Raw genomic sequence first — 54,986 nt, 5'->3', positions numbered from 1 at the left:
GAAACCAAACCGATCTCAAAGTCGAAGACCTGGAAGGTTCTCGACACGTTGCAGGCCGGAAAGGGTATTGCCATCGAGGCTAATCTCGACGTAGAGGCCGCCAACTGATTTGAGACGCCCCCGGCTTAACCGCCGGGGGAGCTTTTTTGGAACTGCCGGACTGGTTCCGGCAAGCCGTTGAGAAGGAACCGGATCAATGATCCAGATGCAATCCAATCTCGACGTCGCGGACAACAGCGGCGCGAAGCGCGTCCAGTGCATCAAGGTGCTGGGTGGCTCGAAGCGTCGTTTCGCAGGCGTCGGCGACATCATCGTGGTGTCGGTAAAGGAAGCGCAGCCGCGCGCGCGCGTCAAGAAGGGCGACGTGCACCGTGCTGTCATCGTGCGCACCCGTAAGGACGTTCGTCGTCCCGACGGCAGCGTCATCCGCTTCGACAGCAACGCTGCCGTGCTCATCAACAAGAGCGAGGAGCCGATCGGCACCCGTATCTTCGGCCCCGTGGTTCGCGAGCTTCGCGGCAAGGGCTTCATGAAGATCATCTCGCTTGCTCCGGAGGTGCTGTAATGGCTGCCGCGAAGATCAAGAAGGGTGACCAGGTCGTCGTTCTGTCGGGCAAGGATAAGGGCCGCACTGGCGCTGTTCTCCAGGTCATGCCCAAGGACGGCAAGGTCGTGGTCGAGGGCGTGAATGTCGCCACCCGCCACCGCAAGCCGACCCAGCAGAACCCGCAGGGCGGCATCGAGCGCAATCCCGCTCCGATGGCGATCAGCAAGGTCGCGGTTGCCGTTGACGGCAAGCCGACCCGCGTTCGCTTCGAAGAGAAGGACGGCAAGAAGGTCCGTGTGGCCGTGAAGACCGGGGAGACCATCGATGGCTGATAAGTACACCCCGCGTATGCGTTCGAAGTACGATGCGGAAATCGTCAAGGCGATGACCGAAAAGTTCGGCTACAAGAACGTGATGGAAGTGCCTTCGATCGAGAAGATCACGCTCAACATGGGCGTGGGCGAGGCGAGCCAGGACAAGAAGAAGGTCCAGACCGCCGCGGCCGAAATGGAAAAGATTGCCGGCCAGAAGCCCGTGATCACCAAGGCCCGCAAGTCGATCGCGCAGTTTAAGCTGCGTGAAGGCATGCCCATCGGCTGCAAGGTTACCCTGCGCCGCGAACGCATGTACGAATTCCTCGATCGCCTCATCACCATCGCGATGCCCCGCATCCGCGACTTCCGTGGTCTGAACGCCAAGTCGTTCGACGGCCGCGGAAACTACGCGATGGGCCTGAAGGAGCAGATCATCTTCCCCGAGATCAGCTACGATCAGATCGAGAAGGTGCGTGGCATGGACATCATCGTCACCACCACCGCCAAGACCGACGAAGAAGCACGCGAACTGCTGCGTCTTTTCGGTTTCCCGTTCCCGGTTGAAGAAGCCGCGGAAGAGAAGGAGGCGGCGTGAGCCGCCGCTGAGGAAGAGAGCTTAAGTCCATGGCGAAACTGAGTTCCGTGAACAAGAACGAGCGTCGTAAGAAGCTCGTCAAGAAGTACGCTGGTAAGTACGAACGCCTCAAGGCGATTGCCGATGACACCTCGCTCGACGAAACCGAGCGTCTCATCGCCCGTCTGAAGCTGGCCGAGATCCCGCGCAACGGCAACCCGACCCGGGTTCGCAACCGCTGCGCCACGACCGGTCGTCCGCGTGGTTACTACCGCAAGTTCGGCCTGTGCCGCGTTGAGCTGCGTGATCTTGCCAACAAGGGCATGATCCCCGGCGTGACCAAGTCGAGCTGGTAAGGGATACATAAGCAATGGCTATGACCGATCCCCTGGGTGATATGCTCACCCGCATCCGCAACGGCCAGCAGGCGAAGAAGGACTCCGTCCTTTCCCCCGCCAGCAAGCTGCGTGCGCGCGTGCTCGAAGTTCTCCAGCGTGAGGGCTACATCCGTGGCTACAGCGATGACACCACCGGTGCCCATCCGCAGCTGCGCATCGAGCTGAAGTACTTCGAAGGCGAGCCCGCTATCAAGCACATCGCTCGCGTCTCCAAGCCTGGCCGCCGCGTCTACTCGGGTTCCAAGGAACTCCCGGTTGTGCGCAATGGCCTTGGCATCACCATCGTCTCGACGCCCAAGGGCGTGCTCTCGGATGCCGAAGCACGTGCCGACAACGTCGGTGGCGAAGTGCTGGCGGAGGTGTTCTGATGAGCCGCATTGGTAAGAGGGCGGTTGCTATTCCGGCCGGCGTTACCGCCAAGCTCGAAGGCAACGTGCTGACCGTGAAGGGCCCCAAGGGTACGCTTGAAATGGGCGTTTCCGACCAGGTTACCTACACCGTCGAAGAAGGTTCGGTTGGCGTTTCGCCGATCAACCAGTCGAAGGTGGCTCGCAGCCACTGGGGCATGCAGCGCACGCTCGTCGCCAACCTCGTTGGCGGCGTGACCGAAGGTTACTCGAAGGTCCTTGAACTCAAGGGCGTCGGCTACCGCGCACAGGTCCAGGGCAAGAAGCTCAAGCTTCAGCTCGGCTACTCGCACGATGTCGACATCGACATCCCGGAAGGTATCGAGATCAAGGCGCCGGATAACACCACCGTCGAGATCTCGGGCATCGACAAGCAGAAGGTCGGCCAGATCGCGGCCGAGATTCGTCGCTGGCGCAAGCCCGAACCCTACAAGGGCAAGGGCATCAAGTACCGCGGCGAGTACATCTTCCGCAAGGAAGGGAAGAAGAAGTAATGGCAAAGCTTTCCCTTTTCCAGCGCCGCCGTCAGCGCGTGCGCACCGCCCTTCGCGCGTCGGCTTCGGGCCGTCCGCGTCTTTCGGTGCACCGCACCGGACGTCACATCTACGCCCAGATCATCGACGATGCGCAGGGCCGTACGGTCGCTGCTGCCAACACGCTTGGCGGCAAGGGCGCTGACACCGATGCCGCCATCCGCGTGGGCAAGGAACTCGCCGAGGCCGCCAAGAAGGCGGGCATCACTTCGGTCGTGTTCGATCGCGGCGGCTTCCTCTATCATGGTCGCGTCAAGGCGCTGGCCGATGCCGCCCGCGAAGGCGGGCTGGAGTTCTGAGCATGGCTGACGAAAACACCAACACCACCAGCAGTGAGCAGCCCATCGCGGCTGACAACCCGCAGGGCGGTGCTCCCCAGGAGCAGCGCGAGAGCCGTGATGGCGGTCGTGGTCGTGGCGGCCGTGGCCGTGGCGAGCGCGGTGGCCGTGGCCGTCGTGACGACCGTCGTGGCCGTCGCGACGACGAGGAGCAGGGCGAAGAGCTGATCGAGAAGCTGGTTCACATCAACCGCGTCTCGAAGACCGTCAAGGGCGGTAAGCGCTTCGGTTTTGCCGCACTCGTCGTCGTGGGTGACGGCAAGGGCCGCGTCGGCTTTGGCCATGCCAAGGCTCGCGAGGTTCCTGAGGCAATCACCAAGGCAACCGCTTCGGCCAAGAAGAAGATGATCCGCGTCGCTCTGAAGGAGGGTCGTACCCTTCATCACGACGGCAAGGGCCACTTCGGTGCGGGCCGCGTCAATGTCCGTACGGCTCCGGCCGGTACCGGCATCATCGCCGGCGGTCCGATGCGCGCCGTGTTCGAGAGCCTGGGCGTCGCTGACGTCGTGACCAAGTCGGTCGGCACCTCGAACCCGTACAACATGATCCGCGCCACCTTCGACGCCCTGACCGACCAGTCCTCGCCCAAGGCGGTGGCTCAGCGTCGTGGCAAGAAGGTCTCCGACCTCCTGGGTCGTGGCGGTGCGAGCGAAGCTGAGGCCGAGGCCGCAGCTGAAGCCATCGTGGAGTAAGCGACAATGGCCAAGATCAAGATCAAGCAGATCGGTTCGCCGATCCGTCGCCCCGAGAGCCAGAAGAAGATCCTCATCGGTCTCGGCCTCGGCAAGATGCACCGCGTTGTCGAGCTCGAGGACACCCCCGAGGTTCGTGGCGCGATTGCCAAGCTTCCGCACATGGTGGCCGTGGTCGACTGACCTGGCCGCCGCTCCCTCGGGAGCAGCGAGCTGAAGATTGAAAGGGCTCCGGTGCTTGGCATCGGGGCCCTTTTCGCGTGGGGGAGGCGGGCAGTGGCGCGATGCACCTTTCATTCAGGGGCGCCTGTGCTATGCGCTCTCGCCTTCCACTCGTCCTCCCGGGATGTCTTCCAGATGGTAATGCCTGCATCGATGTTACGTGGCCTGTTTGGTTCGGTGTCTTCGCGCCGGAGCGCGCTGGCAGGTGTGCTGGCGCTTTGCCTGTCCGCCTGTGGCGGAGTTGAGCCGAGCTCTGAGCGTACCCTTGCTCCCGAGGGGGAGGCCGTGGCGGTGTGCAACGATTATCGCGCGGATCCCAAGGTGCTCGCCTCGATGCGGGCGGGCGACATGGCGCTGCGTAAGGCGCTGGCCTCAGGCGTGAAGCCCGATCCTGTCGCGGAAGCGGCCAGCGCTATTGCGCGCGGCGATTTTCGCCTTGCCGCCGCGACGACGCCGCAGGGCGTCTCACTCGATCTCTACAACGCGCAGTGCCGGCTTCTGGGTAGTCCGGCGGCCTGGTCGGTCCGGGCACTGGCGTTCGTGCCGGATCTTGCCGCCGCCGAGGGCAGGGGGGCCGACGTCCCCGCAACGGCCTTCGGTCGACAGTACAACGCGGCCCTGATGGCCGACCCGCACTATCCCTATCGTGATATCTGCCGCCCCGTCTCGGATGTGGGCCCTGAACCGGAAATCCGTCCGGATGAGCCGATTTCGCAACCTTACGGTTTTGCCGATCTGCAGTCGGGAGAGGCAGTGGACACGATGGGCTATGCTGCGCGCCACAATGCTGTCGGCCAGTTGCGCCGGCTTGTCGAGGCGCGCCCGCAGGACATCGACAAGCCCGACATGTTCGGCCTCACGCCGCTGGCCTGGGCCATCGCCTATCAGCGCTGGCGGACAGCGGACGTTCTGATCGAGGCGGGGGCAAGCCCGACAGGGGCAAGTTGCCAGACCGCGATCGATCGCCAGTCGCCCCTTCAGGTCGCGCGCCTCATGCGCTGGACGGACATGATCGGACGGCTGCGTTCGTATGTCAGCGAGGAGGAGTTCGCCAACCTGCGCCAGAACCCGCGCTACGACGATGCGAGCCTGGCCGATTTCAATCGCGCGTTCTTCCAGATCAAGCACCGCTACGACCCGATCCTGCGTCAGCGCCGTTTCTCGCGCTACGAGTTGCAGTTCACGATTGACGAGGGTGGGAACTCGACGAGTTGCGAGCTCGTGCCTGCGTCTAACTCGCCCGAATTCGACGCCGAACTGTGCGAAGTGGCGATGAAGGTCGTGCGCTGGACACCGGCCCGCGATGCGTTCGCGACCACGGTTCCGGGCGATGCCAAGCTGGTCTTCGGCCTCGGCAAATAGTCAGGCTCCGCGCGAATAGGGGGTGACAGGCGGCCCCCTTTCGCCTAAGGGGCCCGCTTCCCATCCAGCGCGATGAAAAGCGAAAGCGAGTGCAGACTATGAATCTCAACGATCTCCGTGACAACGCCGGTGCCCGTCACCGCCGCATGCGTGTCGGCCGTGGTATCGGTTCGGGCAAGGGCAAGACCTCGGCTCGTGGTCAAAAGGGCCAGAAGAGCCGTTCGGGCGTTGCCGTCAAGGGTTTCGAAGGCGGCCAGATGCCGCTTCACATGCGTCTTCCGAAGCGCGGCTTCACCAACGCGAAGTTCACCAAGGACTACGCGGAAGTGAACCTGGGCATGGTCCAGAAGGCGATCGACGCCGGCAAGCTCGACATCTCGGGCACCGTCGATCACGCCGCGCTCAAGGGCGCTGGCCTGGCCCGTGGTGGCAAGGACGGCGTGCGTCTCCTGGGTAAGGGTGAGCTCACCGCCAAGGTCGAATTCAACGTTGCCGGTGCCTCGAAGGGCGCCGTGGAAGCCGTTGAAAAGGCTGGTGGCAAGGTGATCCTGCCTGCCAAGGAAGCCGCTGCGGCCTGATTCGCCACAGTGCGGTAACGCAGTAAAGAGAGGGCGGAGCGCGGTGCGTTTCGCCCTCTCGTGCGTTTCGCCACGGCGGTACTGGCGCGAATCATGTGGGTTTTGCGCGCCGTTGGTGGCACGGAGGGTTTCCGCCCTCCTACGAATGTCTATATGGACGGACTGGAACGCGGGTTCGACAAGGGTGCTCTCAGCAGCTAAGGCCGAATCCGAACACGCTATTCGAGGCTTCTACCACTCATGGCTTCCCGTGCCGACAATATCGCCAGCTCGCTGAGCCTGAGCAATTTCTCCAAGGCTACCGAGCTGAAGAAGCGCATCTGGTTCACGATCGGTGCGCTTATCGTTTTCCGCTTCCTGAGCTTTGTGCCGCTGCCGGGCGTCGATGCCCGCATCCTGAGCGAGCTTTACAGCCAGACGCAGGGCGGCATCCTTGACCTGTTCAACACCTTTTCGGGTGGTTCGCTTTCGCGCATGAGCCTGATTGCGCTGGGCGTCATGCCCTACATCACGGCCTCGATCGTGGTGCAGCTGGCCGCTTCGCTTCATCCCGCGCTCATGGCGCTGAAGAAGGAAGGTGAGGCTGGCCGCAAGAAGCTGAACCAGTACACCCGCTACGGCACGGTCGGCCTCTGCGCCATCCAGGGCTACTTCCTGGCCGTGAGCCTGGAAGCCTATGGCGCCTCGAGCGGTCTCCCCGCCGTGGTCGATCCGGGCATCCTGTTCCGCATTGGTGCCGTCATCAGCCTGGTTGGTGGCACGATGTTCCTGCTGTGGCTGGGTGAGCAGATCACTTCGCGCGGTATTGGCAACGGCGTGTCGCTGATCATCATGGCCGGTATCGTTGCGCAGATGCCGACGTTTGCCTCGAACCTGGGCCAGGCCTACTCGGCCGGGGACACCGGTTCGCTGCTCATCATGTTCCTGATCGCGCTTATCGTTGCGATGATCCTGCTGATCTGTTTCTTCGAGCGCGCCCAGCGTCGCCTGCTGATCCAGTATCCCAAGCGCGCGACACAGCGTGGCATGATGCAGGCGGATCGCAGCCACCTGCCGCTGAAGATCAACACCGCGGGCGTGATCCCTCCGATCTTCGCGAGCTCGCTGCTGCTGCTGCCGCTCACCATCACTCAGTTCGCGGGCAACTCGCTGCAGCCGGACTCGACGATGGGCAAGATCGTGGTGTCGCTGAACCAGTACCTGGGGCACGGCAAGCCGCTCTACATGCTGTTCTATGCCGCCGGCATCATCTTCTTCAGCTTCTTCTACACCGCGGTTGTCTTCAATCCGGAAGAGACGGCGGAGAACCTCAAGAAGAACGGTGGCTTCATTCCCGGCATCCGTCCGGGCAAGAACACCGCGAACTACCTTGATTACGTGCTGACCCGCGTGACGGTGATCGGTGCGGCCTACCTCACGGCGGTGTGTTGCATCCCCGAGTGGTTCCTGGCTCAGACCGGTCTTCCGCTGCTGTTCATGGGCGGCACCAGCCTGCTGATCGTTGTCAACGTGACCGTGGACACCATCACGCAGATCCAATCGCACCTGCTGGCACACCAGTACGGCGATCTCATAAAGAAGGCGAAGCTGAAAGGTCGCATGCGCTAAGCGCAGGCGTTCGCCAAAACGTAGAACTGAGGGGGTTACGCGTGAATATCATTCTTCTTGGGCCGCCGGGGGCGGGCAAGGGAACGCAGGCACAGCGCCTGGTTGAGCGCCACGGCATGCGCCAGCTTTCGACCGGTGACATGCTGCGCGCCGCGGTCAAGGCGGGCACGCCGACGGGGCTTGAAGCCAAGGCGATCATGGAGCGGGGCGAACTCGTCTCGGACGCGATCGTGTCGGCGCTGATCGGTGACGAGCTCGATGCGATGGGCCCGGACACCGGCGCCATTTTCGATGGGTATCCGCGCACGGCGGCGCAGGCTGAAGCTCTCGACGGGATTCTCGCCGAGCGCGGCCGTAGGCTCGACCATGTGATCGAGCTGGGCGTCGACGAGGAAGCGCTGGTCGAGCGCATCACGGGGCGCTTTACCTGTGCGGCGTGTGGCAAGGGCTATCACGACAGCTTCGAGCAGCCCAAGGTCCCGGGCACCTGCGACAAGTGCGGCGGCACCGAATTCAAGCGCCGTCCGGATGACAACGCCGAGACGGTCCGGACGCGTCTGGCTGAGTACCGCGCCAAGACCGCGCCGATCCTGCCGATCTATGAAGAGCGGGGGATTGTCGCGAAGGTCGACGGGATGGCCGACATGGACGATGTGACCGCCTCCATCGAAGGCGTCCTTGCCAAGTAAGTTAAGAAAAAGAAGCCGGGATGAACGTCCCGGCTTTTTTTCTGGCCTTCGTCCGTCTTTGTCGCCAAGACTAAGGGCTGCATGAATATCTCGCGTTTCCATCGCTACACTGTTGTCCTCGCCGGGGCCTTCATTGGCCTTTGCGCACCCCATCTGGCCAAGGCAAAGGTTGCCGAGGCCAATGAGCGCGGCTTCGTCGTACGCCACATGGTCGAGATACCTTCCAGCGTGGACAAGACTTGGCAGACGGTCCTGGACCCGGCTGAGTGGTGGGATTCGGCGCATACCTGGTCCGGGGATGCCGCCAATCTTTCGATAGATCCCAGGGCGGGCGGCTGCTTTTGCGAATTGCTGCCCCACGACACGTCGCCGCGCGCCGCTCCCAAGGGCAGTGTCGAGCACATGCGGGTGGTCTATATTGAGCGTCCGCGCGTGCTGCGCATGACAGGCGCGCTTGGGCCGCTGCAGTCCGAGGCGGTGAACGGGACGCTGACGATCCAGCTCAAGCCTCGGGATGAGGAAGGCGAAGATACGGTCCTGCTCCTCGAGTACGTGGTGGGGGGCTATATGCGCCAGCCCGCCGAGGCGATGGCCGGGTCGGTCGACGCCATGCTCGGCGCCCAGCTTGAGCGCCTGACCTCGGAACTCGGTGGCGCCTTTGCGCAGGCCTTTCCGGGCGGCGACTTAGGGCTCGATCCTGCGCCCGATGCGGATGCCAGGGATAAGGCTGATGCCGAAGAGGCCCCGGATGGCATCGAGCCGCTGGCGCCCGAGCCCCCCGAAGGTGAGGTAATCGAGCGTTGAGCGTGCAAGAAGAACAATCCTTTGCGCGAGGTGCGCTTTGACGCGAGGGGCCTTCCGAGGTATAATCCACCCATCGCTTGACCGGGCTGCGCATATCTTGGCGCAAGGCCCGCAATTCGTGTCGGCTGCATTGACAGGCGGTGCGAATCGTTTTAAGCGCCCCCTTCACTCGACAGAATCGCTGCGTCCGGATGGTCTGGCTTGGAGTAAGTCGCCTGCCGGTCGTTTCGCGTTTGTGGATCGGGTGGTTCGTTTCAGCGTTGAGATAGGGGGGCGGCGACGCACCCCTGTGGAGCAGGAGATTTAAGTGGCTCGTATTGCCGGGGTAAACATCCCCACCAACAAGCGCGTGATCATCGCGCTCACCTACATCCACGGCATTGGTCGTACCAAGGCCGTCGCGATCGCCGACAAGCTCGGCATTGATCACACCCGTCGCATCCAGGATCTTTCGGACGCCGAAGTGCTCCAGATCCGCGAAACCATCGACGCCGATCACCTCGTGGAAGGTGACCTTCGTCGCGAAACCGCGATGAACATCAAGCGTCTGATGGACCTCGCCTGCTACCGTGGCCTGCGTCACCGCAAGGGTCTTCCGGTCCGTGGCCAGCGCACGCACACTAATGCGCGCACCCGCAAGGGCAAGGCCAAGCCGATCGCCGGCAAGAAGAAGTAAGCACGGGAACCTTAAAGGTTTTCGGTTTCCCGCAGCGACTATTCGACAGGATACACGAACATGGCACGCGAACCCCAGCGCATTAAGCGGCGCGAGCGCAAGAACATCACGAGCGGCATTGCCCACGTCAACGCCAGCTTCAACAACACCATGGTGACCATCACCGACGCCCAGGGCAATGCGATCAGCTGGTCCTCGGCCGGCATGATGGGCTTCAAGGGCAGCCGCAAGTCGACCCCGTACGCCGCTCAGGTGGCCGCGGACGACGCCGGCAAGAAGGCCGCCGAGCACGGCGTCCGCACCCTCGAAGTCGAAGTCAAGGGCCCGGGTTCGGGCCGTGAGAGCGCGCTTCGCGCCCTCCAGGCTGTCGGCTTCACCATCACGTCGATCCGCGACGTGACCCCGATCCCGCACAACGGCGTTCGTCCTTCGAAGCGCCGCCGCGTCTGATCGACCTTTTTGCGGGCGGCGAACCGGTCGTCGCCCGTTTTCAGGAGCGTTTCATGGGCTCATTTTCAATGGGCTCCTGGGCGCAACCGCCATCGTAATCCCAGGGGAAGTCCATGACTGTCAACATCAAGAACTGGCAGGAACTCAAGAAGCCGAACAGCCTTGAGATCAAGCCGGGACCCGACCCCAAGCTGAAGGCAACGTTCGTTGCCGAACCTCTCGAGCGCGGTTTTGGTCTTACGCTCGGTAACGCGCTGCGGCGCGTTCTTCTGTCTTCGCTGCAGGGCGCTGCGATCACCTCGATCAAGATCGAGAACGTGCTGCACGAGTTCTCCTCGCTGGCCGGTGTGCGTGAAGACGTCACCGACATCGTCCTGAACGTGAAGCAGATCGCCCTCAAGATGCAGGGTGAAGGCCCCAAGCGTCTCCAGCTCTCGGCCACCGGCCCGGCGCAGGTGAAGGCGGGCGACATCGCCGTTTCGGGCGACATCGAGGTCATGAACAAGGACCTCGTGATCTGCACGCTCGACGAGGGTGCGGTCCTGAACATGGAACTCACCGCGGACACCGGCAAGGGCTATGTACCCGCCGTCGGTAACCGTCCGGTTGACGCGCCGATCGGTCTCATCCCGGTCGACTCGCTCTACTCGCCGGTTCGCCAGGTGAGCTACAAGGTCGAGAACGCCCGCGTTGGCCAGGAGCTCGACTACGACAAGCTCAGCCTGACCGTTGAAACCGACGGCACCGTGGCTCCCGAAGATGCCGTGGCCTACTCGGCCCGCATCCTGCAGGACCAGCTGGCGCTGTTCGTCCACTTCGAGGACATTGCCCCCGTGGGGCAGCCCGCGATGGTCGGCATGGCCGCGGGTGGTACGCAGAGCCAGGAAGAGAGCGACACCAACCAGCTCAACCGTTACCTTCTCAAGAAGGTCGACGAACTGGAACTGTCGGTCCGCTCGGCCAACTGCCTCAAGAACGACAACATCATCTACATCGGCGATCTGGTCCAGAAGACCGAAGCCGAGATGCTGCGCACGCCGAACTTCGGCCGCAAGTCGCTCAACGAGATCAAGGAAGTTCTCTCCTCGATGGGTCTGCGCCTCGGCATGGACATCCCGGGCTGGCCGCCCGAGAACATCGAAGAGATGGCCAAGAAGCTGGAGCAGGAACTGCTCGGCTGATCGGCTTTCCCGATACCGTATTGAAGAGGCCCTGCAGGAGACTGCGGGGCCTTTTTCTTTGGAAGTTTGAAGACAGTCGGCACCGGGCGGGTTGGCCTCCCAATCCCACGGCACGTCGTACTTGTCGGTGGGCACATTCATTGGCGGGGTGAGGTGCGCTCGACAGTCGACAGGGTCAAGGGATGGTAAATCCCTTGGATGCTTCTTTCGCTCTTTGCCCCATTTCATTTTTCATCTAGAACATAAAAAGAACAAGTGGAGAGAGCCATGGCCCGCCTGAACTACGTCGAACTGCCGGTGCGCAATGTGCCTGGCCAGAAGGAATTCTACGAGGCGACTTTCGGGTGGTCCTTCACCGATTTCGGTCCTGATTACGCATCGACGATGACCGGCGATGTCGACATGGGCCTCAACGGCGATGCGGCGCAATGGACGGCGCAGATGCTCCCCGTGATCCAGGTCGAAGACCTGGAGGAGACCCTTGCGCGGGTGCAGGCGGCAGGCGGCGTCGTTACGTTGCCGATTTTCGCCTTCCCAGGCGGCCGCCGCTTCCACTTCCGCGATCCACACGGACATGAACTGGCGGCGATGGTGGCTGATGGGGACCTGGGGTAGGAAATGGCCTCCCGGATTCGCACGAATCCTTGACTCTTGCCCGAAAATCCGCATTAGGGCCGTTCTTCGCGGGTACCCGTGAGAAGGTTTTGGGCGGTGGCCTTGTCCACATCGCCCGGCGGGCAGTACCTAACCGGCTGCCTGACGAACAGGAAGATGACCCATGCGTCACAAGTATTCCGGCCGTAAGCTGCAGCGCAAGTCCGGCCACCGCGCCGCCCTTCTGCGCAACATGGCCGCAGCCCTGATCAAGCACGAGCAGATCCAGACCACCACGCCCAAGGCGAAGGAACTGCGTCCCTACATCGAGAAGCTGATCACGCTTGCCAAGCACGGTGGTCTGTCCAACCGTCGCCTCGCGCACGCCAAGATCATGGACGATGCCCAGGAAAAGAAGCTGTTCGAGGTTCTGGCCGAGCGTTACGCTGGCCGTCCCGGCGGCTACACCCGCATCATCAAGGCGGGCTACCGCGCTTCGGACGCTGCGCCGATCGCGATCATCGAACTCGTCGACCGTGACACCGAGGCCAAGGGCCAGGATTCGGGCCCGGTCATGAACGAGGCCGAAGACTACGCCGAAGCGTAAGGCTTGGGGCAGGGCCTTCCGGTCCTGTTGAAAAGCAAAGATACGTCCGATTTTTCGAAATTGACGGAGGCGGCCGCGAGATGCACTCTCGCGGCCGCCTTTTCTTTTGGGCGCGACGTATCTTCCCGGGAGTTCTTCTTTTTCATGCGCAATATCCTTCGTTGGACGACAGCCCTGTCGGTCCTCGCGGCCTCACCTGTTTTCGCAAACGAGCTGACCGACACGAACTATCCCGAGACCCGGCGCGGCGACGTTGTCGAGACGCTGTTCGGGGAAGAGATTGCCGACCCCTACCGCTGGCTTGAAAACGATGTGCGCGAGGACAAGGAAGTCGCCGACTGGGTGGCCCGTCAGAGCGCCTTCACCGATAGTTATCTGAAGCAATTGCCGCAGCGGGGCTGGTTCGAGGAGAAGGTGCGCGGCCTTCTAGATTTCGAGCGCTTCGGGCTCCCGGAAAAGGCGGGGAAGCGCTATTTCTACACGCGCAACTCAGGACTTCTGAACCAGTCGCAGCTGTTCGTGCGCGATGGGCTGGAGGGCGAGCCGCGCCTGCTGATCGATCCCAACGCCTGGGCGAGCGACGGGGCGACGGCGCTGTCGGGATGGACACCGTCCAAGGAAGGGTCCTACCTTCTCTATAGCGTGCAGGACGGCGGCAGCGACTGGCGTATTCTCCATGTCCTCGACGTGGCGACCGGTAAGGTCCTTGAGGACGAGATCCGCTGGGTCAAGTTCTCGGACCTGGCCTGGGTGGGCGAGAAGGGCTTCCTCTATTCGCGCTATCCCGCGCCGGGTGAGGGCGAGGCCTTCCAGAGCGCCAATTATGACCACACGGTCTATTACCATGAACTGGGAACACCCCAGACGCAGGACGTGGTGGTCTACCGCACGCCCGAGCATCCCGAATACAACCACTCGGTCACCGCGACGCAGGATGGGCACTGGGCGATCGTCACCAGCAGCATTGGCACGGATGCGCGTTTCGAGATCCACGCGATTGATCTGACCAGCAAGGACTGGACGCCGCGCGTGGTCGTCGGCGGCTTCGACGACGCCTGGGAGCTCGTCGAGGGCATGGGCGACAAGCTCTGGTTCGTCACCAACAAGGACGCGCCGCGCAAGCGCCTCGTCCAGATCGATCTGGGCGGCAAGACGCCGAAGCTGCGCGAGATCGTGCCTCAGGCCGAGGACATCCTCGAGCGCGCGGGTATCGTGGGCAATCGTCTCGTCCTCAACTACATGCGCGACGCGGCAAGCCATGCGGTCATCGTCGGCCTTGATGGCAAGAGCGCGCAGGAGTTCTCGCTGAGCGGGATCGGGACGGCCTCGGGCTTCCACGGCAAGCCGGGCGACCCTGAGACCTTCTACTCCTTCACCAGCTTCAACCGCCCGCCTTCGATCTTCCGCATGAACATCGAGACGGGTGAGACCACGCCGTTTGCCGAGCCGGAGATGGACTTCGATCCCGAAGACTTTGCCATCGAGCAGCGTTTCTACGCCTCGAAGGACGGTACGAAGGTCCCGATGTTCATCGTGCGCCGCAAGGACGTGGTCGCTGCTGGCAAGCCGGTCCCGACGCTGCTCTACGGCTATGGCGGTTTCGACATCGCGCTCACGCCGGGCTTCTCGGCATCGCGCATGGCCTGGATCCAGGCGGGCGGGGCCTATGTCCTGGCGAACCTGCGCGGGGGCGGTGAATATGGCCGGGCCTGGCACGATGCCGGACGGCGCGAGAACAAGCAGAATGTCTTCGATGATTTCATTGCCGCGGGCGAGTATCTGAAGGCGCAGGGGATCACGAGCGAGGACGGGCTGGCGATCAACGGTGGCTCGAACGGTGGCCTGCTCGTCGGCGCGGTTACGAACCAGCGCCCCGATCTCTTCGCGGCGGCTGTGCCGCAGGTCGGGGTCATGGACATGCTGCGCTTCGATCGCTTCACCGCAGGGCGCTACTGGGTCGATGACTTTGGCTATCCCGACAAGGAGGACGACTTCCGGATCATTCGCCGCTATTCGCCCTACCACAACATTGCCGACGGGCAGGACTATCCGGCCGTGCTGGTGACGACGGCGGACACCGATGATCGCGTGGTTCCGGGCCACTCGTTCAAGTATGCGGCGGCCATCCAGCACGCGAACCTGGGCGACAAGCCGCATCTCATTCGTATCGAGACGCGGGCCGGACATGGTTCAGGTAAGCCGACCGACAAGGTCATCGAGGAATCGGCGGACATCCTCTCGTTCATGGCCGAGTGGACAGGATTGGAAGTACCGCAGCCCTGAATGTTCAGATAAGTTGCGAATAACATGAACGTCAGCTGATGCCCGGGTTCAGGCGGGCATCAGCGCCTCCTTGCTAGGACATATCTGTAGCCGGGCATCGGGCCTGGCATGCAGATCAAGGAGGAACGCCTCATGCAGACCCTGATGAACTCCAAGCTTGGCAAGGGACTGGTCGGGACCGTGGCGGTCGGCGCAATGGCGGCCTCCACGGCAACCCCGGCCATGGCCCGCGATGGCGGTGGCGGTGTCGATGCGGGCACGGTAATTGCCGGTGCGCTGGTCGTGGGCGGTATCGCCGCGCTGGCCGCGTCGGCCAGTAACGACCGGGACCGCTATGCCTATGGTCACCCGCGCGGGCGCGATCGCAGCTACGGTCGTGGTTTTCGCGGCGTGAGCTCGCGCGATGCGGTGGATCGCTGCGTTGCGGCGGCGACCCGCACTGCACATCGTTACAGCGGCCGTGCCCGCGTGACCGATATCCGGGACGTCGACCGCAAGGACTACGGGTACAAGATCAAGGGGCGGATTGCGGTCGAGGACCGCCGCGGCGGGCGTTGGGATCGTCGCAGCCGGGTCGATACCGGCAAGTTTACCTGCAAGGTGGACTACCGCGGAGGTCTGCGCGACCTCGACTTTTCGGGCATTCGCGGCCTGCGCTGAGGACGCGCAGCCCGCCTGTGCGGTTCAGCGCCGGGAAAGGCGCCTTGGCGCATCCGGAGATTTGCTGATTGGGACGGCGCGGATCGTGCGCGCCGATTGGGAACTTGAGTTATGAAGATCCTGCGTTCGCGTACCAGTGCTTCGCTGGCTGCTCTGGCGGCCACGGTGATGACCGTTTCGCCCGCCATGGCCCATGGCTGGGGCCGCTATCCGGGCCCGCCGCGCCATCACCACCACCATCGTGGCGGCGGTGGAGGTGGCCTGCTCGCCGGACTTCTCATTGGTGGCGGCCTCGTCGCCATCGCCAGCGCCGCGAGCAAGTCCAACCGACAAGAACGCGTCGCTCCGCCTCGAGACGTATATGAAGATGACGACTACGGCCGTGACTATGACCGGGGCGATGTCCGCCCGGCCTATCCCGGTGGCCCGGTGGCGGGCGATCCCGGTTATGCGGCGCCCTATGAGGACGACCGCTTTGGCGACGAGGTCGGGGCCTCGGGCTTCGGCATGGCGGTGGATACCTGCACTGACGAGGTCGAGGGCGGTTCGCGCTACAGCGTGCGCAGTGTCGACAAGGTGGACCGTATGAACGGCCGCGTTGCGGTCGAAGGGCGGCTCGCGGACGGCCGGGGCTTTGCCTGCAGCATCGACGGGGAAGGGCGCGTGCGCTCGGTTGCTGTCGATGGGCGCGCGATGATCTGATGTATGCCGTGTCCCGGTGGGCTCAGGTCTGCCGGGGCGGGCTCTCGTCCTCGCCGCCGTGGGTGGGCAGGCCGATGGACCAGTGGATCGCAATCCCGCGCAGGATGAACCCGGCCAGCGCCCCGCATATCCAGGCGGCAATCGGCGGGGTGTCGAGCGCGATCAGGAGCGCCGCACAGGCCGAAGCCAGGGCCGAGGCCGTGACGTAAAGCTCCGGACGCATGAGGATGGAGGGTTGGCCCGCGATGACGTCGCGGATGATACCGCCCGCACAGCCGGTCATCACGCCCATCAGGAACGAGGGGACAGGCGGCACCCCCCAACCCATCGCCTTGATCGTTCCCAGGACGGAATAGACGGCCATGCCCAATGCGTCGGCCCAGACGAGGAGCCGGGCGTTGTACCAGCTGGCGGGCGTGAACCAGGCGAGCGTTGCCACGGCAAGGCACACCGGCGCGACGAGCCGGTCGTGGACCCAGAACACCGGCGCATCGATCAGGAGGTCGCGGACCGTGCCCCCGCCGACCCCCGCGATCAGCGCAAAGAAGGCGACCGTGACGTAGCTTTGCTGGGTTCGTGTGCCCGAGAGCGCACCGGAGAGGGCGAACAGGCCGATGGCAAAAAGGTCTACGGCAGCAGGCAGCACCGGCGTCTCGGGAGGCGTGATCATGGGTGTCTCTTATCACCCGCTGCGCACGGGACCTAGCCTGCCGTGTACAACCGCGCGCCATGATCTGCGGAAACTTGTTTGCCCGCGTGAAAACACTAGGTTGAAGCCCAGTGACCGGCGGCCCCCATCGCCGGTCTGACCCCTGTCACATATGGATTTCCTCCCATGTCCACCCGTTCCGTACTTTCCTCCCTTGCCTTGCTGCTGGCGGGCACGGCCCTCGCGCCAAGTGGCGTTGCCATCGCGCAGACCTCCGCCGCCGAGGCGCCGTACAATCTGGCCGCAGCGAAAGCCGCACTGGCGCCGGTCGAGATGGATGTCGACACAGCCTTTCTGAACGCGGAAGAACGCAAGGTCGTGAACCTCCTGATCGAGGCTTCGGACCTTCTGAGTGAGGTCTATCTGCGCCAGCGCTATGACGCCAATCCCAAGGTGCGCATGGCCATCGCACGCAATCGGCGCGCGGACCGCGACCTCCTGCTGGAGATGTTCGACCGCAATTTCGGACCCTGGGATGAAATGTCCGAACTCCATCCCTTCTGGGGCGGCGAGGCGATGCCCGAGGGTGCGGGCTTCTATCCCACCGACCTGACGCGCGAGGAACTGGAAGCCTATGTCGCGGCCCATCCGGATGAGAAGGACGCGCTGCTCAGCCCTTATACCGTGGTGTGCCGGGACGGAGAGGCACTGGTCGCCATTCCCTATTCGAAGGCTTATGCGCAATGGCTGCAGCCCGCCGCGCAGCTTCTGGAAGAGGCGGCAGCCACCACGAGCAATCCGAGCCTCAAGCGCTTCCTGTCGCTGCGCGCCAAGGCCTTCCTGTCGGACGATTACTACGAGAGCGAACTGGCCTGGATGGACCTGGAAGACACGCCCATTGAAGTCGCCATCGGCCCCTACGAGGTCTACACCGACCGCCTGATGGGCACCAAGACCGCCTTCGAGAGCTTCGTGACGCTGAAGAACCCGGAAGAGTCGGCCGCGCTGGCGAAGTACAAGAAGTACCTGCGCGACATGGAGGCGAACCTGCCGATCCCGGACGAGGTGAAGAACTTCCAGCGCGGCTTTGCCAGCCCCATCGTCGTCTCCGAACAGGTCCACGGCGGGGGCGACAACGTGCCCGGCGCGCCCACCATCGCCTTCAATCTTCCCAACGACGAGCGCGTGCGCGAGGCCAAGGGCGCCAAGAAGGTGATCCTCTCCAACGTCCTTGGCGCCAAGTTCGACCGCATCCTGAAGCCGATGGCCCCGATCGTGCTCGAGCCCGACCAGGCCGCGCTCGTCGCGCGCAAGTACATGCAGTACGAAACGCTGTTCCACGAACTCTCGCACAGCCTCGGGCCGGGCACGATCACCGTCGATGGTGAGGAGACGACTGTCAACGCGCGCCTCAAGGAGCAAGCCTCGGCGCTGGAAGAGGCCAAGGCCGATGTCGCGGGTGTCTGGAACATCCTGTTCATGATGGACAAGGACGAGATCCCGGCAAGCGAGCGCGAGCAGCTGTTCGCCACCTACTTCACCGGCATCTTCCGCTCGGTCCGCTTCGGCGCGGTGGAAGCGCACGGGAAGGGCGCGGCGCTCCAGTACGGCTATCTTCAGGCCAAGGGGGCCTTCCGTTTCGATGACGACGCAGGGCGCTTCGTTATCGACGACGCGCGCATGGAAGCGGGCCTTCGCGACCTTCTGCACGACATCCTGATGCTGCAGGCGAAGGGCGATTACGAGGGCACCAAGGCGTTCATGGCGACCTGGGCGAAGCTCGATGGCCATGCCCAGAACGCGATTGCCGCGATGGGCGATGTGCCCGTCGACATTCTCCCGATCTATCCCAGCGAAGTCTGACGACGCGCGCCCGGCGAACCCAGCTCGCCGGGCGTCGTCCTTGCGCTCAGAGCGCCCACCACAAATAGGCGGTGATCGTGCCCAATGAGAGGATCGTGGAGAGAAGCACGGTGCGCGCGGTCACATCGGCCTCGCGGCCATAGAATTCGGCCAGCATGAAGGGGCCCGTGCCCGTGGGCAGGGCCGAGAGGATGACGGCGGCGTGGATACCCATCGGATCAATCCGGAAGACCCGGGCCGCCAGAAACCAGACAAGGACTGGCTGTGCGATCAGTTTGACTGCGATAAGCCCCGCGATCCGGCCCCTGGGCGCGGGCGCAGGACTTCGCTCCGCTGCAAGGAACAGCCCCAAGGCGACCAGCGCACAGGGTGAAGCGGCCGCGCCCAGCATCGTGAGGAAACTGTCGAGAGGATCTGGCACGGCCAGCCCCGTGATCGGAAAAACGCTGGCGGCCAGCGGCGCGGCAACAAGCGGGTTGGCAAGGACGCGGCGGGTCACCTTCAGGGCGAGCTTGCCCGGCGTGGCCGCTTTTTGCGTGGCGGTTTCGATCAGGATGATGGCGAGCGCGAACACCACGCATACGGTCATCAGGACCGAGAGCAGCGTCAGCGACCGCGCCTCGCTCCCCAGCACGACGGCGATGATGGGAAAGCCCATGTAGCCGTTGTTGGCGTAGCTCGAATTGAGCCCGTCGATGCTGGCGTCGGCGAGGCCGTGGCGCAGGCGAGCCAGGATCGTGAAGACGAAGGTGCCCAGGGTGCCCAGCGCCAACGCGGCAAGGAATCCGGGGTGCCAGAGCTGCGCGGGCTGGGCCTTGGCGACGATCTCGAATAGCAGTGCAGGCAGCGCCAGCCAGACGACGAAGCGGTTGAGCTCGCTTGTCGCCTGAGGGCCCAGTGCCTTCAGGCGGCGCGCCAGCCATCCGGCGAAGATCAGGCCGAAGACCGGGAGGACGGTCAGCAGGGGCGTGAGCATGGGAGCGGTCTTGTGTGCAGCGGATCAGAACGAGACGCGCATGTAGCCCGCGAGGCGTGTGCCGGTGTGGCGGTCCCAGTAGCGCGTGTCGCGCGCGCTATCCTGATCGATGCTGGTCCCGCTCAGTTCCATGCCGATCGCGAAGTTGAGGCGCGAGCGCTCTACCGCGAGGTACCAGTTGGTGTAGTCGCCATCGGGGCGCAGGCGCACCGCGCGCTCGGCATCGTTGGTCGAGCCGATGGTCTGGCCAATGCCGGCGTAGAGGGCGAGGGGGCTGCCCGGAATGCCCGCGCCGATGTCGGCAGACAGATAGAGGTTATCGCCGCCAATGGCATCCTGCGAGGGGGCGTAGCTGGCGCCCAGCGTCAGCCAGGCGGGCCCCAGTGTGCGTGAGACCGAGCCTTCGATCTCGATGTAGTCGAGCTCGCCTGCATCGATGAAGACGTGGCCGCGTGCGCCTGCCGAGAAGTCCCAGCCATCGCTGGAGGTCACGTACCTGGGCGCGATTTCGATCCCCAGTTCACTGCCGCCGTGACGCCGCGCGCCGCGCAGCGTGGTGGCGTTGGCGTCGAGGACGATGTGCGAGGTGATGGGGAGCGAGCCGTCGACCTGAAGGGCGAGTTCGCCTTCACTGTCGCTGATGCCGCGGCTGCGCATGTCGGTGCGCGCTTCAAGTGCGGCGCTGGCCGTGCGCATCGCTTGCGCATGGGCCTGGCCGGGAACGGCGAAGATAGTCAGGGAAAAAAGCGAAGCCGCGAGAACTGCGGCAGAAAATGTGCGCACCATGCGGCTTCGCATAACGTGCTATCAGCGCGCGGCCAAGGACCTCGCGGCGCTGATCGTTGCCGCCACGTGGGGACGGTCTTCCTGTGCGGTCAGCGCCAGCTGCTCGTCGAGGTCGGCGGAGGACTTGGCAACGAGATCGGCGTGCATGGCGTCGAGTGCCACGCAGCGCCCTGCGCGCGTGTACGAGACTTCGCTGGAGCCCGGCAGCATGGCGCTGATCGCCTTGCCCGAGGCGCTGTCGGTGATGCGGCGCTCGATGGTGACGAGGCCCGAAACCTCGCAGCGCTTCATGCCGCGGCGGCCTGCGGGCGCAATGCCGATCTGGCGGGCCGAGGAGTCGACGTGGGCGACATAGGAGACGGTGTAGGCCTTGCCGTTCTGCTCATGCTCGACCGTGTGGACAGGAGCCATGGTAGCGGCGGCGGTGAGGGTGATGGCGAGAATGCTCATAAGGATCCTTGCTTGGTGTGGTGCACGTGGCTGGCGAGAGGTGGGCGGGTGCCCGGGAGAGGACCCGGCCTAGGCCGCAAGGAAGCGCCTCGGTCAACGCGGGCGCGCGGCTTCCTTCGCACAGCGAGAGAAAGGAAAGGCCCCGGCGTCCGGGAATGCGGACGACCGGACACCGGGGCTGCGGCCCCGGGCGCTGCGTACACGCCAGGGGCCGCGGGGGGTGAGGCGCTACCGGTTGATGGATGGCGCGGCCGGGCAGGTCCTGTTCGGGGACGCGGCGAGGGGCCTGGGGATCGGCTGCAGGGAAGCCATCGACATCGTACTCTCTCCCAAAAGCAATAGCGTGCTCAATACATGGGCATATGTGCCTTTTGTTTGAGCATCTCTTGCGTATCGTCTGGGCAATGCCGCAATGTTTCTGGATCGAAAGAATGATTGGCCTTGTTTCACAGTTCTCGTTCGGCTGCCCCCCTCGGGACAGGCACGTGGACTGGGGGCATGAAAAAAGGGCGGCGCCAGCGGCACCGCCCTTTTCGGCTATTTCGTAGGAACGTCCGATCAGGTGTGGATCGGCTTGCCCTGGATGCCCATCGCGGCTTCCTTGATCGCTTCCGAGTGGGTCGGGTGTGCGTGGCAGGTGTAGGCGATGTCTTCCGACGTGGCGCCGAATTCCATGGCCTGCGCAACCTGCGCGATCATGGTGCCGGCCACCGAGGCGATGCACCACACGCCGAGCACGCGGTCGGTTTCCGCATCGGCGATGACCTTCACGAAGCCGTCGGGCTCGTGGTTGGTCTTGGCGCGCGAGTTGGCCATCATCGGGAACTTGGAGGTCTTGACCTTGCCCTTTTCCTTGGCGGCTTCCTCGGTGAGGCCGACGCCCGCGATTTCAGGCTGGGTGTAGACGACGCTCGGGATGACGTCGTGGTTCACGATGCCGGTGAGGCCGGCAATGTTTTCCGCAACGGCAATGCCCTCGTCCTCGGCCTTGTGCGCGAGCATCGGGCCGGGGATCACGTCGCCGATCGCCCACACGCCTTCGACCTTGGTGCCGAAGTCGTGGTCGGTTTCGATCTGGCCGCGCTGGTTCAGCTCCAGGCCGATCTTGTCGAGGCCGAGGTTGTCGGTGTTGGGCTTGCGGCCGATCGCGACGAGCACGACGTCGGCGTCCAGCACTTCGGCATCGCCGCCAGCGGCCGGCTCGACAGTGACCTTGGCCGCGCCGTCCTTGACCTCGACGCCGGTGACCTTGGTCTTCAGCTTGAGGGTCATGCCCTGCTTCTTGAAGATCTTGCCGGCTTCCTTGCGCACGTCGGTGTCCATGCCGGGCAGAAGCTGGTCGAGGTATTCGACCACGGTGACCTCGGCGCCGAGACGACGCCAGACCGAACCGAGTTCCAGACCGATCACGCCGCCGCCGATGACGACCATCTTGCCCGGGACCTTGCCCAGTTCCAGCGCGCCGGTGCTGTCGACGACCACGCCGCCTGCGTTGTCGACCTCAACTCCGGGAAGCGGCGTGACCGAGGAGCCGGTGGCAATGACGATGTTCTTGGCGGTCTTGGTTTCGCCGTTCACTTCGACGGTGTGCGCGTCCTTGAACTGCGCGTAGCCCTTGAGCCAGTCGACCTTGTTCTTCTTGAAGAGGAACTCGATGCCGCCGGTCAGGCCCTTGACCGCGTCCTTGCGCTGGCCCTGCATCGTGTCGAGGTCGAGCTCGGGCGTGACCTTGATGCCCATCGAGGCCATCGCGCCGTTGGCAGCCGCGTCGAAGTATTCCGAGGCGTGCAGAAGCGCCTTGGAGGGGATGCAGCCCACGTTGAGGCAGGTGCCGCCCAGCGTCTCGCGGCCTTCGGCGCATGCGGTCTTGAGACCCAGCTGCGCGCCGCGGATTGCGGCGACGTAGCCGCCCGGGCCCGCACCGATGACAAGCAGGTCGTAATCGTATTCAGCCATAACCTGGCTCCAATCCTTCGTTCGTCATCCCCGTTTATAGCGGGGATCCCGTTTGTCGGGAGAGAAAAGAGCGGGGCCCCCGCGACATGGCGCGGGGGCGACGCGATCAGAGGTCGATGAGGAGGCGCGTGGGGTCCTCGATCGCTTCCTTGATGGTCTTGAGCGCGGTAACCGCCTCGCGACCGTCAATGATGCGGTGGTCGTAGGACAGCGCGATGTACATCATCGGGCGGATCACGATCTGACCGTTGCGCACGACCGGACGGTCCTCGATGCGGTGGAGACCCAGCACCGCCGACTGCGGCGGGTTGATGATCGGGGTCGACATGAGGCCGCCGAACACGCCGCCGTTGGAAATCGTGAAGGTACCACCCTTCATGTCTTCCATGGTCAGCGTGCCTTCCTTGGCCTTCTTGCCGTAGTCCGCAATCGCCTTCTCGATACCTGCGAAGGAGAGCTTGTCGCAGTCCTTCACGACGGGGACGACAAGGCCGTTCGGGGCCGAGACCGCGATCGAGATGTCGACGTAGTCGTGGTAGACGATCTCGTTGCCGTCGATCTGCGCGTTGACCGCCGGGATGTCCTTGAGCGCGAGCACCGAAGCCTTCGCGAAGTAGGACATGAAGCCGAGCTTGATGCCGTGCTTCTTGGCGAAGACATCCTTGTACTTGTTGCGCGATTCCATGACGGCCGACATGTCGACGTCATTGAAGGTGGTGAGGAGCGCGGCATCTTCCTGCGCGCTCTTGAGGCGCTTGGCGATCGTCTGGCGAAGGCGCGTCATCTTCACGCGCTCTTCCTGGCGAGCCGGAGCCGCGGCGACCGAACCGGCCGAAGCGGGCGCGTCGGCGGGCTTGTTCTTGGCGGCGGCGATCACATCGTCCTTGGTGATGCGGCCGTCCTTGCCGGTGCCCTTGATGGTCGTGGGATCGATGCCGTATTCCAGCACCGCGCGGCGCACGGCCGGCGAGAGCACGGCGGCATCGGTCGTCGAACCTTCGCTGGCGGCAGGTGCAGGAGCCGGAGCAGGGGCGGCGGCGGGAGCCGAAGCCTCTTCCTTCTTGGCGGCAGGGGCCGGAGCGGCCGCGCCGCCCGAGCCGGACTCGATCGTGGCGATCAGCGCGTCGACGGTGACGGTGTCACCTTCGGCGGCAAGCTGCTCGCCCATGACGCCGTCGTGCGGGGCCATGACGTCGATTGCGACCTTGTCGGTTTCCAGGCTGCAGATGGGCTCGTCGGCGGCAACCGCTTCACCGGGCTGCTTGAGCCATTCGCCAATGGTGGCCTCGGTGACGGATTCGCCGAGAGTGGGGACCTTGATTTCGGTGGACATGATTTACTCTCAAGCCTTCTGCTTGCGACGGAGTTCGGAACGGACGGAGAGGTGGAGCGCGTCGGCGACCAGGGCCGACTGCTCGGCCACGTGGCGCTTGGCAAGGCCGGTTGCGGGCGAAGCCGAAGCGTGGCGACCGGCGTAACGCGGACGCGGGTTCGAGACGCCGGCTTCCTTGGCAGCCGCCTCGATCTCGCTTTCGACGAAGAACCAGGCGCCGTTGTTCTTGGGCTCTTCCTGGCACCAGCAGATTTCCTCGAGGTTGGTCATGCGCGAGAGGCGCAGGGCCAGCGGCTCGCCCGGGAACGGGTAGAGCTGCTCGAGGCGGATGATCTGGGTGTCGTCGATCTCGTTTTCATCGCGCGCTTCGACGAGGTCGTAGTAGACCTTGCCCGAGCACAGGATGACCTTCTTGGTAGCCTTGTCTTCCGGCGCCTTGGGGTCGGAAAGGATACGGTAGAAGTGGCCGTCGCCGGTGAAGTCCTCGGCCTTCGACTTGGCCGCCGCGTGACGCAGCAGCGACTTGGGCGTCATGATGATCAGCGGCTTGCGGAACGGACGGTGCATCTGCCGGCGCAGTACGTGGAAGTAGTTGGCCGGGGTGGTGATGTTGCACACCTGGATGTTGTCGTTCGCGCACAGCTGGAGGTAACGCTCAAGGCGGGCCGAGGAGTGCTCGGGGCCCTGGCCTTCGTAGCCGTGGGGCAGCAGCATCACGAGACCGTTTGCACGCAGCCACTTCGATTCCGAGGAGGCGACGTACTGGTCGATGATGATCTGCGCGCCGTTGGCGAAGTCACCGAACTGGGCTTCCCACAGGACCAGGGTCTTGGGGTCGGCGCTGGCGTAGCCGTACTCGAAGCCGAGCACGCCGTATTCCGAAAGCGTCGAGTTCAGGACCTCGAAGGTGCCGTGGGGCAGCGTCTTGATCGGCGTGTACTTGCGCTCGTCCTTCTGGTCGACCCAGACGGCGTGGCGCTGCGAGAAGGTGCCGCGCTCGCAGTCCTGGCCGGACAGGCGCACGCCGTAACCCTCGGTCACGAGGCTGCCGAAGGCGAGCGCCTCGGCGGTGGCCCAGTCGAAACCTTCGCCAGCTGCGAACATCTCTTCCTTGGCCTTGAGCACGCGGCTCAGCGTCTTGTGGACGGTAAGGTCCTCAGGAACGGTGGTGAGCGTGCGGCCCAGGCTGTCGAACAGCTTGGTGTCGATGCCGGTCTGCACGTTGCGGCGCGCGGTTTCGGCGTCGGCAGGCTTGTGGAAGCCCGACCAGCGGCCCGAGAACCAGTCGGCGTGGTTCGACTTGTAGGTCTTGGCCGCCTCGAACTCGTCCTCGAGATGCGCGTTGAACGCGGCCTCGGTCTCGGCGAGGAAAGCGTCGTCGATGACGCCTTCGGACTTCAGACGGTCCGAGTAGATCTTGGCCACACCGGGGTGCTTCTTGATCTGCGCGTACATCAGCGGCTGCGTGAAGCCGGGCTCGTCGCCTTCGTTGTGGCCGAAGCGGCGGTAGCACCACATGTCGATCACGATGTCGCGGCCGAAGGTCTGGCGGTAGTCGATCGCCAGCTTGCAGGCGAAGGTCACGGCCGCCGGGTCATCGCCGTTGACGTGCAGGATCGGGGCCTGGACGCCCTTGGCGACGTCCGAGGGGTACGGCGAGTTGCGCGCGAAGGCGGGGCTCGTCGTGAAGCCGATCTGGTTGTTGATGACGAAGTGGATGCAGCCACCGGTGTTGTAGCCCTTGACGCCCGAAAGGCCGAAGCACTCCCACACGACGCCCTGGCCGGCGAAGGCGGCGTCGCCGTGGATGAGGACGGGAAGGACGGTCTTGTGCTTGGCGCCGGGGCCCACATCGTCGCCGATGTCGTCGTGGCTGACCTGGTAGCTGCGCACCTTGCCCAGGACGACCGGGTTCACGGTCTCGAGGTGCGAGGGGTTGGGCATGAGGCTCATGTGAACCTTGATGCCGTCGAAGTCACGGTCGGCCGAGGTGCCCAGGTGGTACTTCACATCGCCCGAGCCGCCCACGTCCTCGGGGTTGGCAGTGCCCCCCGAGAATTCGTGGAAGATGACCTTGTAGGGCTTGGCCATGACGTTGGCGAGGACGTTCAGGCGGCCGCGGTGGGCCATGCCGTAGACGATTTCCTTGACGCCGAGCTGGCCACCGTACTTGATCACGGCTTCGAGCGCGGGGATCATCGACTCGCCGCCATCGAGGCCGAAGCGCTTGGTGCCGACGTACTTCTTGCCGAGGAACTTCTCGTACTGCTCACCGCGCACGACGGCCTGAAGGATCGCCTTCTTGCCTTCGGGGGTGAACTCGATTTCCTTGTCCGGACCCTCGAAGCGGTCCTGGAGGAAGCGGCGCTCCTCGACGTCGGCGATGTGCATGTACTCGAGGCCGACGTTGCCGCAGTAGTTGGCGCGCAGGATCTGCACCAGCTCGCGCACGGTCGTCCATTCGAGGCCGAGGTTGCCGCCCACGAAGACCGGACGGTCCAGCGCGGCGCCTTCAAAGCCATGGTACTCGGGCGTGAGGTCCTTGGGCAGCTCGCGCTTGGCAAGGCCGAGGGGGTCGAGGTTGGCGGCCATGTGGCCACGCACGCGGTAGGTGCGGATGAGCATCATGGCGCGGATCGAGTCCGCAGCGGCCTGGTCGATGCTCTTCTGGTCGACCTTCGCGCCGCCCTTGCCGGCGGCCTTCTCGACAGCCATGCGCAGAGCGGAAGGATCGAGGCCCTGGGTCAGGTCGTCTTCGAACTCGGCGCCGACGAGGGGCCAGTTCTTGCGCTGCCAGCTGGGTCCCTGCTGGGGGCCGTCAAGGCCCGTATCGGGGGTGAACTCGAAACTTTCGTCGCCCATGGAATCACCTTTTCACGCCAGTATCGTCTCTGCGGCGCATGGAGGAATAGTTTTGGGACACTGTCGGGGGCCGGAGAGGAAGGCGCGGCAGTGGGATTACAGTTCTGTCGGCGTTTGGACGCCTTGTGTTTGTTGCCGTGTGGAGGCGGCACCCCGGAAAAACCGAGAGGCTGCCTCCACCGGGAATAGGATCAGGCCACTTCCTTGATGGCTTCGACCAGCGTCTCGCCGAGGAGCGAGGGGCTGGCGGCCACGCGGATGCCGGCTTCTTCCATCGCCGCGATCTTGTCTTCGGCGCCGCCCTGGCCGCCCGAGACAATCGCGCCAGCGTGGCCCATGCGGCGGCCCGGAGGCGCCGTACGGCCCGCGATGAAGCCGGCCATCGGCTTCTTGCGGCCACGCTTGGCTTCGTCCTTGAGGAACTGTGCAGCTTCCTCTTCGGCCGAGCCGCCGATTTCGCCGATCATGATGATCGACTTGGTCTCGTCGTCGGCGAGGAAGAGCTCGAGGACGTCGATGAAGTTGGTGCCGTTGACCGGGTCGCCGCCGATGCCGACAGCCGTGGTCTGGCCAAGGCCCGCGTTGGTGGTCTGGAACACGGCTTCGTAGGTCAGCGTGCCCGAGCGCGAGACCACGCCGACCGAACCCTTCGAGAAGATGTTGGCGGGCATGATGCCGATCTTGCACTCACCGGGGGTGAGGAGGCCAGGGCAGTTGGGGCCGATGAGGCGCGACTTCGAACCCGAAAGGGCGCGCTTCACGCGAACCATGTCGAGCACGGGAACACCCTCGGTGATGGCGACGATCAGTTCAATCTCGGCATCGATGGCTTCGAGGATGGCGTCCGCGCAGCCCGAGGGCGGAACATAGACGCACGAGGCGTTGGCGCCGGTGACGGCCTTGGCCTCGGCAACGGTATCGAACTGGGGCAGGCCCAGGTGATCGGTACCGCCCTTGCCGGGGGTCACGCCGGCAACCATCTGGGTGCCATAGTCAAGCGCGGCCTGGGTATGGAAGCTGCCGGTCTTGCCGGTCATACCCTGCGTGATGACCTTGGTATTCTTGTCGACGAGAATGGACATAGGGTTATTCCTGTTCCTGGGCTGGATCGACCTCAAAGGTCGGGGTCCGGTGTACTAGGAGTAATGTGGGCTGCGGACCAGAGGACCCGGTCCGCAACACACAAGTGTATTTGCTCAGGCGAGCGTTTCGTCGATGCCCTTGCAGGCCGCGACCAGTTCCTTGACCGCGTCGATCGAGACCTGGAGGCCTGCCTTGGCGGTGTCGTCGAGAGCGATCTCGATGACTTCCTCAACGCCCTCGGCACCGATCTTGACGGGAACGCCGACGTACATGCCGTCAACGCCGTACTGACCTTCGAGGAAGGCGGCGCAGGGCAGGACGCGCTTCTGGTCGAGCAGGTAGCTCTCGGCCATCGAGATGGCCGAAGCCGCCGGAGCGTAGAAGGCCGAGCCGGTCTTCAGCAGCGAGACAACCTCGCCGCCGCCGCCCGCGGTGCGCTTGACGATGGCGTCGATGCGCTCCTGGGTGGTCTTGCCCATCTTGATGAGGTCGGGAACGGGGATGCCCTTGACGGTCGAGTAGTCGACAACCGGGACCATCGTGTCGCCGTGGCCGCCGAGCACGAACGAGGTGACGTCGCGCACCGAGACACCGAACTCCCAGGCGAGGAAGGTCGAGAAGCGGGCCGAGTCGAGAACGCCAGCCATGCCGACGACCTTGTTGTGGGGCAGGCCGGAAAATTCGCGCAGCGCCCAGACCATCGCGTCGAGCGGGTTGGTAATGCAGATCACGAAAGCTTCCGGAGCGTGCTCCTTGATGCCTTCGCCCACGGCCTTCATGACCTTGAGGTTGATGCCCAGCAGGTCGTCGCGGCTCATGCCCGGCTTGCGGGGCACGCCAGCGGTGACGATGATGACGTCGGCGCCTGCGATGTCGGCGTAGTCGTTGGTGCCGGTGATCTGGGCGTCGAAGCCCTCAACCGGACCGCACTGCGACAGGTCGAGTGCCTTGCCCTGCGGAATGCCTTCGGCGATGTCGAACAGGACGACGTCGCCCAGTTCCTTCTGCGCCGCGAGGTGCGCGAGGGTGCCGCCGATGTTACCGGCGCCGATGAGGGCAATCTTCTTACGTGCCATGATGCGTGCTTGTCCTTCCCAAGGCGGGATTGACGGACGAAAAGGGAGCCTGCTTCATCCCGCGAAAGGCAGGCACCGGGTACTTGCAATCGCGGCCCTAGTCCTCTCGGGGGGACATTGCAACCGTGAAAGGGCGCGAGAACCGCCGAATTCGGAGGTTTTTGTGATAATAGTTCGCAATTGCATTAAGGCGTGTTGCTGCGGTTTTGTGAACGTATTTCGGCGGGTTTCCGTAGGCCGGGCGGGCAGTGCAGTCGCTGCCGGATGACCTCGGCGGTCCGGTTTAGTGCAGGTTCGTTGCGCAAGTGTGCAGGGCTTGTGCGATGCTCGCAAGACGGATGATCCGAGTCGCCCCGTGGCGTCGATCTGCTGCTTTGCGCCCATCGTGCAGGCACACGAAAAAGCCCCTCGGCCATGAGGCAAAGGGGCTTGGGTGGGGCGGTTTGCCGGAAGGCTTCAGAAGCCGGTGGCGAGATGGCTTTCGAACTGTTCGGCCATGCGGCGGTCGAGTTGGCGGCAGATCGAAATCCACCAGGTACACGAACGCGTGTCCCCCACGAGCCGCGCGGCCTGGGCGTTGTGGCGGGCATGTTCGGCTGCGGACAGACCGTGCCGGGCAAAGTGCTGAAGGGCCTCGGTCAGAAGGACTTCGTCGTTGGCAGGAGCGGGGCTCGGGTCGATCTCGCGCGAGACGATCGAGACGTCGATCGAGCCTGAGCGGCACTTGCGGTCGGCGTTGTCGTTGATGCTGTCGAGCGGGGCCGAGACGCATTGCATGCGCTCGAGGAAGGGGATGGCTCGTCCTTTCGCAGCTGCGAAGCGTATTGCCATTGTGTGGTCGAGGCCTTTCCGTTTCTCCAGAGTCCGGTTCCTCTGCTCCGTAAGAGCGGGCCCGTGAGAGAATCCCTATCACTCAAGGCGCTAAGTCTTTGTGTGGGGCTATGGTTTCCAAATGGTTTACGGCGTGTCAGGGGCCTCAGTGGTGCTGCGGCCGCGTTCGATCCAGCGGCCCGAGTTGCGGTATTCGGGGCGCACGCGGGCACCTGCGGGAAGTCCGTCGGCCGCCGGGGCAGACGGGGACGTCGTCGCAGAAACGGTTGCGCTCCCCGGTGTGCCAACCGCCGGCTGTGCGGCGAGCGCCCTCGCGATGTCCTCGAAGGCTTGCTGGATCGCGGCCGGATCGTTTTGGGCGTCGGAGGCGAGCGTCAGGGCGGTGGGCGCGGGCCTGTGCGGTTCATTCGCCGGTTCCATGCCCGCATAGAGGTAGCGGAACGTGGCCGCACGGCCGGCTGCGCCCTTGAAGCTGTAGAACCGATGGGCGCCGATGGTCGTCAGGGGCTGAAGGCTGGAGGTCCAGTACGGCGCCACCTGGAGGGTATGGTAATGGGTCGCGAGCCCGGCAGGGGCATAGACTTCGCCCGACAGCGCGCCCCTCGCCACGGCTTCGGCCCGGTTCCAGAAGTAGGTTGCGGGGCGGCGGGACAGCGAGCCGTCGCAGGTAAAAGAGAACTGGCAGCCCGTGCCAAGCTCGGACCCTTGATAGACGACGCCGCACACGGTGTCGGGGTAGCTGGGGTGGGCGAGGCGGTTGAGGACGACCTGGGCGACGGCGCGCTGTCCGGCGTCAGGCTCGCTCGCGGCTTCGTAGTAGATTGCGCTGGTCAGGCATTGCAGTGCGCGGGCGCGGTCGGTCGGCGAACTGGTGAAGGGTAGGTCGAGGACGTGGAGGGCCTGCGCTGTAGGGCTCTGCCCGATGGCGTGCCCGACAATCGTGCCTGTCAGCCCTTCACCCTGGGCGGCCTTGTCCGCTTCGAGATAGTAGAACGCCGAGCCCGGGAAGCTGGCTCCCGCCTGCTCGAACGGCATGGGATCGGGCGTGTGGTGCTGGGTGGCCGCGTTGGCGATGCGGAAGCGTTCCCAGGTGCCGGGCATGGCGAAGGCGGTGAGGGCGGCCATCGTGAGTGCGGTTCCGATCCGCCTGGTGTAGGCGCGGCGCGGTGCGGCGGTGCGGCCGATGATTCCGCGGGACCGGCGCTTGCGGGCAAAGCGTCCCTGGAAGTCGGCAGGGCGGCCATCGCGAAGATCGGGCAGGGCAGGCACGCGCGACATGGGGTTTTGGTCCGGATCCTTGGTTCGCCCACCCCCCATATCGGACAGGGGCACGAGCGTTGGCGGCACTCTCTATACGTCAAGCATCGTGGGGCGCCGTCACGACTGTGAGCCGCGTCCCACCTCGGTACATACATCAAGGTTCGCCAAGGTAAGGGCAAAGGCTTTAAGAAAGCCTCTGCAACCTGCCAAGATGGCAGAGCGCAATGATTGCAGGGCGAGAGGTCTTTGAGTTGCAATTTCCCCATAGCGCACCTAAAGGCCGCGCGCACGCCACGGGTTGCCTGCCCGCGTGGACGCGGGGGCAGGCCTAAGAGGGAAGCCGGTTGCAACTCCGGCGCTGCCCCCGCAACTGTGACCGGGGAGCATCCCCTCCATTCGCGCCACTGAGCAATCGGGAAGGCCGGACGGGGATGCATCGATCCGGAAAGCCAGGAGACCTGCCCGGGGTCGTCGTTTGCAAACCGGGCGAGGGGACCGGTGGGCAGCGGTATGGGGCGCCACTTCGGGACCGGCGCGATCCTTCCGCCATGAACGGCCACACGTTCAGGGGGTTCCGGAAGGGGTATGACATGAAGAGCCGTTATTTCGTGGGCGCCGCATTGGGCGTGGTCCTCGCACCTGTCTGTGCGCAGGCCGCCGAGGCCGGGCCGCTCGACGAGACGATCGTGGTCGCCGCGACGCGCACCGAAGTTCCGCTGAGCCAGGTCGGCCAGTCGGTCAGCGTGGTGACGCGCGAGGACATCGAGCGCACCCAGGCGACCACCGCCAGCGAAGTGCTGTCGCGCCTGCCGGGCCTGCAGGTCACCAACTCGGGCGGCTTCGGCCAGCCTTCCAGCGTGTTCATCCGCGGTGCCGACAACGCGCAGAGCCTGGTCCTGATCGACGGCGTGCGCGTCAACGATCCGGGCGACGTGGGCGGCGGCTTTGACTTCGGCGCGCTCACCATCGGTCAGTTCGACCGGGTCGAGGTGGTGCGCGGCTCCTCGGGCGTGCTCTATGGCAGCCGGGCCATTGGCGGTGTCATCAACCTTGTCACCCAGCGTCCCGACGAGCAGTGGCACGGCCGCGCGAGCGCCGAATACGGCTGGCGTGATCGCCGCCAGGTCTCGGCCTCGGCAGCGGGCCTGGTCGGTCCGGTCGGCCTGACGGTGGGCGGCAACTGGCTCAAGGGCGACGGCTATTCCGCCTTCAACGAGGATCGTGGCGGCACCGAGAAGGACGGCTTTGAAAGCAAGAGCCTCAACGCACGCGCGCAGCTGGAGCTGACCGAGGGCCTGTCCATCGACGGCGGTACCTTCTGGACCCGCGCCAACTACGACTACGACAACACCGGCGCGGACGCGCTCAATGTCGGGTTCAAGCGCGATCTCACCGGCTATGCCAATATCCGGTATGACGGGCTCGATGATCGCCTTCATGCCCGTGTGGGCTATGGCGTGGTCGATACCCGCCGCATCTCCGACGACGCGGCTTGGGGCCCCTATGAGACCAACGGCAAGAACGAGCGCTTCGAAGGCCAGGTCGATTTCACGCCGATCGAGGCGGTGACGCTGCTGCTGGGCGCGGAGACCGAGACGCAGGACTTCTCGGACACTTACGATTCCAACGATTCGATGACCATCGACAGCTTCTTTGCCAACCTGACGCTGCGTCCGGTCGCGGGGCTGACGCTGAACGGTGGGCTTCGCTACGACGATAACTCGCAGTTTGGCGACCGCACCACCTTTGCCGTCAACGGCGCCTATGCCTTCGCGGGCGAGGATGGCCCGGTCGTGCGCGCGAGTTACGGCCAAGGCTTCAAGGCGCCCTCGCTCTACCAGCTCTACACCAACGCGGGCTACCGCGCGCTGGAGGCCGAGACGTCCAAGAGCTGGGATGTCGGCGTGGAGCAGCCCTTCGCCGGCGGCGCCGGGCTTTTCTCGGTCACGTATTTCGATCGCAAGACCAAGAACATGATCGACTATGATCTGGCTCAGTGGAACTACTACAACATTGGCCGGGCGCGGGCGAAGGGTGTGGAACTGGGCATGCAGGTGATCGACTGGCAGGGTTTCGACATGAACCTGGCCTATACCTACCTCGATGCCACCAACACGCTGACCGGCGCGCGCCTGCCGCGCCGCACCAAGAGCAACATGACCGCGAGCCTCGACAAGCGCTGGGACGTCAATGGCCAGGGCGGTCTGCGCCTTGGCGCGGAGCTGCGCGTGGGCGGTGCGCGCTGGGACGATGCTGCGCAGACCTACTACGTTGAGGGCAACACCGTGGTGAACCTGCGCGGTTCGTTTGCGGTCACGCAGAACGTCGAGGTCTTCGCGCGCATGGAGAACCTCTTCGACGAGCACTACGAAGTGGTGCGCACTTACGGCACGCCGGGCCGCTCGGCCTATGCGGGTGTGCGTGTGAAGATGTGACCTGCGCCTTTCCCCCTGCTTCCTGGCGTGCCGCTATGGCGCGCGCGGGCTGCGCGCTCCTTGGCACCTTGCTGCTGAGCGCGTGCAGCGGCGCGCCCGCACGTCCGCAGGAGCAGGGGGAAGGGGCTTCATCGGCACAAGAGCGACCGAGCATCGTCTCGCTCAACCCCTGCACCGATGCCATCCTGGCCGAGGTTACCGCGCCCGGCCAGCTGCTCGCGATTTCCGGCTACAGCCACGATCCCTCCAGCACTTCGATGGGGCTGGAGGCTGCCGCGCGCTACCGCGGGGTCTCGGGCTCGGTCGAGGAGGTGGCCGCGCTCGCCCCCGATGTGGTGGTGGCAGGGAGCTTCCTGGCCCCGCCGACGGCCAATGCGCTGCGGGACCTGGGCATCCGGGTCGTCCTTGAACCCATCGTCTCGGACGTGGAGGGCGCGCGCGAGCAGGTGCGGATGTTGGCAAAGCTGAGCGGGGATAAGGCGGCAGGCGAACGGCTTGTCGCGCGGATTGACGACGCGCTCAGGCGCAACGCCGCGCCGGAGGGCTGGCCCCCGGTGCCCTCGCTGGTCTGGGAATCGGCGGGGCTGGTTGCGGGCAACGACACCCTGGTTGTGGACCTTCTTGAACATTCGGGATTCGTCAACAGCGCGGGCGCACGCGGTCTTGGGCAGGCTGAGTTTCTGCCTCTGGAACAGGTGCTTGCGGATCCACCCCGCGTTATCTTCGCGGTCGGCAATCCTCTTGCCGAGGAGGACCGCATGCTCCATCACCCGGTTCTGGCCGATATGAAGGACACGCTGCGGGTCCCGCTCTCGCGCTCGCTGATCTGGTGTGGCGGGCCGACCGTGCCACGTCTGCTCGACCGGCTGGGCCGCGCGCGCCGGGCCTGGCTTGGCCGTCACGTGGACACGCGCGAAGGCGCAGAGGACGCGGAGCACACAACGGGCTTTGTGCAGAAGGACACATGACCCAGCTTCGCCTCAACCTGTTGTTGCTCCTCGGGCTTGCCCTTGTCGTGCCGCTCTCGCTTCTGGCGGGGCGCGTATGGATCAACCCGCTTGCGCCCGAGACGCACAACGCCTCGCTCATCCTCATGCACCTGCGCCTGCCGCGCGCGGTCCTGGCCGTCACGCTGGGGGCCGGGCTTGGGCTCACCGGGGCGGCGATGCAGGCCTACCTGCGCAACCCGCTCGCCGACCCGGGGCTCTTCGGCATTGCGCCGGGCGCGGCGCTGGGCGCAGTGCTCAGTTTCTGGACCGGCTACGCGGCCTCGCCCTGGCTGCTCCCGGTATTCGCGCTGCTGGGAGCTTCGGGGGCGATGCTGCTGCTCGCCCTCATTGCCGGGCGCGGGGGCGGGGTGGCCCTCTTTACGCTGGCGGGCCTCATGGTCTCCAGCCTGGCTGGGGCCTTGATGAGCTTGGCCATCAGTCTTTCGCCCTCACCCTTCGCCATGACCGAGATCGTCACCTGGATGATGGGGGCGCTGGCGGACCGGTCCTGGCGCGAAGTCTGGATCGCGGTGCCCTGTACCCTCGCCGGTGCGACGGCGATCTACGCCGCGCGGCGCAGCCTCGATGCCCTGACGCTGGGCGAAGCGGCGGCCCGTTCGCTCGGTGTCGATCCGCTGACCCTGCAGCTGCAGATCATCGCCGGGGTTGGTCTCATCATTGGGTCAGGGGTGGCGGTGGCCGGCATCATCGGCTTCGTGGGGCTCATGGTGCCCCACCTCGTGCGCCCCTTGACCGACCGGCGGCCGAGTTCGCTGCTGGTGCCGAGTGCGATTGCGGGGGCTCTGCTGCTGCTGGTCGCCGATTGCCTGTGCCGTATTCTCCCGCTTGCCAGTGGAGAGCTGCGTCTGGGCATCGCGCTCAGCCTTCTGGGAACGCCCTTCTTCCTCGTCCTGCTGCTGCGCATGCGTAAAGGACTGAGCTGGTGAGCCTGGCGACGGAAAACCTCAGCGTGGGCGAGCGCCTGCGCGATGTCTCGATCCAGTGCCGCCGCGGCATGATCACCGCGATCTGCGGACCCAACGGGGCGGGCAAGTCGACGCTGCTGTCCTGTCTTGCGGACCTGCAGGAGACCACTTCGGGCCGGGTCATGCTGGGGGAGCGGCCCATGCGCTTCAAGTCCCCGCGCGAGCGAGCGCAGTGGCTGGGCTATCTGCCCCAGGCCCCCGACGTCGCCTGGGACGTGGCGGTGGAAGTGCTCGTCTCCCTGGGCCGTCTACCCTGGAGCGATGCGCCTGCCGGGGAAAATGCGCAGGCTATCGAGGACGCGATTTCGGCGATGGATTTGGAAGAGCTTCGCCATCGTCCGGTCTCGCGATTGTCCGGCGGTGAGCGGGCGCGGGCGCTCATGGCACGCGTGCTGGCGACCCAGCCCGGCTGGCTTCTGGCCGATGAGCCGCTCGCCAGCCTGGACCTTGGGCACGGGGCCGCATTGATGCGCCGTTTCCGCCAGCAGGCGCAGCAGGGGCGGGGCGTGGTGCTGGTTCTCCACGATCTTGCCACCGCGATGAACCATGCCGATTGCGTGGTCGTGCTCGACAAGGGCGAGGTCGTTGCCGACGGGCCGCCCGAGACCGCGCTGACCCGCGACATTGTCAGCCGCATCTGGAAGTGCCGCGCGCAGTGGCTGGGCGATCCGGGCGAACGTGCGCTTTCGATCGCCTCGCCCTCGCCAGCGAGCGAGCGGGGGATGCGCATTCTCGACTAGGTGATCCGCCCGCGGGAAGGCGGGCATGGACACACGAAAAAGGGGCAGGAGGCTTGGCGCCTTCTGCCCCTTTTTCGTTTCGTGGCGGATGCGGTGTCTTACTTCTCCGACAGGCCCCGTGCCTCGAGCATCGGCTCGATCTCGGGATCGTGGCCGGTGAAGTCGCGGTAGAGCACGTCGAGGTCCTTTGAATGGCCCTGGCCCAGGAAGCTTTCGCGGATGTGGTCGCCGTTGGCGCGGGTCATGCCGCCATGCTTGGCGACCCAGTCCCAGCCATCGTGGGCGAGCAGTTCGGTCCAGATGTACGAGTAGTACCCCGAGGCATAGCCGTTGTCCCAGATATGGCGGAAGTACGGCGTGCGGTAGCGCGGCGGGATGAGATCGGTGCGAAGGCCCATCGAGTAGAGCGCCTGCTTCTCGAACGCCATCGGGTCCTGCGCCGCTTCCTCGGGGCTCAGCGTGTGCCACTTGATGTCGAGCATGGCTGCCTGCAGCGTCTCGCCAAAGCCGACCGACTGGTTGAACTTGGCGGCCGCGTTGATCTTGTCGATCGTACCTTCGGGCAGCGGTGCGCCGGTCTCATAGTGCCTGGCGTAGTGGGCCAGCACTTCGGGAACGGTCGCGAAGTTCTCGTTGAACTGGCTCGGGAACTCCACGAAGTCGCGCGCGGTGTTGGTGCCCGAGAGCGCCGGGTAGGTCTGGCTTGCGAAGAAGCCGTGGAGCGCGTGGCCGAACTCGTGGAACATCGTGGTCACGTTGTCCCAGCTCGCCAGCGCCGGCTCACCCTCGGCAGGCGGATCAATGTTGAGCGTGTTGGTGATGACAGGCGTGTTGCCGAGAAGGTCGGACTGCTCGACAAAGTTGTTCATCCACGCACCGCCGCGCTTGGAGGGGCGCGAGAACGGGTCGAAGTAGAACAGGCCGAGCGCGCTGCCGTCCTTGTCGGTCACTTCGTAGACGCGCATCGTCTCGTGGTAGACGGGGATGTCGGTGCGGCGCTCGAAGCTGATGCCATAGGTCTGGCTCGCGGCGTAGAACACGCCGTTTTCCAGCACGTTGTAAACCTCGAAATAGGGTTTGATCGCGCTTTCATCGAGGTCGTACTTCGCCTTGCGCACCTTCTCGGCGTAATAGGTCCAGTCCCAGGGCTGGAGCGTGGTCACGCCATCGGCCTTGGCAGCCTCGAGCAGCAGTGCGGCCTCGCGGTCCTGCGTCTTGCGCAGTGCGGGCGTGAAGCCGGTCATGAACGCCATTGCCTTTTCGGGCGTGTTGATCATGCGGTCGTACATCTGGAACGTGCCGAAGTTCGGCTGGCCTAGCAGCTCGGCCTTCTTAGCGCGCAGCGTGGCCAGCTTCGTCACGATGCCGGTGGTGTCGAATTCATCGCCCGAGGACGCGCGGTTGATGCTTTCCTCGAAGACGCGGCGGCGGCTGTCGCGGTTGGTGAGGCTGGCGAGCACGGGCTGCTGGGTGAAGTTGATCAGCGGCAGGACGTACTTGCCCGGCTTGCCTTCGTCCTTGGCGCGCTTCGCGGCCGAGGCAATCTGGCCCTCGGTAAGCCCGGCGAGCTCCTCGGCGCTGTCGAAGACGACAGCGTGGGCGTTGTTGGCCTGGGTCAGCTGCTGTGCGAACTCGGTCTCCAGCTTGGAGATCTGCGTGTTCATCGCCTTGAGCTCGGCCTTCTTCGCGGCCGAGAGGAGCGCGCCGCGGTGGACGAACTTGGCGTACTCGGTCTTGAGCAGCATCGCGTCTTCGCCGGTCAGGGACTGGCCTGCGGCGCTGTCATGGACGGCCTTGACCCGGGCGAAGAGCTTGGGGTCGAGGTAGATGTCGTCCTGCATGGACGAGACCTGCGGCGAGATCGCGGTGTCGATGGCGTCGAGCGTGTCGTTCGTTGCCGCCGAGGTAAGCTGGCCGAAGACGTTGGAAACGCGGTCGTAAAGGACACCTGCGCGCTGCATGGCGACGAGCGTGTTCTCGAAGGTCGGCGCTTCGGGATTGTCGGCAATGGCTTTCATCTCGGCGCGCTTCTGGGCGATGCCGGCCTCGATCGCGGGTTGCCAGTCGGCATCGCGGATCTTCGGGAAGTCGGGGGCCTGGAAGGGAAGCGTGCTCGGCTGGGCGAAAATTCCGTCGTAGGCGGTCTCGCTCGCGGCATGTGCGGGGGAGATGGTCATGGCAGCTGTTCCCGAAAGGGCAAGAGTGGCGAGGACAGCGGGCGCTGCGGCTGCAAGGAGCCGTTTTTTCATCAGGTCATTCTCCGAAGGGTCTTCAGGCATGCGACGGGGGTGTTGGGGGAGGCGTGCCGGCGTTCTTTTCTGCGCCGGGTTGCCCGGCCTGAAGACTATGTCATGGGCGGCAATCAAGCGTGGTGGAGGGGCCTTTGCAAGTCTGATCTGAGGCAGGATGACCCGGTTGCACAGAACGGTGTTCCGGCCTCATTTGTGTGTCCGGACTAGGCGTATGGAGACATGATCTTGCGGGGCGCAGTAAGCCACGGGATGGACGCACGACAACCGCCGGAGCGGGCGACCACCCCGGCGATATCGGGACAAGGGGGAGTATAAGGCCCTGGGGCCCGGCTGTCAGAGCTTGCGGAAGCGCCCCTGGCTCCAGATGCGGAAGTCCGACTTCTCGGTGTCCTTGCGCGCGCGGTCTTCGCGTTCGCGATCAAGGATGAGCGATCCGGTCTTCCGGCTGAAGCTCGAGCGGCGGAACGGCATTTCGGCTCCGATGTTCATTGTTTTTCTCCTCTATCCAGAGAGGAGAACGTGGAGCTACTCGGATTGGTTCCCGGCGGCTGGCATATTTTTCGCTTCATGGCGCGCAGACGTGAAACGCCAATCCTGCGAGGGCCCATGCCGATCTACGATTTTTGTTGCCCATCCTGCTCTGCCGAGTTTGAACTACTGGTGCGTTCCGGCGATGCCGCGGCGTGCCCGCGCTGCGGTGGCGGAGACCTCAACCGATTGGTTTCGCGCGTTTCTCCGCCGGGCAAGGCCAAGGCCCTGGCCGCCGCAGGGCGGGCCGCGGCGAAGCGGGAAGGGCACCTGAGCAACTTCTAGGCGCAGCCTCTCTCCCGCCGCGCGCGGATCGGCCAAAGGGTGGCGACACGACATGGCCGTGTAGGCTTTACGACATGTATTTTCCCGTGTCGGAAAAAGATCAGAGCGCGCCGACACCGCGTTCGAACTGGCGTTGCAGGTTGCCGAGCGCCCGGGAGTCGATCGCGGGGAGCTTGCGGGCAGGCTTGCCTTCGCGCAGGCGCTCGCGGTCCTTCGCCTCGGGCTCGACACGGCGTACGCGTACGGCGGCCACACCCTTGGCGCGGATGCCCAGTTCCTCGGCTGCGCCGCGCGAGAGGTCGATGATGCGCGAGCGTGCGGCAAACGGCCCCCGATCGTTGACCCGCACGAGGATGCGCCGTCCGGTGTCGAGTGCGGTGACCTCGACGTAGGTCGGCAGCGGCAGGTCGCGGTGCGCCGCGGTGATCCAGGCCGGGTGGAACTTCTCCCCGTTGGCGGTCTGGCTGCCGCTCTCGCTGCCGTACCAGGCGGCATAGCCGAGCATGTCGTAGTCGGGTTGTGCACGCGGCGTGTAGCGTTCCCCGCGCACCTGGTAGCTGGGCCCGATGCGCACAGGAGTGTCGCTGACCGGGCGGTATTTCGTACCGCCCCCGCAGGCACTCAGGGCGAGGCAGGCGAGGGCGGCGGTGAGGGGAAGGGCACGCACGAGGGGGGCTCAGTTGCGCGCGGCCGCGCTTTCCTCGCGCCGGGCCTTGAATTCAGAGCCGGCCTTCCACTGCGGCCAGCGCGGCGTGCTCGCCAGCTCCCATCCGATCTGGCCGATGAGGTCGATGTCCTGCACCGCGCCCGCGAGGTCCCAGTCCGGTCCGATGGCATCGCAGGCCTGATGGTAGCAGTCCCCGGTATAGGCATCGATCCAGGCCTGGCCTGCCTCGCGCCCGCCGTCTTCAAGGTCGGCGGCTCCGGCAATGCCCATGAGCAGCATCACCGGCACGCCGCGCTTGGCGAAGGAGAAGTGGTCGGCGCGGTAGAACAGCCCGCGCTCGGGCAGGCCCTCGGGCGTGACGGTGCGTCCTTGCGTGGCGGCCACGCGCACCATGTCGTCTTCCAGAGTGTTCTGCCCTTCGCCGACGAGGATCACGTCCTTCGCAGGGCCCGCGGTCTGGAGAATGTCGATGGCAAGGTTGGCCACGGTCTTTTCGAGCGGAAGGACGGGATTGGCCGCGTAGTATTCCGAGCCCAGCAGGCCGCGCTCTTCTGCGGTCCAGGCGGCAAAGACGACCGAGCGCGCAGGCGCGGGCCGCGCCTTCATCACGCGTGCGATGTCGAGCAGGGCTGCGACGCCCAGCGCATCGTCGTTGGCGCCCGCCCGGTAGATGCGGCCCAGTTCGTCAGGCTGCCCCTTGCCGTAGGCGTCCCAGTGCGCGCCGTAGATCACGGCCTCGTCAGGGCGGGTGGTGCCCGGGATCTTGCCGAGCACGTTGTGGCTGGTGATCTCCTCGTGGGTGACGGGAACGTCGGCGGAGAAGGTCACGCCTTCCAGTGGCACGGGGCGAAAGTCCTTCGAACGGGCCTGCGCCTGGAGGGCCGCCAGATCGAGCCCGGCGCGGGTGAAGAGGTCCTGTGCCGTCTCGCCCGACATCCAGCCCTGGAGCTGGAGCGGGGTGACCTGGTCAGCTGGCTTGACGACGTCGAAGTTCTCGCCGCCCGGGCTCTCGATCACGTTCCAACCGTAGCCTGCGCCTTCGGTCTCGTGGATCACCAGCGCGCCGACTGCGCCTTGCCTTGCGGCTTCCTCGAACTTGTAGCGCCAGCGCCCGTAGTAGGTCATCGTGCGCCCGCCGAACTTGCCGTAGGGATCCATGTCCGAGGTGGCGTTGAAATCGGGGTCGTTGACGAGGAAGACGAGGACCTTGCCGGCAAGATCCATGCCCTTGAAATCGTCCCATTCACGCTCGGGCGCATCGACGCCGTAGCCCACGAAGATGACAGGTGCTTGCGCAAGCACCGCGCTGTCTTCGCCGCGCAGGGTCGAGACGTAGATGTCCTTGGTCTGATCGACGGCCAGTTCGCCTTTCGGTGTGGCGAAGGAAAGCGTGCGCGCCTTGCCGAGCGCTGTGTGGAGGAGGGGGACGGGCTGGACCCAGCTGCCGTCCGGCCCGGCCGGTTCAAGGCCAAGGTCCTGCATGCGCGCGATGAGGTAGCCGATGGTGCGGTCATCGCCGCGCGTTCCCGGCGCGCGGCCCTCGAACACGTCTTCCGTCAGGGTCGTCACATCGCGCGCGATCCGCGCCGCATCGACCGAGATGGCAGGCGGCGTGGGCGAATTTGCCTGCGCGGGCGTGGAGAGGAGAGGGCTCGCGGCCAGCGCCAGGGCCAGCGACAGAAGGGACCGGGTGTGCATGGTAGGGCATAGTAAGCCGCGCGAAACAGGACACAAGCGCGCAGCGAAACGGAGTGTGCACAGATGCACGCGGCGACTGGAGGACGTGTCGCGGTGGGCTGCGGCAACCGGCCTGTGGCTCATCCGTTTAGGAGCCCGATGGGCCAGTCTCTGCTAGGGCCCGCAACTGGAGCCTGTTCGGTCGTGATGTCCCGTTTCCTGCGTTTGTTGATGCCTATTCTCCTGCTTGCGCTCCCCGCCTTGCCGCTGGCCGCGCAGGAAAGCTCGCCCGTGGCGCAAGCAGCCGATGCGGTGACACCCGATGCGCCGGACGAGAACGCCAACGCAGAAGGGCAGGCTCCTGCACCGCAGGAGCCGGTAGCCGATCCCTATGGACGGACCACGCCGCGTTCGATGGTGCAGGGCCTGATCGAAGCGCTCGCGGCCGGAGACGATGCGCGGGTGGACCGCTTCTTCGAGGATGCCGAGCATGGCGCCCAGCGGGCGCGCCAGTTGCAGGCGCTGCTCGACAAGGGGGGCTCGCTCAACACTTTCGCGGCGCTCTCCGACAAGCCCGAGGGCGTGCTCGATGATGACCTGCCCGCCGAGCAGGAATACGTCGGCCACCTGGGCGATGAGGGCAAGACGCCGATCATGCTCACCCGCACGCAGTCGTCGGAAGGCGCGATGATCTGGCAGGTCTCGCGCCAGACGGGCGATATCGTGGGACGGCTGAACCCGGAAACCACCTCGCCCGAGGAAAGCGGCGAACTGACCGTGGCCGGGGCCAGCGTGACCGACTGGGGCGTACTGATCGGACTGGCCGCAGCCGTGTTCATCGGCTTCCAGCTGATCTCGATGGCGCTTGTCGCGCTTGCCGAGCGGCTGGTGCGCGGGCCCAAGGCCGAAGCGGGGGTTGCCTTCGCCCGCGCGGCGATGCCGCCGTTCAGCCTGTTCCTGGCCACGGTCGTCTTCCAGCTCTGGGCCGACAGCCTGCCGGTCTCGATCATCGCGCGCCAGTTCATGCTCAAGTACATCGGCCTCTTCGCCGCCGCCGCGCTGACCTGGCTGCTGGTGCGCCTGATCGACGCGATCTCGCGCACGGTCATCACCCGCATGGAGGCGCGCGGGCAGCGCCAGGTCGTCTCGGTCGCCTCGCTGCTGCGCCGTGCGGCCAAGATCCTTCTCCTGTTCGGGGTGCTCGTCGCCATTCTCGACACCTTCGGGATCGACGTGACGACGGGGATCGCGGCGCTGGGTATCGGCGGTATCGCCCTGGCCCTGGGTGCGCAGAAGACGGTCGAGAACTTCGTCGGTTCGGTCTCGCTCATCGCCGACAAGCCGGTGCAGATCGGCGACTTCTGCAAGATCGGCGATATCCTGGGCACGGTCGAGGACATCGGCATCCGCTCCACCCGCATTCGCACGCTGGCGCGCACGGTCGTCACCATTCCCAACGGCGATCTGTCCTCGCAGAACATCGAGAACTACGCCAAGCGCGACCGCTTCCTGTTTAACCCCACCGTAGGCGTGGAATACGGGATCGGGTCGGCCAAGCTGCTCGAAGCTGTCGAGATCGTGGAAGGCGTGCTGGAAGAGCACGAACGCATCGCCAAGCCGGGCCACCGTGCGCGCTTTGTGGCCTTCGGCGCCAGTTCGCTCGACATCGAGGTCTTCGCCTACATGGAAGCGGCGGACTACGATGAGAGCCTGGTGATCCAGCAGGACCTCCTCTTGATGATCTTTGCGCGGCTGGAGAAGGAGGGGATCGGTATCGCCTTCCCGACCCGCACGCTGCACCTCGTGCGCGAAGGCGGGCAGGATGCGGCCGCCGGAGTGCAGGCAAAGCCCGACACCAGCCTTGCCGACACGCACCGCGAGGTGTCGCAGACGGTGCCCAAGGGGCCAATGCCCACGCAGGTGCAGGACAGCGAGGACGACGACGCCGAGGATTAAGGGGGCGAGGACGGATCGGGGCCTGATCGGGGACGCCCCGGCGTAGAGCGCAGGGGCGCGCTTGACCGTGGGCGCGCCACGGTCCATCGCCTTCGTCATGATCGCCCGCACGCTTCGCACCGCCGCCCTTGGCGCGGCTTCCCTCGCTCTCGTTCTCCCCACGCTCGCAACCTCGGCGGCGCCGGCCCAGGATACGCTCGACACCATGGCCAACGACCAGGTCGACGCATACGACTGGGTGCGTCCGCAGGCCGACTATGTGCGGCGCGAGGTCATGGTGCCGATGCGCGATGGCACGAAGCTCTTCACCGTCATCGTCTACCGCAAGGGGACCAGCGATGGGCCGATCCTGCTCAGCCGCACACCCTACAACGCAGGGCGCGCGACGAGCCGCAACCGCAGCCAGAAGATCGAGGAAATCCTGCCCGTCATGGACAAGGAGTTCGTCAACGACGGCTATATCCGGGTCTATCAGGACGTGCGCGGGCTGGACGGATCGCAGGGCGACTATGTGATGAACCGTCCCCTGCGTGGGCCGCTCAATCCCACCAAGGTCGACCACGCCACCGATGCCTACGACACGATCGACTGGCTGGTGAAGAACGTGACGGTGAGCAACGGCAGGGTCGGGATCATCGGGTCTTCGTACCTGGGCTTTACCTCGCTCATGGCGCTGATCGATCCGCACCCCGCGCTCAAGGCCTCGGTGCCGCAGAGCCCGATGGTCGATGGCTGGATGGGCGATGACTGGTTCCACAACGGCGCCTTCCGCACCTTCGGCTACGACTACGATCTCTCGCAGACGGTTGCCAAGGGTGGTGGCTCGGTGCCGCGCGGCTCGGGCGAGGACTACGCCGCCTATCTGAAGGCCGGCTCGGCCTACGACTACGCCAGGACCTACGGGCTGCTCGATATCCCGGCGATCCGCAAGGTGCTGGAGCATCCCTCCTACGATGCCTGGTGGCAGGGGCAGGCGGTCGACAAGCTGCTCGCCGCGCGCCCGCTCAGTGTCCCCACGATGCTGGTGGTCGGGCAGTGGGACCAGGAGGACAGCTACGGCGCGCCTGCCGTCTACAAGGCGCTGGAGCCCAAGGACACCAACAACGACATGGTGAGCCTGGTGATCGGGCCCTGGCGGCACTCGCAGGTGAACTACGAGGCGCGCTCGCTCGGCGCGCTGGACTGGGAAGGCGATACCGGCCTCCAGTTCCGCACGCGCTGGATGAAGCCCTTTCTTGATTGCCATCTCAAGACCGATGCGCCCGCCTGCGACACGCCGCCAGTGCTGACCTATGCAACAGGGACCAATCGCTGGGAGGTCTCGCAGGAATGGCCGGGCGGGGCCTATACACCGCTTTATCTGGCTGGTGATTTCGGCCTCTCGTGGAGCAAGCCGGAAGCAGGCGAGGACAGCTACGTCTCCGATCCGGCCAAGCCCGTCCCCATGCTGCCGCGCCCGATCCACATGAGCGGGGAGGAATGGCGCACCTGGCTGGTGCAGGACCAGCGCTTTGCCGAAAGCCGCACCGACGTGCTGAGCTACTCGACTTCAGCGCTCGCGCAGCCCGTCCACATCAAGGGCGCGCCCAAGGTGGACCTGCACGCCTTCACCAGCGGCGAGGACAGCGACTTCGTCGTCAAGCTGATCGACGTCTACCCGGAGGAGTACTCGGAAAAGCCGCAGATGGCGGGCTACCAGCTGCCGATGGGGATCGAGATCTTCCGCGGGCGCTACGTCCACGGCTTTGCGACCCCTGCGCCGCTGGAGCCGGGCAAGAGCTACAACTTCAAATGGTCGCTTCCCAACATCGACCATGTCTTCCTGCCCGGACACCGCATCATGGTGCAGGTCCAGTCGAGTCTGTTCCCGCTCTATGACCGCAACCCGCAAGGCTGGGCGCCCTCGATCATGAAGGCGCAGCCACAGGACTACCAGAAGGCGACCGAAACCGTGCAGCGCGGCGGCGAGGCAGCGAGCGCGGTCTGGCTTCCGGTCGTCCAGGACGACTGAGGTTTCCACTCAGGCGTAATCGTAGGCTCCTCCGGCCTCCAGCGCGCGCTGGTAGGCCGGGCGAGCGTGCACCGTGTCGAGCCACTGGCTGATGTGGGGATGGCTCTGCGCATCAAGGCCCGCCAGCACGCAGGCCGCTTCCAAGGGGAAGCTCATCATCACGTCGGCCGCGGTCAGGTCGTCCCCGGCGAACCAGGGGCGCGAAACCAGTTCGCTCTCCACAAAGTCCAGGTGCAGCTTGATCATCGGCTGGATCTTCTTTGCCGCCATCTTCCCCATGATCGGGATGCGTCCGATGATGAGCTTCAGGAGAAGCGGGACCATCATCGAGGCTTCGGCGTAGTGCAGGAACTGGCGGTAGCGCAGCTTGTCCTCCAGACCCGCGGGCGCGCCCATGCGCCCTCCGGCAAGATCGACCAGGTATTCGCAGATCGCCGCGCTCTCGATCAGCGTGCGGCCTTCGTGCTCGATCATCGGTGACTTGCCCAAGGGATGGACGCGGCGCAGTTCAGGGGGCGCGAGCATCGTCTTGGCGTTGCGTTCGTAGCGCCGGATCTCATACGGAAGGTCCAGTTCCTCCAGCATCCAGATCACCCGCTGCGAGCGCGAGTTGTTGAGGTGGTGGACGGTGATCATCAAGGCCTCTCCCGGTTCGTGCAATTCCTGTCGTGGCGCCCACGCCTGGCCATGGGGCGGGCGCCCCATGCAGCAAGGCCGCCCCGGCATCGTACCGGAGCGGCCCTGTTGGTGTCACCCGTGAACGGATGTCATCGCCTGCGTGCGCGGATCAGCGGCACTGGATGTCATCGCGGCTGATCTCGCGGCCCGCCAGCGCGCCGCCGCCCGCGCCCAGCAGCGTGCCGAGCGTCTTGGAGCCGTCGGGCGCAATGAGATTGCCCAGAACGCCGCCCGCCAGGCCGCCAATGATCGCGCCTTCGGTGCCGTCCTTGCGCTTGCAGTAGTAGTGCCCGTCGCGCGCGCGGTAGATGCGGTCGTTGTCGCCCAGGCGATAGCCGCGCGAGGAGCCATAGCGGTCGTTATAGCCATAACCGCCGCGGCCGTAGCGGTCCGAGGCACAGGCGCCGAGCGCCATCGAGAGCGTCGCGAGGGCGAGGATGGGGGCGTATTTCACGAGGCAAGTCCTTTGTTATGCGAAGGGGGCGCTTGGCCTTGTCGGCGCGGCCCTCGTGCGACCTTCGGGGGAACGGGGTGGTGTGTGCCCAAAGCAAGGCGCGACGTCGGCATTTGTTCCCGCTCCGAAATTCCGGAAGGGGTCAAAGGAGCCGATGACGCGGTGAGCAGGCCAACTCTCCCCTGTTCTTGCGCGCATCTTTGGACAGCTATCTATGTGCTTGATCGCAAGGCGGCTTTGCTCAATACTGCCTTGGGTGAGCGAACCGATCGTAGATCCCGCCCCGCAGCGTTCCGGCCCCTCGGTCGTGCTGCCTGCCCGCCCCGAAGCCCTGCGCATCGATGCTTCGACAAGCGCGGTCATCGTCATCGACATGCAGAACGCCTACGCCTCCAGAGGCGGCTATGTCGACGAGGCGGGTTTCGATGTGGGGCCTGCAACCGGTGTGATCGGCCATATTGCGCAGGTGCTCGAGGTGGCCCGCAGCGCGGGCATGCCGGTCATCTTCCTGCAGAACGGCTGGGACGCGGACTATGTCGAAGCGGGCACGCCGCAATCGCCCAACTACCACAAGTCCAATGCCCTCAAGACCATGCGCGCGCGGCCTGAACTTGCAGGCAAGTTCCTCGCGCGCGGCGGCTGGGACTATGAGCTTGTCGAGGCGCTGACGCCCAAAGAGGGCGATATTCGCGTCCACAAGCCGCGCTATTCGGCCTTCTTCAATTCGCAGCTCGACACGATCCTGCGCGCGCGGGGCATCCGCACGCTCATCTTCACGGGCATCGCCACCAATGTCTGCGTGGAATCGACCCTGCGCGACGGGTTCCACCTCGAATACTTCGGCGTGGTGCTGGAGGATGCGGTCCATCACCTGGGCCCAGACTTCATCCGCGAGGCCAGTCTCTACAACATCGAGAAATTCTTCGGCTGGGTGAGCACGCTCGCCGACTTCCGTACCGCCGTGGGACAGTTGCCGCCAGCGGACTGACGCCGGGAACCTGACAGCCAGCCAGACCAGAGAGGGAAAAGACAGATGCCGTTCGAGCCGATCAATCCGCCGCAGTTCCCTCCCCCCATCGCCCCCTATTCGGCAGGCGCGAAGGCGGGAAACACGGTCTACGTCTCGGGCGTGCTGGCGCTGGGGGAAGGGGGCACGGTCCTTCACGTCGGCGATGCTGCGGCGCAGACCCGGCACATCCTGGAGGTCATCAAGGTGACGGTGGAGGCTGCCGGGGGCACCATGGCCGACATCGCCATGAACCACATCTTCCTCAAAGATCTTGATGACTATGCCGCCTTCAACGCGGTCTATGCCGAGTACTTTCCGGGCGACAAGCCGGCACGCTACTGCATCCGGGCCGACCTGGTGAAGCCCGACCTCCTTGTCGAGATCGCCTCGGTCGCGCACCTTGCCTGAAACGGGTGGCCTCTGGTTCGAAGAGCATGGCAGCCCGGATGCGCCGCCGCTGATCCTCTCAAGCGGTCTTGGTGGCAGCGGCGCCTACTGGGCGCCCAACATCGAGGCTCTGGCGCAGGACCACCGCGTCATCACCTACGACCACCGCGGCACGGGGCGCAGCGACCGTACACCGCTTGCCGGACTTTGCGTTGAGGACATGGCGGACGACGTCATTGCCCTCATGGACGCGCTGGAAATCCCTAGCGCGCATTTCATCGGCCACGCGCTGGGCGGGGCGATCGGGATCGAAACCGCGATCCGCACCGACCGGATCGGGCGGCTGGTCGTCGTCAACGGCTGGCGGACCTTGTCACCCCACACCCGCCGCTGTTTTGCCGCAAGGCTGGCCTTGCTGCACGGCGCGGGCGTGGAGGCGTTTCTGGAGGCGCAGCCGCTGTTCCTCTATCCGCCCGACTGGATCGCCTCGCACGATGCCCAGCTTGCCGCGGAAGTGGCCCACCATGCGGCAAGCTTTCCGGGTGTGGACGCCATGGTCCAGCGGATCGAGGCGGTGCAGGCCTACAGCCCCGATCCGGCGGGTCTTGCCGCGCTTTCCAGTCTGCTGGTCATTGCCACGCGCGACGATTTCCTGGTGCCCTATGTCACCGCGCTCGATCTCGCGGGCTTCGTGCCGCACGCCAAGGTCGACAGCTTCGCTTGGGGCGGCCACGCCTGCAACGTGACCGACGCCGCGCTCTTCAACCGCTACGTGCTCGATTATCTCAGGAGTTAGCCCCCCATGCAGGTCGGTGTCTTCATTCCCATCAACAACAACGGTTGGCTGATTTCCGAGACGGCGCCGCAGTACAAGCCGAGCTTCGATCTCAACAAGGAGATCGCCCTCAAGGCCGAGGCGCACGGGCTCGATTTCCTGCTCTCGATGATCAAGCTGCGCGGCTTTGGCGGCAAGACCGAGTTCTGGGAGTACGGGCTGGAAAGCTTCACGCTCATGGCCGGACTTGCCTCGGTGACCGAGAAGATCAAGCTCTACGCGACCGCGCCGACGTTGATCCTGCCGCCCGCCTTTGCCGCGCGCATGGGCGTGACCATCGATTCGATCAGCCACGGCCGCTTCGGGATGAACCTCGTCACCGGCTGGCAACCGCCCGAGTACACGCAGATGGGCCTGTGGCCGGGCGATGAGCACTTCAAGAACCGCTACGACGTGCTCGACGAATACGCCCACGTGCTGCGCGACTTGTGGAACACCGGGCGCAGCGACTTCAAGGGCGACTATTACACCATGGACGATTGCCTGGTGCGCCCGCAGCCGGGCGCGGACATGAAGATCATCTGTGCCGGTTCTTCCGATGCCGGCCTCGCCTTCTCGGCGAAATGGGCGGACTACGCCTTTTGCCTCGGGAAGGGGGTGAACACGCCCAGGGCCTTTGCCTCCAACAACGAACGCCTTGCCAGGTTCACTGCCGAGACGGGCCGGGATGTCTCGATGTTCGTCCTTGTCATGGTGATTGCGGCCGAGACCGACGAGGAGGCCATGGCCAAGTGGAAGCTTTACAACGACGGGGTCGATATCGACGCGATCTCGTGGCTCGCCGACCAGGGCGCAAAGGATACGGTCAACACCGATACCAACGTGCGCCAGCTGGCCGCGCCCGAGGGGGCGGTGAACATCAACATGGGCACGCTGGTGGGCAGCTACGAAAGCGTGGCGCGCATGCTCGACGAGATGAGCGAGGTGCCCGGAACGGGGGGGGTGCTGCTCACCTTCGATGACTTCCTGGCGGGCGTCGATGACTTCGGGAGGCGGATTCAACCGCTTATGAGAAGTCGTGCCGGAATCGCGGGGTAGGGACGAGGATCGGATTAAAGGTTCGGAACCGGCCGAATTAGCCATTGCATCTCGCCCATGGTGCAGTGCAGTAAAGTGGCATGCGTATCGCGATTGTCGATGAGAGCGCCGCGCGCGCCTCCATCATTGAAGAAGGCCTGTCCGAGCTTGCCGATTGCGACCTTGTCGTGATCACCGAGCGTCGTGGCATGCTCGCGCGCATGGCTGAAATCGATCCCGATATCGTGCTGATGAACCTGGGAAATCCCTCGCGCGACATGCTCGAGGAGTATTTTGCGGTGAGCCGCGCGCTGGCGCGCCCCATTGCCATGTTCGTGGACGAGGCGGACGATGAGGCCATCGTCGCCTCGGTCGAGGCCGGGGTCTCGTCCTACGTGGTCGATGGTCTGGCTGCGGGACGCATCCGGCCCATTCTCGATCTTGCGATCACGCGCTTCAACGCCTTTGCCCGGCTGCAGAGCGATCTTGCCGAAGCGCGCGGCAAGCTGGCCGAGCGTGAACTGGTCGACAAGGCCAAGCGCATCCTGATGCAGAGCAAGGGCCTGCCCGAACCCAAGGCCTATGCCGAACTGCGCAAGACCGCGATGGACCAGGGCAAGCGCATCGTTAACATTGCCGAAGCCGTCGTCACCGCCCACGAACTGATGAGCGGGACATGATCGGCGGGGACCGACAAGAGGTGTCTTGAGGTGAATACGCAACTGACAATCGGCTTCCTGCCGCTGGTGGATGCCTGCCTGCCGATCCTGGCGCTTGAACATGGCTTTGCCGAGGACGAAGGTATTTCGCTCAGCCTGGTCAAGGACCTGAGCTGGGCGACCGTGCTCGACCGCCTGCTCTACGGGCACAGTGATGCCGCGCACATGATCGCCCCGCTGGCGATTGCCGCAACGCTGGGGCGCGGGCGTCCCGCACAGCCGCTGGCCGCGCCCTTCGTGCTGGGTCTCAACGGCAATGCGATCACGCTTGCCCCCAAGCTCGCGCAGCGCGTGCGCGGGGACGAGGAAGGGCTGGGCGATCCGGTCAAGGTGGGCGCGGCGCTGCGCGAGATCGCGCTGGAGCGCGCGGCGGCGGGCAAGCCGCTGACCTTCGGCGTGGTCCATCGCTATTCCAGCCACAACTACATGCTGCGCTACTGGCTCGCCTCCTGCGGGATCCATGCGGACAAGGACGTCGATATCTCCACCGTGGCTCCGCCATTCTGCGCCGAAGCGCTCGAACTGGGCGAGGTCGATGGCATTTGCGTGGGCGAACCCTGGAACAGTGTCGCGGTCGAAAAGGGCGTGGGCGAGATTGTCCTGTCCACCTCGCAGATCTGGCGGCGCGGGGTCGAAAAGGTGCTGGCCTTGCGCGAACCGGTGCTGGAGGAAAAGCGCGAGGCGGTCCTGCGCCTTATCCGCGCCTTGTGCCGGGCGGCTGCGCATTTCGTGGACCCCATCAACTGGGAGCACAACGCCGCGATCCTCGCTCGGCCGGAGTATCTGGACGGCTCGCCCGAACTCATTCGCCGGGCCATTGCCGACCAGATCCTGATCGCGCGCGGTGGCACGATGATCCACTACCCCGATTTCATGTTTCAGTACCGGGAAGCGGCGAACTTTCCCTGGGTCAGCCAGGCCGAGTGGCTCTATTCGCAGATGGTGCGCTGGGACGGGCTGACGTTCGACCGCGCGAGCGCCGACAAGGCGGCGCGCGTGTTCCGTCCCGACATATATCGTGCCGCACTGCTGGGCACGAACGAGCCACTTCCGGGGGCCAGTTCAAAGGTCGAAGGCAGCATCGTCACGCCCACGGTTGTGGGGACGCAGCAGGGCAACATGGTCCTGGAGTCCAACGCTTTTTTTGACGGGAAGGTGTTTGATCCACAGCGTATCGAAGAATACCTGGCGCAGCTCCCCTGACAGGCAATTTCGATGTGCAGTGCAAAAAGAGCTTGCCGCTTGCCATGCGAATCGCTTACTAAATTAAGCGAACAGTCCGGTGGGCTCCCAAGGATGGGTGCTTAGTATAGCTGGTCTGAACTTTCTTAAATTCGTGGCACCGTAGCCGCCTCGTCGTGGTCCTCTTGGGACTTTCGTCGTGGCGGTTTTTTGCGTTTGGGTTTTGGAATTGGGGGTTGGTTCGATGACGAAGTTTGGGCAGTCCGGTTTTTCGCGCCGCATGGTGGTGGGGGCACTTCTCGCCAGCGTGGCTCTGGCCGGATGCGGGGGCAGCAAGGACGAGACGAGCACGCAGCCGGGTGTCACGGCCGCATCGGCGGGCGGCGCGGTGGAAAAGCCCGTGCTCAAGCTTGGCTTCATCAAGCTGACCGACATGGCGCCGCTCGCGATCGCCAAGGAAAAAGGCTTCTTCGCCGAGGAAGGGCTCAACGTCACGCTCGAACCCCAGGCCAACTGGAAGGTCCTGCTCGACGGCGTGATCGGCGGCCAGCTTGACGGCGCGCATATGCTCGCCGGTCAGCCGCTTGCCGCGACCATTGGTTATGGCACCAAGGCTGACCTGATTGCGCCGCTCAGCCTCGATCTCAACGGCAACGCGATCACCGTCTCGAACAAAGTCTGGGACATGGTAAAGGGCGACCTTCAGCGCAGCGCCGATGGCAAGCCCGTCCACCCGATCTCGGCCTCGGTCCTGAAGCCCGTCGTCACAAGCTTCAAGCAGCAGGGCAAGCCCTTCAACATGGGCATGGTTTTCCCGGTTTCGACGCATAACTACGAACTGCGCTACTGGCTCGCGGCGGGTGGTCTCAACCCCGGTTTCTATACCCCTGGCGACATCAAGGGGACCACCTTGGCCGATGTTCAGCTTTCGGTGACGCCGCCTCCGCAGATGCCCGCAACGCTCGAGGCCGGCACCATCGAGGGCTACTGCGTGGGCGAGCCCTGGAACCAGGCTGCGGTGCAGAAGAAGATCGGCGTGCCGATCGTTACCGACGACCAGATCTGGCACAACAACCCGGAAAAGGTCTTCTCGATCCGCAAGGACTTTGCCGAGAAGTATCCCGGCACCACCTCGGCCATGCTGCGCGCGATCATCCGCGCCCAGGAATGGCTCGATGCCGATGGCGGTGCAAACCGCAAGGAGGCGGTGAAGATCCTCTCGCAGCCCAACTACGTGGGCGCTGACGAGGCGGTGATCGCGGCCTCGATGACCGGCAAGTTTACCTATGAAGCGGACGACACGCGCGATGCGCCCGGCTTCAACATCTTCTTCGATAACTACGCGGGCTACCCCTATTACTCGGACGCGATCTGGTACCTGACCCAGATGCGCCGCTGGGGCCAGATTCCCGCCGACCACGACGACCAGTGGTACTTCGACCAGGCCAAGGCGGTCTATCGTCCGGATCTCTACCTCGCCGCGGCCAACCAGCTCGTCGAGAAGGGCACGATCTCCGCCGAGGATGTGCCCGAAACGGATGGGTTCCGGGGTGAGCAGGACGGCTTCATCGATGGTATCACCTACGATGGCAAGCAGCCCAACGCCTACCTCGCCAAGTTCAAGATCGGCCTCAAGAAGGGCCAGAAGGTGTCCGCTTCGGGCGTGACCGGAAGCTGATCGACAGCGCTGCCTCCAGGAGAAGAACGATGGCAACAGTCTATGCACCAAGTGCGCCTCTCCCGGGGACGAGCGCCGATAGCACGAGCAAGGAGGCTTTCATGGCCACGCAACCGTCCGTCCCGGCCGAGCCGGCCGCAGCCGCACCCTCCGCGGCGCCGGAACCGATCGCGGCACAGCCCGGCAAGGTCCAGGCTTTCCTTGCCAAGAACACCAAGGTGATCCTGGCACCGGTCATCGGTATCCTCGCTTTCCTGGGGCTGTGGGCCGCGCTGGCGCCGATGGTGGATACTTCGCTCGGCGCGCTGCCGGGGCCGCTGGAAGTGGCCGAGCAGGGCGCCGCGCTCTATGGCGAGTGGCAGGCCTCGAACGAGGCAGCGGCCGAGTTCTATGCGGCCCAGGATGCGCGCATTGCGGCGGGCACGCAGGCCATGGCCTTCGATTACGCTGGCCCGCCGACTTTCCTCGACCAGGTCGTGACCTCGCTGGAGACGGTGGCGCTCGGCTTCATTCTCGCCACGGTCGTGGCCGTGCCGATCGGTCTGGCCGCCGGTCTCTCACCGATCTTCAACGCGGCGATCAACCCGTTGATCCAGATCATGAAGCCGGTCAGCCCGCTCGCCTGGCTGCCCATCGTGACAATGGTCGTCTCGGCCACGGTCACGAGCGCGGACCCGATGCTGGCCAAGAGCTTCGTGATTTCGGCCGTTGTGGTGACGCTGTGCTCGCTGTGGCCCACGCTCATCAACACGGCCGTGGGCACCGCGTCGATCGACAAGGACCTCCTGAATGTGGGCCGCGTGCTCAAGCTCGGCACCTTCCAGAAGCTGACCAAGCTCGTCCTGCCGTCCTCGCTGCCCTATATCTTCACCGGTATGCGCCTGTCGCTGGGCGTGGGCTGGATGGTGCTGATCGCGGCGGAAATGCTTGCGCAGAACCCGGGGCTGGGCAAGTTCGTCTGGGACGAATTCCAGAACGGGTCCAGCCAGTCGCTCGCCCGCATCATGTTCGCGGTGATCGTCATCGGCCTCATCGGCTTCCTGCTCGACCGCCTGATGATGACCCTGCAGAACCTCGTCAGCCGCAACCACGCGGTCTGATCGCGGCCCTTCGCGCCACACTTCCTGCTCTTACCGTAAGGGACCAAAGACATGGGT

At 64.9% G+C, this 54,986-nt stretch carries 57 protein-coding genes and 1 riboswitch (2 of these 58 running past the window's edge); of the genes, 40 read left to right on the top strand and 17 right to left on the bottom strand.

Annotation, left to right across the window (positions count from 1 at the left end; translation table 11 throughout):
- From rpsQ to MTR65_RS01635, 23 genes are all read left to right on the top strand, one after another.
- On the top strand, positions 1 to 108 hold the 3' portion of the coding sequence (gene rpsQ / locus MTR65_RS01745) for a 30S ribosomal protein S17 (protein ID WP_039388075.1). 180 nt of this gene lie to the left of the window's left edge; only the last 108 of its 288 coding nucleotides appear in the window; its start codon lies off the left edge, out of view; it ends in the stop codon at positions 106 to 108.
- An 88-nt stretch (positions 109 to 196) separates the two neighbouring features.
- Positions 197 to 565, top strand: a complete 369-nt coding sequence (gene rplN, locus MTR65_RS01740; RefSeq protein WP_039388073.1) for a 50S ribosomal protein L14 — start codon at positions 197 to 199, stop codon at positions 563 to 565.
- On the top strand, positions 565 to 879 hold the full coding sequence (gene rplX / locus MTR65_RS01735) for a 50S ribosomal protein L24 (protein WP_226633310.1): 315 nt from the start codon (positions 565 to 567) through the stop codon (positions 877 to 879). The genes rplN and rplX overlap by 1 nt, the downstream gene beginning before the upstream one ends.
- On the top strand, positions 872 to 1,456 hold the full coding sequence (rplE, locus tag MTR65_RS01730) for a 50S ribosomal protein L5 (RefSeq protein ID WP_039388070.1): 585 nt from the start codon (positions 872 to 874) through the stop codon (positions 1,454 to 1,456). The genes rplX and rplE overlap by 8 nt, the downstream gene beginning before the upstream one ends.
- 29 nt (positions 1,457 to 1,485) lie before the next feature.
- The gene (rpsN, locus tag MTR65_RS01725; RefSeq protein ID WP_039388068.1) at positions 1,486 to 1,791 is read left to right on the top strand and encodes a 30S ribosomal protein S14; all 306 of its coding nucleotides are present in this window, start codon (positions 1,486 to 1,488) and stop codon (positions 1,789 to 1,791) included.
- A 14-nt stretch (positions 1,792 to 1,805) separates the two neighbouring features.
- Positions 1,806 to 2,201, top strand: coding sequence for a 30S ribosomal protein S8 (gene rpsH, locus MTR65_RS01720; RefSeq protein WP_039388066.1), 396 nt, complete (start codon positions 1,806 to 1,808; stop codon positions 2,199 to 2,201).
- The gene (rplF, locus tag MTR65_RS01715; protein WP_243796592.1) at positions 2,201 to 2,734 is read left to right on the top strand and encodes a 50S ribosomal protein L6; all 534 of its coding nucleotides are present in this window, start codon (positions 2,201 to 2,203) and stop codon (positions 2,732 to 2,734) included. The genes rpsH and rplF overlap by 1 nt, the downstream gene beginning before the upstream one ends.
- Positions 2,734 to 3,072: a 50S ribosomal protein L18 gene (gene rplR, locus MTR65_RS01710; protein WP_039388062.1), complete on the top strand. Its 339-nt coding sequence runs from the start codon at positions 2,734 to 2,736 to the stop codon at positions 3,070 to 3,072. Before rplF ends, rplR begins: the two co-directional genes overlap by 1 nt.
- Before the next feature lie 2 nt (positions 3,073 to 3,074).
- On the top strand, positions 3,075 to 3,803 hold the full coding sequence (gene rpsE / locus MTR65_RS01705) for a 30S ribosomal protein S5 (RefSeq protein ID WP_226633316.1): 729 nt from the start codon (positions 3,075 to 3,077) through the stop codon (positions 3,801 to 3,803).
- Between the two features lie 6 nt (positions 3,804 to 3,809).
- A complete protein-coding gene (gene rpmD / locus MTR65_RS01700; protein ID WP_148627602.1) occupies positions 3,810 to 3,986 on the top strand; it encodes a 50S ribosomal protein L30 in 177 nt (58 codons plus the stop codon).
- A 324-nt stretch (positions 3,987 to 4,310) separates the two neighbouring features.
- Positions 4,311 to 5,387: an ankyrin repeat domain-containing protein gene (locus MTR65_RS01695; protein WP_243796591.1), complete on the top strand. Its 1,077-nt coding sequence runs from the start codon at positions 4,311 to 4,313 to the stop codon at positions 5,385 to 5,387.
- Positions 5,388 to 5,485: 98 nt separating this feature from the next.
- Positions 5,486 to 5,965, top strand: a complete 480-nt coding sequence (gene rplO / locus MTR65_RS01690; protein WP_039388058.1) for a 50S ribosomal protein L15 — start codon at positions 5,486 to 5,488, stop codon at positions 5,963 to 5,965.
- A gap of 240 nt (positions 5,966 to 6,205) precedes the next feature.
- The gene (secY, locus tag MTR65_RS01685; RefSeq protein ID WP_148627604.1) at positions 6,206 to 7,573 is read left to right on the top strand and encodes a preprotein translocase subunit SecY; all 1,368 of its coding nucleotides are present in this window, start codon (positions 6,206 to 6,208) and stop codon (positions 7,571 to 7,573) included.
- 41 nt (positions 7,574 to 7,614) lie between these two features.
- Positions 7,615 to 8,262, top strand: coding sequence for an adenylate kinase (locus tag MTR65_RS01680; RefSeq protein WP_243796590.1), 648 nt, complete (start codon positions 7,615 to 7,617; stop codon positions 8,260 to 8,262).
- An 81-nt stretch (positions 8,263 to 8,343) separates the two neighbouring features.
- Positions 8,344 to 9,066: an SRPBCC family protein gene (locus MTR65_RS01675; RefSeq protein WP_243796589.1), complete on the top strand. Its 723-nt coding sequence runs from the start codon at positions 8,344 to 8,346 to the stop codon at positions 9,064 to 9,066.
- A gap of 307 nt (positions 9,067 to 9,373) precedes the next feature.
- On the top strand, positions 9,374 to 9,742 hold the full coding sequence (rpsM, locus tag MTR65_RS01670; RefSeq protein WP_226633326.1) for a 30S ribosomal protein S13: 369 nt from the start codon (positions 9,374 to 9,376) through the stop codon (positions 9,740 to 9,742).
- A 60-nt stretch (positions 9,743 to 9,802) separates the two neighbouring features.
- On the top strand, positions 9,803 to 10,192 hold the full coding sequence (gene rpsK / locus MTR65_RS01665; protein WP_007011846.1) for a 30S ribosomal protein S11: 390 nt from the start codon (positions 9,803 to 9,805) through the stop codon (positions 10,190 to 10,192).
- A gap of 113 nt (positions 10,193 to 10,305) precedes the next feature.
- Complete coding sequence (locus tag MTR65_RS01660; protein WP_039388049.1) at positions 10,306 to 11,373, top strand: DNA-directed RNA polymerase subunit alpha; 1,068 nt, start codon at positions 10,306 to 10,308, stop codon at positions 11,371 to 11,373.
- Between the two features lie 267 nt (positions 11,374 to 11,640).
- Positions 11,641 to 11,988, top strand: a complete 348-nt coding sequence (locus tag MTR65_RS01655) for a VOC family protein (protein ID WP_243796588.1) — start codon at positions 11,641 to 11,643, stop codon at positions 11,986 to 11,988.
- A 163-nt stretch (positions 11,989 to 12,151) separates the two neighbouring features.
- The gene (gene rplQ, locus MTR65_RS01650; protein WP_243796586.1) at positions 12,152 to 12,574 is read left to right on the top strand and encodes a 50S ribosomal protein L17; all 423 of its coding nucleotides are present in this window, start codon (positions 12,152 to 12,154) and stop codon (positions 12,572 to 12,574) included.
- A 144-nt stretch (positions 12,575 to 12,718) separates the two neighbouring features.
- Positions 12,719 to 14,857, top strand: coding sequence for a prolyl oligopeptidase family serine peptidase (locus MTR65_RS01645; protein ID WP_243796584.1), 2,139 nt, complete (start codon positions 12,719 to 12,721; stop codon positions 14,855 to 14,857).
- A gap of 132 nt (positions 14,858 to 14,989) precedes the next feature.
- Positions 14,990 to 15,517 (top strand): hypothetical protein, encoded by a 528-nt coding sequence (locus MTR65_RS01640; RefSeq protein WP_243796582.1) that lies wholly within the window; start codon positions 14,990 to 14,992, stop codon positions 15,515 to 15,517.
- A 111-nt stretch (positions 15,518 to 15,628) separates the two neighbouring features.
- Positions 15,629 to 16,219, top strand: coding sequence for a hypothetical protein (locus MTR65_RS01635; RefSeq protein WP_243796580.1), 591 nt, complete (start codon positions 15,629 to 15,631; stop codon positions 16,217 to 16,219).
- Between the two features lie 22 nt (positions 16,220 to 16,241).
- Here MTR65_RS01635 and MTR65_RS01630 read toward each other — a convergent pair whose 3' ends face one another.
- Positions 16,242 to 16,889, bottom strand: a complete 648-nt coding sequence (locus MTR65_RS01630) for a trimeric intracellular cation channel family protein (protein WP_243796579.1) — start codon at positions 16,887 to 16,889, stop codon at positions 16,242 to 16,244.
- A 165-nt stretch (positions 16,890 to 17,054) separates the two neighbouring features.
- Between MTR65_RS01630 and MTR65_RS01625 the strand changes: the two genes are divergently transcribed.
- The gene (locus MTR65_RS01625; protein WP_243796578.1) at positions 17,055 to 18,731 is read left to right on the top strand and encodes a dipeptidyl-peptidase 3 family protein; all 1,677 of its coding nucleotides are present in this window, start codon (positions 17,055 to 17,057) and stop codon (positions 18,729 to 18,731) included.
- Between the two features lie 46 nt (positions 18,732 to 18,777).
- Here MTR65_RS01625 and MTR65_RS01620 read toward each other — a convergent pair whose 3' ends face one another.
- The 10 genes from MTR65_RS01620 to MTR65_RS01575 all read right to left on the bottom strand — a co-directional run bounded on the left by MTR65_RS01620 (position 18,778) and on the right by MTR65_RS01575 (position 31,362).
- Positions 18,778 to 19,707 carry an AEC family transporter gene (locus MTR65_RS01620; protein WP_243796577.1) on the bottom strand — a complete coding sequence of 310 codons (930 nt, stop codon included), beginning with the start codon at positions 19,705 to 19,707 and terminating at the stop codon, positions 18,778 to 18,780.
- A gap of 24 nt (positions 19,708 to 19,731) precedes the next feature.
- The gene (locus MTR65_RS01615; protein WP_268739199.1) at positions 19,732 to 20,493 is read right to left on the bottom strand and encodes a TorF family putative porin; all 762 of its coding nucleotides are present in this window, start codon (positions 20,491 to 20,493) and stop codon (positions 19,732 to 19,734) included.
- 21 nt (positions 20,494 to 20,514) lie between these two features.
- The gene (locus tag MTR65_RS01610; RefSeq protein WP_243796573.1) at positions 20,515 to 20,943 is read right to left on the bottom strand and encodes a hypothetical protein; all 429 of its coding nucleotides are present in this window, start codon (positions 20,941 to 20,943) and stop codon (positions 20,515 to 20,517) included.
- 558 nt (positions 20,944 to 21,501) lie between these two features.
- On the bottom strand, positions 21,502 to 22,899 hold the full coding sequence (gene lpdA, locus MTR65_RS01605; RefSeq protein ID WP_243796571.1) for a dihydrolipoyl dehydrogenase: 1,398 nt from the start codon (positions 22,897 to 22,899) through the stop codon (positions 21,502 to 21,504).
- A 106-nt stretch (positions 22,900 to 23,005) separates the two neighbouring features.
- Positions 23,006 to 24,232, bottom strand: coding sequence for a 2-oxoglutarate dehydrogenase complex dihydrolipoyllysine-residue succinyltransferase (gene odhB / locus MTR65_RS01600; protein ID WP_243796569.1), 1,227 nt, complete (start codon positions 24,230 to 24,232; stop codon positions 23,006 to 23,008).
- Between the two features lie 9 nt (positions 24,233 to 24,241).
- Positions 24,242 to 27,094 (bottom strand): 2-oxoglutarate dehydrogenase E1 component, encoded by a 2,853-nt coding sequence (locus MTR65_RS01595; RefSeq protein ID WP_226633344.1) that lies wholly within the window; start codon positions 27,092 to 27,094, stop codon positions 24,242 to 24,244.
- Between the two features lie 191 nt (positions 27,095 to 27,285).
- On the bottom strand, positions 27,286 to 28,176 hold the full coding sequence (gene sucD, locus MTR65_RS01590; protein ID WP_039388029.1) for a succinate--CoA ligase subunit alpha: 891 nt from the start codon (positions 28,174 to 28,176) through the stop codon (positions 27,286 to 27,288).
- Positions 28,177 to 28,290: 114 nt separating this feature from the next.
- Entirely contained in the window at positions 28,291 to 29,253 is a 963-nt protein-coding gene (mdh, locus tag MTR65_RS01585) for a malate dehydrogenase (protein WP_213501133.1), read from the bottom strand.
- 456 nt (positions 29,254 to 29,709) lie between these two features.
- Positions 29,710 to 30,084 (bottom strand): hypothetical protein, encoded by a 375-nt coding sequence (locus MTR65_RS01580; RefSeq protein WP_243796567.1) that lies wholly within the window; start codon positions 30,082 to 30,084, stop codon positions 29,710 to 29,712.
- Between the two features lie 126 nt (positions 30,085 to 30,210).
- On the bottom strand, positions 30,211 to 31,362 hold the full coding sequence (locus tag MTR65_RS01575; protein WP_243796566.1) for a cell wall hydrolase: 1,152 nt from the start codon (positions 31,360 to 31,362) through the stop codon (positions 30,211 to 30,213).
- A gap of 260 nt (positions 31,363 to 31,622) precedes the next feature.
- Positions 31,623 to 31,824, top strand: a riboswitch (cobalamin riboswitch).
- Positions 31,825 to 31,934: 110 nt separating this feature from the next.
- Between MTR65_RS01575 and MTR65_RS01570 the strand changes: the two genes are divergently transcribed.
- From MTR65_RS01570 to MTR65_RS01555, 4 genes are read left to right on the top strand one after another with little or no spacing between them, the layout of a single operon-like run.
- Positions 31,935 to 33,779: a TonB-dependent receptor domain-containing protein gene (locus MTR65_RS01570; protein WP_243796565.1), complete on the top strand. Its 1,845-nt coding sequence runs from the start codon at positions 31,935 to 31,937 to the stop codon at positions 33,777 to 33,779.
- A gap of 35 nt (positions 33,780 to 33,814) precedes the next feature.
- Positions 33,815 to 34,747: an ABC transporter substrate-binding protein gene (locus tag MTR65_RS01565; RefSeq protein WP_243796564.1), complete on the top strand. Its 933-nt coding sequence runs from the start codon at positions 33,815 to 33,817 to the stop codon at positions 34,745 to 34,747.
- Entirely contained in the window at positions 34,744 to 35,715 is a 972-nt protein-coding gene (locus MTR65_RS01560) for a FecCD family ABC transporter permease (protein WP_243796563.1), read from the top strand. The genes MTR65_RS01565 and MTR65_RS01560 overlap by 4 nt, the downstream gene beginning before the upstream one ends.
- Positions 35,712 to 36,494, top strand: a complete 783-nt coding sequence (locus MTR65_RS01555; RefSeq protein ID WP_243796562.1) for an ABC transporter ATP-binding protein — start codon at positions 35,712 to 35,714, stop codon at positions 36,492 to 36,494. The genes MTR65_RS01560 and MTR65_RS01555 overlap by 4 nt, the downstream gene beginning before the upstream one ends.
- Positions 36,495 to 36,592: 98 nt before the next feature.
- Here MTR65_RS01555 and MTR65_RS01550 read toward each other — a convergent pair whose 3' ends face one another.
- On the bottom strand, positions 36,593 to 38,671 hold the full coding sequence (locus MTR65_RS01550) for a M3 family metallopeptidase (RefSeq protein WP_243796560.1): 2,079 nt from the start codon (positions 38,669 to 38,671) through the stop codon (positions 36,593 to 36,595).
- A 408-nt stretch (positions 38,672 to 39,079) separates the two neighbouring features.
- Entirely contained in the window at positions 39,080 to 39,235 is a 156-nt protein-coding gene (locus MTR65_RS01545) for a hypothetical protein (RefSeq protein WP_226633356.1), read from the bottom strand.
- 78 nt (positions 39,236 to 39,313) lie between these two features.
- Between MTR65_RS01545 and MTR65_RS20290 the strand changes: the two genes are divergently transcribed.
- Complete coding sequence (locus MTR65_RS20290) at positions 39,314 to 39,559, top strand: FmdB family zinc ribbon protein (protein ID WP_419145026.1); 246 nt, start codon at positions 39,314 to 39,316, stop codon at positions 39,557 to 39,559.
- Between the two features lie 100 nt (positions 39,560 to 39,659).
- On the opposite strand, the gene MTR65_RS01540 is transcribed toward MTR65_RS20290, so the two are convergent.
- Together MTR65_RS01540 and MTR65_RS01535 are read right to left on the bottom strand one after the other, a co-directional pair.
- Complete coding sequence (locus MTR65_RS01540) at positions 39,660 to 40,226, bottom strand: septal ring lytic transglycosylase RlpA family protein (RefSeq protein WP_243796559.1); 567 nt, start codon at positions 40,224 to 40,226, stop codon at positions 39,660 to 39,662.
- Positions 40,227 to 40,235: 9 nt separating this feature from the next.
- Positions 40,236 to 41,924 carry a M28 family metallopeptidase gene (locus tag MTR65_RS01535; protein WP_243796558.1) on the bottom strand — a complete coding sequence of 563 codons (1,689 nt, stop codon included), beginning with the start codon at positions 41,922 to 41,924 and terminating at the stop codon, positions 40,236 to 40,238.
- Positions 41,925 to 42,110: 186 nt separating this feature from the next.
- On the opposite strand from MTR65_RS01535, the gene MTR65_RS01530 reads away from it, so the two are divergent.
- On the top strand, positions 42,111 to 43,859 hold the full coding sequence (locus MTR65_RS01530; RefSeq protein ID WP_243796557.1) for a mechanosensitive ion channel family protein: 1,749 nt from the start codon (positions 42,111 to 42,113) through the stop codon (positions 43,857 to 43,859).
- Positions 43,860 to 43,956: 97 nt separating this feature from the next.
- The gene (locus MTR65_RS01525) at positions 43,957 to 45,870 is read left to right on the top strand and encodes a CocE/NonD family hydrolase (RefSeq protein WP_419145025.1); all 1,914 of its coding nucleotides are present in this window, start codon (positions 43,957 to 43,959) and stop codon (positions 45,868 to 45,870) included.
- Between the two features lie 9 nt (positions 45,871 to 45,879).
- Here MTR65_RS01525 and MTR65_RS01520 read toward each other — a convergent pair whose 3' ends face one another.
- Together MTR65_RS01520 and MTR65_RS01515 are read right to left on the bottom strand one after the other, a co-directional pair.
- Entirely contained in the window at positions 45,880 to 46,506 is a 627-nt protein-coding gene (locus MTR65_RS01520) for a glutathione S-transferase family protein (protein ID WP_243796556.1), read from the bottom strand.
- Positions 46,507 to 46,657: 151 nt separating this feature from the next.
- Complete coding sequence (locus tag MTR65_RS01515; protein WP_371710903.1) at positions 46,658 to 47,002, bottom strand: glycine zipper 2TM domain-containing protein; 345 nt, start codon at positions 47,000 to 47,002, stop codon at positions 46,658 to 46,660.
- 214 nt (positions 47,003 to 47,216) lie between these two features.
- Between MTR65_RS01515 and rutB the strand changes: the two genes are divergently transcribed.
- The 9 genes from rutB to MTR65_RS01470 form a co-directional block, all read left to right on the top strand.
- Positions 47,217 to 47,990: a pyrimidine utilization protein B gene (rutB, locus tag MTR65_RS01510; RefSeq protein WP_419145024.1), complete on the top strand. Its 774-nt coding sequence runs from the start codon at positions 47,217 to 47,219 to the stop codon at positions 47,988 to 47,990.
- 45 nt (positions 47,991 to 48,035) lie between these two features.
- Positions 48,036 to 48,419, top strand: coding sequence for a pyrimidine utilization protein C (rutC, locus tag MTR65_RS01505; protein WP_243796553.1), 384 nt, complete (start codon positions 48,036 to 48,038; stop codon positions 48,417 to 48,419).
- Positions 48,412 to 49,194, top strand: coding sequence for a pyrimidine utilization protein D (gene rutD, locus MTR65_RS01500; protein ID WP_243796552.1), 783 nt, complete (start codon positions 48,412 to 48,414; stop codon positions 49,192 to 49,194). The genes rutC and rutD overlap by 8 nt, the downstream gene beginning before the upstream one ends.
- A 6-nt stretch (positions 49,195 to 49,200) precedes the next feature.
- Positions 49,201 to 50,271: a pyrimidine utilization protein A gene (gene rutA / locus MTR65_RS01495; RefSeq protein WP_243796551.1), complete on the top strand. Its 1,071-nt coding sequence runs from the start codon at positions 49,201 to 49,203 to the stop codon at positions 50,269 to 50,271.
- A gap of 80 nt (positions 50,272 to 50,351) precedes the next feature.
- Entirely contained in the window at positions 50,352 to 50,930 is a 579-nt protein-coding gene (locus MTR65_RS01490) for an ANTAR domain-containing response regulator (protein WP_226633367.1), read from the top strand.
- A 30-nt stretch (positions 50,931 to 50,960) separates the two neighbouring features.
- Positions 50,961 to 52,172, top strand: coding sequence for a CmpA/NrtA family ABC transporter substrate-binding protein (locus MTR65_RS01485; protein WP_243796550.1), 1,212 nt, complete (start codon positions 50,961 to 50,963; stop codon positions 52,170 to 52,172).
- A 223-nt stretch (positions 52,173 to 52,395) separates the two neighbouring features.
- Complete coding sequence (locus MTR65_RS01480; protein ID WP_243796549.1) at positions 52,396 to 53,829, top strand: CmpA/NrtA family ABC transporter substrate-binding protein; 1,434 nt, start codon at positions 52,396 to 52,398, stop codon at positions 53,827 to 53,829.
- Positions 53,830 to 53,930: 101 nt separating this feature from the next.
- Positions 53,931 to 54,929: an ABC transporter permease gene (locus tag MTR65_RS01475; RefSeq protein ID WP_243796547.1), complete on the top strand. Its 999-nt coding sequence runs from the start codon at positions 53,931 to 53,933 to the stop codon at positions 54,927 to 54,929.
- 51 nt (positions 54,930 to 54,980) lie between these two features.
- Positions 54,981 to 54,986, top strand: the start of a protein-coding gene (locus MTR65_RS01470; protein WP_243796545.1) for an ABC transporter ATP-binding protein. Its footprint extends 1,689 nt past the window's final position; 6 of the gene's 1,695 nt are visible here — the first part of the coding sequence; it begins with the start codon at positions 54,981 to 54,983; the stop codon falls past the right edge of the window.

Source organism: Novosphingobium mangrovi (assembly GCF_022818885.1).
In the GTDB taxonomy this organism is placed as follows: Bacteria; Pseudomonadota; Alphaproteobacteria; order Sphingomonadales; family Sphingomonadaceae; genus Novosphingobium; species Novosphingobium mangrovi.
Note: the sequence above shows the minus strand (reverse complement) of the source record. Positions and strands in the feature narration are given on the sequence as shown.

Excerpts from the sequence above, each read along its gene's own strand:
- rplN (WP_039388073.1), top strand. The coding sequence starts at position 197 with ATGATCCAGATGCAATCCAATCTCGACGTCGCGGACAACAGCGGCGCG.
- rplX (WP_226633310.1), top strand. The coding sequence starts at position 565 with ATGGCTGCCGCGAAGATCAAGAAGGGTGACCAGGTCGTCGTTCTGTCG.
- rplE (WP_039388070.1), top strand. The coding sequence starts at position 872 with ATGGCTGATAAGTACACCCCGCGTATGCGTTCGAAGTACGATGCGGAA.
- rpsN (WP_039388068.1), top strand. The coding sequence starts at position 1,486 with ATGGCGAAACTGAGTTCCGTGAACAAGAACGAGCGTCGTAAGAAGCTC.
- rpsH (WP_039388066.1), top strand. The coding sequence starts at position 1,806 with ATGGCTATGACCGATCCCCTGGGTGATATGCTCACCCGCATCCGCAAC.
- rplF (WP_243796592.1), top strand. The coding sequence starts at position 2,201 with ATGAGCCGCATTGGTAAGAGGGCGGTTGCTATTCCGGCCGGCGTTACC.
- rplR (WP_039388062.1), top strand. The coding sequence starts at position 2,734 with ATGGCAAAGCTTTCCCTTTTCCAGCGCCGCCGTCAGCGCGTGCGCACC.
- rpsE (WP_226633316.1), top strand. The coding sequence starts at position 3,075 with ATGGCTGACGAAAACACCAACACCACCAGCAGTGAGCAGCCCATCGCG.
- rpmD (WP_148627602.1), top strand. The coding sequence starts at position 3,810 with ATGGCCAAGATCAAGATCAAGCAGATCGGTTCGCCGATCCGTCGCCCC.
- rplO (WP_039388058.1), top strand. The coding sequence starts at position 5,486 with ATGAATCTCAACGATCTCCGTGACAACGCCGGTGCCCGTCACCGCCGC.
- secY (WP_148627604.1), top strand. The coding sequence starts at position 6,206 with ATGGCTTCCCGTGCCGACAATATCGCCAGCTCGCTGAGCCTGAGCAAT.
- MTR65_RS01675 (WP_243796589.1), top strand. The coding sequence starts at position 8,344 with ATGAATATCTCGCGTTTCCATCGCTACACTGTTGTCCTCGCCGGGGCC.
- rpsK (WP_007011846.1), top strand. The coding sequence starts at position 9,803 with ATGGCACGCGAACCCCAGCGCATTAAGCGGCGCGAGCGCAAGAACATC.
- MTR65_RS01660 (WP_039388049.1), top strand. The coding sequence starts at position 10,306 with ATGACTGTCAACATCAAGAACTGGCAGGAACTCAAGAAGCCGAACAGC.
- MTR65_RS01655 (WP_243796588.1), top strand. The coding sequence starts at position 11,641 with ATGGCCCGCCTGAACTACGTCGAACTGCCGGTGCGCAATGTGCCTGGC.
- rplQ (WP_243796586.1), top strand. The coding sequence starts at position 12,152 with ATGCGTCACAAGTATTCCGGCCGTAAGCTGCAGCGCAAGTCCGGCCAC.
- MTR65_RS01645 (WP_243796584.1), top strand. The coding sequence starts at position 12,719 with ATGCGCAATATCCTTCGTTGGACGACAGCCCTGTCGGTCCTCGCGGCC.
- MTR65_RS01640 (WP_243796582.1), top strand. The coding sequence starts at position 14,990 with ATGCAGACCCTGATGAACTCCAAGCTTGGCAAGGGACTGGTCGGGACC.
- MTR65_RS01635 (WP_243796580.1), top strand. The coding sequence starts at position 15,629 with ATGAAGATCCTGCGTTCGCGTACCAGTGCTTCGCTGGCTGCTCTGGCG.
- MTR65_RS01630 (WP_243796579.1), bottom strand. The coding sequence starts at position 16,889 with ATGATCACGCCTCCCGAGACGCCGGTGCTGCCTGCTGCCGTAGACCTT.
- MTR65_RS01625 (WP_243796578.1), top strand. The coding sequence starts at position 17,055 with ATGTCCACCCGTTCCGTACTTTCCTCCCTTGCCTTGCTGCTGGCGGGC.
- MTR65_RS01620 (WP_243796577.1), bottom strand. The coding sequence starts at position 19,707 with ATGCTCACGCCCCTGCTGACCGTCCTCCCGGTCTTCGGCCTGATCTTC.
- MTR65_RS01615 (WP_268739199.1), bottom strand. The coding sequence starts at position 20,493 with ATGGTGCGCACATTTTCTGCCGCAGTTCTCGCGGCTTCGCTTTTTTCC.
- MTR65_RS01610 (WP_243796573.1), bottom strand. The coding sequence starts at position 20,943 with ATGAGCATTCTCGCCATCACCCTCACCGCCGCCGCTACCATGGCTCCT.
- lpdA (WP_243796571.1), bottom strand. The coding sequence starts at position 22,899 with ATGGCTGAATACGATTACGACCTGCTTGTCATCGGTGCGGGCCCGGGC.
- odhB (WP_243796569.1), bottom strand. The coding sequence starts at position 24,232 with ATGTCCACCGAAATCAAGGTCCCCACTCTCGGCGAATCCGTCACCGAG.
- MTR65_RS01595 (WP_226633344.1), bottom strand. The coding sequence starts at position 27,094 with ATGGGCGACGAAAGTTTCGAGTTCACCCCCGATACGGGCCTTGACGGC.
- sucD (WP_039388029.1), bottom strand. The coding sequence starts at position 28,176 with ATGTCCATTCTCGTCGACAAGAATACCAAGGTCATCACGCAGGGTATG.
- mdh (WP_213501133.1), bottom strand. The coding sequence starts at position 29,253 with ATGGCACGTAAGAAGATTGCCCTCATCGGCGCCGGTAACATCGGCGGC.
- MTR65_RS01580 (WP_243796567.1), bottom strand. The coding sequence starts at position 30,084 with ATGGCAATACGCTTCGCAGCTGCGAAAGGACGAGCCATCCCCTTCCTC.
- MTR65_RS01575 (WP_243796566.1), bottom strand. The coding sequence starts at position 31,362 with ATGTCGCGCGTGCCTGCCCTGCCCGATCTTCGCGATGGCCGCCCTGCC.
- MTR65_RS01570 (WP_243796565.1), top strand. The coding sequence starts at position 31,935 with ATGAAGAGCCGTTATTTCGTGGGCGCCGCATTGGGCGTGGTCCTCGCA.
- MTR65_RS01565 (WP_243796564.1), top strand. The coding sequence starts at position 33,815 with ATGGCGCGCGCGGGCTGCGCGCTCCTTGGCACCTTGCTGCTGAGCGCG.
- MTR65_RS01560 (WP_243796563.1), top strand. The coding sequence starts at position 34,744 with ATGACCCAGCTTCGCCTCAACCTGTTGTTGCTCCTCGGGCTTGCCCTT.
- MTR65_RS01550 (WP_243796560.1), bottom strand. The coding sequence starts at position 38,671 with ATGACCATCTCCCCCGCACATGCCGCGAGCGAGACCGCCTACGACGGA.
- MTR65_RS01545 (WP_226633356.1), bottom strand. The coding sequence starts at position 39,235 with ATGAACATCGGAGCCGAAATGCCGTTCCGCCGCTCGAGCTTCAGCCGG.
- MTR65_RS20290 (WP_419145026.1), top strand. The coding sequence starts at position 39,314 with ATGGCGCGCAGACGTGAAACGCCAATCCTGCGAGGGCCCATGCCGATC.
- MTR65_RS01535 (WP_243796558.1), bottom strand. The coding sequence starts at position 41,924 with ATGCACACCCGGTCCCTTCTGTCGCTGGCCCTGGCGCTGGCCGCGAGC.
- MTR65_RS01530 (WP_243796557.1), top strand. The coding sequence starts at position 42,111 with ATGTCCCGTTTCCTGCGTTTGTTGATGCCTATTCTCCTGCTTGCGCTC.
- MTR65_RS01525 (WP_419145025.1), top strand. The coding sequence starts at position 43,957 with ATGATCGCCCGCACGCTTCGCACCGCCGCCCTTGGCGCGGCTTCCCTC.
- MTR65_RS01520 (WP_243796556.1), bottom strand. The coding sequence starts at position 46,506 with ATGATCACCGTCCACCACCTCAACAACTCGCGCTCGCAGCGGGTGATC.
- rutB (WP_419145024.1), top strand. The coding sequence starts at position 47,217 with ATGTGCTTGATCGCAAGGCGGCTTTGCTCAATACTGCCTTGGGTGAGC.
- rutC (WP_243796553.1), top strand. The coding sequence starts at position 48,036 with ATGCCGTTCGAGCCGATCAATCCGCCGCAGTTCCCTCCCCCCATCGCC.
- rutA (WP_243796551.1), top strand. The coding sequence starts at position 49,201 with ATGCAGGTCGGTGTCTTCATTCCCATCAACAACAACGGTTGGCTGATT.
- MTR65_RS01490 (WP_226633367.1), top strand. The coding sequence starts at position 50,352 with ATGCGTATCGCGATTGTCGATGAGAGCGCCGCGCGCGCCTCCATCATT.
- MTR65_RS01480 (WP_243796549.1), top strand. The coding sequence starts at position 52,396 with ATGACGAAGTTTGGGCAGTCCGGTTTTTCGCGCCGCATGGTGGTGGGG.
- MTR65_RS01475 (WP_243796547.1), top strand. The coding sequence starts at position 53,931 with ATGGCCACGCAACCGTCCGTCCCGGCCGAGCCGGCCGCAGCCGCACCC.